Source organism: Methylobacterium sp. UNCCL125, from assembly GCF_900116795.1.
GTDB classification, from domain to species: Bacteria; Pseudomonadota; Alphaproteobacteria; order Rhizobiales; family Beijerinckiaceae; genus Methylobacterium; species Methylobacterium fujisawaense.
This window is the reverse complement of the sequence record NZ_FPBW01000002.1, coordinates 281,593-337,342: the sequence shown is the minus strand read 5'-3', so window position 1 is coordinate 337,342 and position 55,750 is coordinate 281,593. Positions and strand designations below refer to the sequence as shown.

The window sequence follows — 55,750 nt, the reverse complement described above, 5'->3', positions numbered from 1 at the left end:
GCCGGGCCGGAGCAGGTGCGCAGACCCCCGCCACCCTCGACACGACCGGGCCCGACGGCGGAAGGCTCATCGCGGTGGTGCGGCCGGTCCAGATCGGCGCGCAGGGCTCCGAGACCGCGCTGCGGGTCGCGGTGGCGGAGGACCGGCGCAGCCTCGCGGCGAGCCGGACCACCTTCCTGCGCCTGCTCGTCCCGGCCCTCGTCGCCCTGTTCGTCGTCCTGACGCTGGCGATGGGCCTGTTCGTGCGCCGGGCGCTCGGCCCGTTCCGGGTGCTGCAGGCGGAGCTCCTGGCGGTCCATTCCGGGCGGCGGGCGCGGCTGCCGGAGCAGTTCCCCGACGAGGTCCGGCCGCTGGTCACCGACCTCAACCGGCTGCTCGACGCGCAGGAGCGGGCCCTGATCCGCGCCCGCGACGCCGCCGCCGACATGGCCCACGGCCTCAAGACCCCGCTGGCGGTGCTGGACGCCCTGGCGCGCCGGACCGGGCCGGCCGACCCGGCGCTGGCGGCCGAGATCGCCGAGCAGGCGCGGGCCATGGGCGGGCAGGTGGAGCGGGCGCTGACCCGGGCGCGGATCGCCGCCGCGGGCGACCTGCGCCGGAGAAGCTGCCGGGTCGCCCCGGTGGCGGAGCGCCTGGTCGCGACCCTGCGCCGGCTGCCGGAGGGGGAGTCCCTCGACTGGGCGGTGGCGGTGCCGGAAACCCTCGCCTATCCCGGCGACGAGGGCGAGCTGATGGAGGTGCTGGGCAACCTCCTCGACAATGCCCGCAAATGGGCGCACCGGCGGGTCCGCGTCACCGGGACGATCGCCGGCCGCCCGAGCCTCGCCGTCGCGGATGACGGCCCCGGCATGAGCCCGGCGGCGATCGCCGGCATCGGCCGCGGCCAGCGCTGGGACGAGAGCCGGCCGGGCACCGGCTTCGGCATCGCCATCGCCCGCGACGTCGCCGAGGCCGCGGGCGCCCAGCTCGAGTTCGGGCGGTCGGAGATGGGGGGCCTGCGGGCGGGGCTGAGCTGGCCGGGCGCGTAGGGACACCCGGAGCCGCTGGCGGGCGCGGCCTGCCCCCTCTCCCGTTCGGGCGAGGGTTGGGGTGAGGGACCGGACGCTTCAGGACGGCGCGCGCTGTCGACGCGCAGGCACGGTGCGCCTCGTCCGGACAGCTCCCGACCCTCACCCTGTCCCTCTCCCGCACGGGAGAGGGGCCCCGCGCCCGGTTTCGGATCGTCGGCCCGTCCGCCGCTCGACAGGCCGCGAGCGGCGTCGGATGATCCCGGTCGCGCCGCTCACCCCCGCGGCTTCGCCGCCTCGGCGGCCCGGCTCAGCCGCATCAGCCGCGCGCTCAAGGCGCGGGCGCAGGCGTCCGTGCTGCGGCCCTCCGTGGTGATCGTCAGGTCCGGCTGCTCCGGCGCCTCGTAGGGCGCCGAGATGCCGGTGAAGCCCGGGATGCGGCCGGCGCGGGCCAGCCGGTACAGGCCCTTCGGATCCCGGGCCTCGCACAGGCCCAGCGGCGTATCGACGAACACCTCCAGGAACGGGATGTCGCCGGCGATCCGGCGGGCCAGCGCCCGGTCGGCCCGGTAGGGCGAGATCAGCGAGACGATCACCACCGCGCCCGATTCGGCCATCAGCCGCGCCACCTCGGCGGTGCGCCGGACGTTCTCGGCGCGGTCCTCCGGCGAGAAGGCGAGGTCGGCGTTCAGCCCGTGGCGGAGGTTGTCGCCGTCGAGGACGGCGCTGTGCCGGCCGCCCGCCACGAGGATCCGGTCGGCCTCGACCGCGAGGGTCGACTTCCCGGCCCCCGACAGGCCGGTGAGCCACGCGATCACCGGGACCTGGCCGAGGCGCGCCCAGCGCGCCTCCCGGGCCTGGAGGGGGTGCCAGGTCACGGGGCCCGGAGGGAGGCCGGTCGGGATCTTCTGCAAGACGCACATATCCACCGCCTGGGGCAGCGTGCGCGGAGGCGGCTGCCGGTCTTTGGACATCGACACGGGATCGGGGGGCCGGCGCGGGCCGTTAGGGCACGCGCCAGACCGGGCAGCCGACGGCCTCGCCGAGCCGCGCCTGGCATTCCTCCAGGATGTGGGCCGTCCGCCACCACCATGCGGGCGGGGACCGGAAGGCGGCCTGCGCCGTCGCCGCCCGCACCAGCGCATCGACCGCCGCCTCCGTCTCCGGCGCGATCGGCCCGGCGGCGAGTTCGTTCGGCGGTGCCGCGGGGGCGGGATCGATGACCGCGTCCCAGGACTGCCCCCAGCAGGCGGCGGCGAAGCGCGCGTTTGCGGCCGCGTAGCGCGCCGCGACGCGGGCCAGACCGTCCGGCGCATCGCCGCGGAACCGCTCGGCATCGAGCCCCCGCGCCCAGGCCCACTCGTCGAGGACATGGCCGAGCAGGCGGGGATGCCCGGTCACCTGACGGTGGACCCCGAGCCGGTACAGGCGGCGCGACGCCTCGACCGCGACGGGTCCGGAACTCCGGTTCGTGCGGTATTCCAGGTCGGCGGGACCGAGGAGCGGCGCGAGGCGCGCGCCCAGGCCGAGCCCGTCGACCAGCCGCGCCAGCAGCGGGGCGTCGGACCGGCGGTCGCGGTACGGCAGGGCGGTGACGCGCCCTGCGGCGGCACGCAGCCAGGGCTCGAGCCGGGCCGCGTAGTCGTAGCGCCCGGACGCGCCCTCGGAGCGCAGGAAGCCGCGGAACGTGCGGCCCTCGGCGACGACCTGAGCCCGCAGGGCATAGGCCGAGGCCAGCTGCTCACCCTGCGGCTTGACCACGAGCGCCGCCTCCAGGGCGAAGCCGCGGCGCGCGAAGAGGTCGGACAGGATCTCGGGCACGCGCCAGAGCGGGCGCTGGACGGAAAAATCCTCGTACGAGAGCACGACCGTGTCGGCCGGCGTGGTGGCGAGGATCGCGTCGAGCCGCGCGAGGGCCTCGCGGCGCTCCGCGGCGCCGCGGCGGCGGTCCAGCGCTTGGCCGAGCCGGTAGTGATTGACGTCGTCGCTGCCGGGGGCGCCCGGCGGGGCGAGGTTCGGGTAACAGATCCCGACCGAGGCGAGGCGGGGGCGCAGGCGGGCCAGCACCTCCTGAAACGCGGTGGAGCCGGTTCGCGGCATCCCGATGTGAACGATCGCGCGGCGCACGTGTCCTGTCGACCCTGCTGGATTTCGTGATTGCGGCAAGTCTTCCGCACAGCCGGACACAGTCCACGACCCCTCGTGGACGCGCACGTCTCGGGAAAACGCCAAACGAATCCGTAATCACGGTCCGATCACGGGAACGCGACCAGAAATAGCCAAGCTCCGTTTCTGCTCTATTTCGGATCGGGCAACGCGCGTCGGGCAAAGCGCGTCGGGCAGGGCGCGCATGCCGGCCCCTCCGAGGGAGGCGCGGAGGGAGGCGCGGCGCAGCCTCCGTGCGGGACAGGGGGCTGGGGACGCGAGGCCCGATCCCGGCGCCTCGGAGCGCGGCGGACGGCGATCCAGGGCCCCTGCAGGGCGCGGCGCCGAGGCGGCGCCGCGTTCGCGCGCTAGCTTCCGGCGTCCTCGCGGCGGAGCAGGAACACGCCCTGCGCGCCGAACAGGTTCCAGACCCACCAGGGCATGGAGAACCGCATCGGCCTGCCGCGGGCGTCGAGCGCCGTCGCGTGCTCGATCCGCGCGCCGATCAGGCGGCACAGGCCGACGAAGTCGCGGATCGTGCAATGGTGGATGTTGGGGGTCTCCCACCACGCGTCCGGCATGATCTCGGTGACCGGCATGCGCCCGCGGAAGGCGAGTTCGGACCGCACGCGCCAGTGCCCGAAATTCGGGAACGAGATGATCACCTGCCGGCCGATGCGCAGCAGGTGCTCCAGCACCACCCGGGGGTTGCGGGTCGCCTGGATGGTCTGGGACAGGACCACCACGTCGAAGGCGCCGTCCGGGTAGTTGGCGAGGTCGGTGTCGGCGTCGCCCTGGATCACCGACAGGCCCCGGGCGAGGCACGCATTCACGCCCTCGCGGGACAATTCGATCCCGCGCCCGTCGATGCCCCGGCGGTCGCGCAGCAGCGCCAGCAGCGAGCCGTCGCCGCAGCCGATGTCGAGGACCCGGGCGCCCGCCGGCACGAGGCCGAGCACGACGATATGGTCGACCCGGGCGCCGTTGCCCTCGCCGGCATGGGGGAGGGCGTCCGCGCTCTCCCAGGGTGCGCCGTGCGGGGCCTGTCCGAGGGAATGCTTGCCCATGGAATGCTTGCCCATGGAATGCTTGCCCAGGGCGTGCTTGCCCAGAGCGTGCTTGCCCAGGGGCAGCTTGCCGAACATCATCTTGCCGGACCCGCCGCTCACAGGCCGCGCGCCCGGGCGGCGGCGTCGATGAAGCCGCGGGCGGCCGAGAACATCGCCGGCTCGTCGAGCAGGAAGGCGTCGTGGCCCTTGTCGCTCTCGACCTCCACGAAGGCGACCGGCGCCGCGGCGGCGTTCAGCGCATGGACGATCGCCCGGGAATCGCGGGTCGGGAACAGCCAGTCCGACGTGAAGGAGATCACGCAGAAGCGCGTCTTCGTCCCCCGGAAGGCGTTGGCGAGCACGCCGCCATGGTCCTCGGCGAGGTCGAAATAGTCCATCGCCCGGGTCAGGTAGAGGTAGGCGTTGGCATCGAACCGCTCGACGAAGCTCAGGCCCTGGTGGCGCAGATAGCTCTCGATCTGGAAGTCGGCGTTGAACGAGAAGGTCGGCGCCGATCCGCCCTGGAACCGGCGGCCGAACTTGCGATGCAACGCCGGCTCGGAGAGATAGGTGATGTGCGCGCCCATCCGGGCGACGCCCAAGCCCTTGGCGGGCCGCGTGCCCGCCTCGAGGTAGCGCCCGTCCGCCCAGGCCGGATCGGCCATGATCGCCTGCCGGCCGACCTCGTGGAAGGCGATGTTCTGCGCCGAATGGCGGGGGCCCGTGGCGATCGGCATCGCGGCGAAGACGCGCTCGGGATAGAGGGCCGCCCATTGCAGCACCTGCATCCCCCCCATCGAGCCGCCGATGCACAGGAAGAGGTCGTGGATGCCCAGGTGCTCCAGCAGCATCAGTTGGGCGCGGACCATGTCGCGGATCGTGACCAGCGGGAAGTTCAGCCCGTAGGGCCGCCCCGTCGCCGGGTCGATCGAGGCCGGCCCGGTGGAGCCCATGCAGGAGCCGATGACGTTCGAGCAGACGACGAAGTAGCGGTCCGTGTCGATCGGCTTGCCGGGGCCGACCAGGGTCTCCCACCAGCCGGGCTTGCCGGTCACCGGGTGGGTGTGGGCGAAATACTGGTCGCCGGTGAGCGCGTGGCAGATGAGGACCGCGTTCGAGCGCGCGGCGTTGAGCGTGCCGGCGGTCTGGTAGGCGATCTGGAACGGGGCGAGTTCGATGCCCGCATCGGTGAGCAGCGGCGTGTCCGCTGAAAACCGCGCCACCGGGCTCTTCGGGTCGAGCGCCTGCGAGCGCTCGGACGCGCGCCGTGCCGGCTCGTCGATCGGGTCCGGCCTCAGGGCCGTGTCCGGTTGGGTGTCCATGGCGGGTCGCGACGACCGTGTATCCGTTCGGATCCGAACCGGGAGAGCATCGTGCCGCCAGACGCGCCGCACTCGCCCGACGCGGCCAGCCCTGCGGAGGTAATGCGCGGGGGCCCGAGCGTCAACGCGCGCAGGCCGGCGGCCGCCGCCGGGTTACTCAGGCGGGGTCTTGCCCGTCGGGGACGCCGGATGTCCAATCGGACGCGCGCGTCCGGATCTCGGTCGCCGAGGCGCCGGTCACGGCGCGTTGCGCGCGCAGCCATGCGGGTTCGACCAAGCCGGCCGCACCGTCCAGGACGAAGTTGAGAACGACGCTCATCTCGACACCTCCATCGCGCGCTGTCGTCGCGATGGCGCAGGTCTACGGCGGGCAGGCGGCCGCGACGGTGCGCCCGGACACGCAGGATCCCGGGAACGGGGCCGTGCCGCCGCAGCGGATGCCGCTCACGCGAGCGGCGCGGCCATCACGGCCAGCCCCAGGGCCGGAAGGCCGAGGGCGAGGGCGGCGCGGGCATCCAGCCGATCCGCGCCGACGCCCGCCCGCCAGTGACGGCTCGCAGCACTTTCGATCAATATCCCGGTGAGAACGAGACCGCAGCCGATCAGGGCCTGCATCGAAACCATGAATCCCTCGCCCAGCCGGCCGCACGTCCTGGCGCGGCGCCTGATTGCCGGTGGGAAAGTGCGTCCTGGGGCTGGCGGTTCCTCAGCGCATCGCAGCCGCGCAGGCCGCGAAGACCAGGGCGGCCCCGGCGGCCGTGATGCAGCCGTTGGCCCAGGGCGCCGGCTCGACACGGCGCAGGCGACAATCCGCGGCGAGCGAAACGAGGATCCCGATCAGGAACAGGCTGCAGGGGATCAGGTCACCGGGCATCGTCGATCCATCCAGGCGCATGCAGGGCGCGGCACGCCCGACGCGCCCCCGTTCTCCGGGTTCAACAGGCCGAAACGTGGCGAGTGCCCCGCGGCATTTGCGCGTCGCCGATTTGCCGCGGCGCGCCCGGATGGATCGAGCCCGTCAGAGCTTGCCGTTCAGAGCTTGGCCGAGGCGGGCCGGGTGTCGAAATCCTCGGGCCCCAGATCCAGGAGATCGTTCGGGGTCTCGGTCCGGTCGTAGGCCTGGCTCGCCGCGGCCTCGATCACCGCCTGGTTGCGGGCGAACAGCTCCAGGGGCGCGAGGTCGGCCCCGCCGCCGAATTGCTGACGCAGCACGGGGATCGGGACCTCGACCGCGATCACCCGCTGGCCGTTGGTCATGCCGAAGCGGATCAGCGTGTCGTCGGCGGGGAGGATGTGGGCGCCGCCGTCCAGGTATCGTTCGAGGGGCATGAATGGGGTCCTTCGCATGGGGCGCCTGCCGGCGGAGCGCCGGCATTGAGCCATGACTTCGTGCGGGCGTACAAGACGCCGCAGCGCCGTCCGATCCATCCCGGATCGGGTCCGTCTCGAATCGTCGGCGCGGTCGGGAGCGCCCGGGTCGGGACAGGGCTCGGATCGGGTGGCCCCGGCCTGCGGAACTCGGTCTGCCGGACGCGGCGGGACCGGCGCATCCCATGACCAATGGCCACGCCACGCGCCTTCCCTCGCCGCGGCGTGCAGCCTCGAACCCGGACCACGAGTCCCGCCGGGATCGGATCGAGGCGGCGCGCGACCGGCGTGGCGCCCCGGGCTGCGTGATTGCGCCTCAGGATATCCGGACGCGCTCACCGGGACCGGCGCCCCTGAAGCGGGCCCGGGTTCACCGGCAAAGGAAATGCTGTAGACGGACGCGGAACCGACCGAACCCCGCGCATCCCGAGTCGCACCGCAATGTCCGCCCTCCGCCCCGCCCGTCCGGAACCGCGCCCCGGCGTCCTGGCGATCGACACCTACGTGCCCGGCAAGAGCGGGCGGCCCGGCGGCGGCACGGTCTACAAGCTCTCCTCCAACGAGACGCCCCTCGGCGCGAGCCCCGCGGCGCTCGCCGCCCTCCACGCGGCGACCGCCAAGCTCGAGACCTACCCGGACGGGCGCGCCACGGCGCTGCGCACCGCCATCGCCAGGCGCTACGGGCTCGATCCTGAGCGGATCGTCTGCGGGGCGGGATCGGACGAGCTGCTCTCGCTGCTGGCCTACGCGTATGCCGGGCCGGGCACCGAGGGCATCTACTCGGAGCACGGCTTCCTCGTGTACCGGATCGCCATCCTGGCCTCGGGGGGCGAGCCGGTGGTGGCGCCCGAGCGCGACCTCACCGTGGACGTCGACGCGATCCTGGCTCGGGTCACGGACCGGACGCGGATCGTCTACGTCACGAACCCCAACAACCCGACCGGCACCTACCTGCCCTTCGACGAGATCCGCCGCCTCCACGCCGGCCTGCCGCCGCACGTGCTGCTGGTGATCGACGGCGCCTATGCCGAATACGTCCGGGCGAACGACTACTCGGCCGGGCTCGAACTCGCGCTCGAAGCCGAGAACGTGGTGATGACCCGCACCTTCTCGAAGATCCACGGGCTGGCCGCCGTGCGGATCGGCTGGATGGTCGCGCCGTCGCACGTGGCGGACGCGGTCAACCGGATCCGGGGGCCGTTCAACGTCTCGGGGCCGGCGATCGCCGCGGGCTCGGCCGCCATCGCAGACGAGGCGCACATGGCCGCCGCCGCGGCCCACAACGCCGAGTGGCTGCCGAAGCTCACCGAGGGCGCCCGGGCGCTCGGCCTCACGGTCACGCCGAGCGTCGCGAACTTCCTGCTGATCCACTTCCCCGACGCGCCCGGCCGCTCGGCGGCGGATGCCGACGCGTTCCTGACCGAGCGCGGCCTCATCACCCGCCGGGTCACCGCCTACGGCCTGCCCAACGCCCTGCGGGTGACGGTGGCCGGCGCCGAGGCGAACACGGCCTTCCTGGCGGCGCTCGGCGACTTCGTGCGTGGCGCCCAGGGGAGCACCCATGCCTGAGGCGCTCAAGGCCGAGAGGCCCGCCGTCGACCGTCTCGCCATCGTCGGCCTCGGGCTGATCGGATCCTCGATCGCCCGAGCGGCGCGCCGCTACGGGCTCGCCCGCACCATCGTGGCCGTCGACCGGGACGAAGCCGTGCGCGACCGGGTGCGCGAACTCGGCATCGCCGACGCGGTCACGGGCGACCCGGCGGAGGGCGCGGCCGACACCGACCTCGTGATCCTGTGCGTGCCGGTGGGCGCCATCGGCGCCGCGGCGGCCGAGATGATGCCGCATCTGAAAGCCGGCGCGATCGTGTCGGATGTCGGCTCGGTGAAGGGCGCCGTGGTGGCGGCGATCCGGCCGCACCTGCCCGAGGGCGTCGCCCTGGTCCCCGGCCACCCGATCGCCGGAACCGAGTTCTCGGGGCCGGATGCGGGCTTCGCGACCCTGTTCCAGGGCCGCTGGTGCATCCTGACCCCGCCCGAGGGCACCGATCCGGCGGCGGTCGAGACCGTCCGCGCCCTGTGGGCGGGGATGGGCGCCAATGTCGAGACGATGAGCGCCGAGCACCACGACCACGTGCTGGCGATCACCAGCCACCTGCCGCACCTGATCGCCTACAACATCGTCGGCACCGCCGCGGACCTCGAATCGGCGACGCAGTCCGAGGTGATCAAGTTCTCGGCCAGCGGATTCCGCGACTTCACCCGCATCGCCGCCTCCGACCCGACCATGTGGCGGGACATCTTCCTCAACAACCGCGAGGCGGTGCTGGAGATGCTCGGACGGTTCAACGAGGACCTGTCGGCGCTCGCCAAGGCGGTGCGCTGGGGCGACGGCGACGCGCTCCACGCGATGTTCACCCGCACCCGGGCGATCCGGCGCAGCATCGTGGCGCAGGGCCAGGAGACCGCGGCGCCGGATTTCGGCCGGCCGCGGCCACCGGAGGAATAGCGGACCGCGCCGGGCCGCCCGCTCAGGCCGGCGGGCGGTTGACCAGAACCGGCTGCGCCGCCGTCCGCTCCGGGAACAGGCTGCGCAGCGCCTCCAGCTTCGGCGCATCGTTGGCGGCGATGTACGGGTGGCCGGGATGCAGGGCCATGAAGTCCTGGTGGTAACCCTCGGCCGGGTAGAACGCGGCCGCCGGCTCGATCCGGGTGGCGACCGGCCGCGCATAGGCCTTGGCCGCGTCGAGCTGGGCGATGTAGGCCTTCGCCACCCGCGCCTGCTCGGCATCCTGCGGGAACAGGGCCGAGCGGTACTGGTGCCCGGTATCGGGCCCCTGGCGATCCACCTGGGTCGGGTCGAGGGCCACCGAGAAGAAGATCCGCAGGAGCTCGTCGTAGCGGATCGCGGCCGGGTCGTAGGTGACCGAGACCGCCTCGGCATGGCCGGTCCCGCCGCCGCTCACCGTCCGGTAATCGGCCTCCGCGCGGGTGCCGCCGGCATAGCCCGACACCGCATTGCTCACGCCGCGCAGGTGCTGGAACACCCCCTGCACGCCCCAGAAGCAGCCGCCGGCGAACACCGCGACGCGCGGCCCCGGCGGCTCGGCGGAGCGGGTCGCGGCCTCCGGCAGGCGCCGGGGCGCTTCCTCGGCGAAGGCCGGAAGCCGGGGGAGCAGGACGGCCCCTGCGAGTCCGAGCCCGAGGGCGGCCCCGAGGAGCGTGCGGATTCGATCGCGATGTGCCATTCTATCCTCCTGCCGGAAACCAACAGGGTGTTCGCCCCGTGGCCCGAACCGGTTACGCGGGCGGGACGCCGCATTGCAGCCGCGCCCGCATGGGTCTACGCACCCGCAACAGATCGACCCCAGCGACCGCAGGACCCGTCCCGTGACCATCGCCCCCGAGCCCAACTCCTTCCGCACCGGTCCCGACGAGCGCGGCCGCTTCGGCATCTTCGGCGGCCGTTTCGTCGCCGAGACGCTGATGCCGCTGATCCTGGAGCTGGAAGCCGCCTACGAGGCCGCCAAGGTCGATCCGGCCTTCGCGGCCGACATGGCGAGCTACGGCACCCACTATATCGGCCGGCCGAGCCCGCTCTACTATGCCGAGCGGCTGACCGAGCACCTGCGCGCCAAGGCTCCGGCCGGGCAGGGGGCCAAGGTCTATTTCAAGCGTGAGGAGCTGAACCATACCGGCTCCCACAAGGTGAACAACGTGCTGGGCCAGATCCTGCTGGCCCGGCGCATGGGCAAGCCGCGGATCATCGCCGAGACCGGCGCGGGCCAGCACGGCGTCGCCACCGCGACGCTCTGCGCGCGCTTCGGCCTCAAGTGCGTCGTCTACATGGGCGCGGTCGACGTCGCCCGGCAGGCGCCCAACGTCTTCCGCATGAAGATGCTCGGCGCCGAGGTGATCCCGGTGGAATCCGGCACCCGGACCCTCAAGGATGCCATGAACGAGGCCCTGCGCGACTGGGTCACCAACGTCGCCGACACGTTCTACTGCATCGGGACCGTCGCCGGGCCGCACCCCTATCCGGCCATGGTGCGCGACTTCCAGTCGGTGATCGGGCGTGAGACCCGGGAGCAGATGATCGCCCAGGAGGGCCGCCTCCCGGATTCGCTGGTCGCCTGCATCGGCGGCGGCTCCAACGCCATGGGCCTGTTCCACCCGTTCCTGGACGACCGCGAGGTCGAGATCTTCGGGGTCGAGGCGGCCGGCCACGGGGTTCATTCCGGCCTGCACGCGGCCTCGCTCACCGGCGGCAAGCCGGGCGTGCTGCACGGCAACCGCACCTACCTGCTGATGGACGCGGACGGACAGATCGCCGACGCGCACTCGATCTCGGCCGGGCTGGACTATCCCGGCATCGGGCCCGAGCACGCGTGGCTGCACGAGACGGGTCGCGTCACCTACATCTCGGCGACGGACACCGAAGCCCTCGAGGCGTTCAAGCTCTGCTCGATGCTGGAGGGCATCATCCCGGCCCTTGAGCCGACCCACGCCCTGTCCAAGGTTCTGGAACTGGCGCCGCAGCGCCCGGCCGAACACCTGATGGTGATCAATCTCTGCGGTCGCGGCGACAAGGACATCCCGCAGGTGGCGGAGATCTTCGGGACGACGCTCTGAGGGCCGGCGCCCCCGGGACGCACCCCTCTTCCCGGACGCCCGGAACGCCGTGGACGGCGATCCGGGATCCGGCAGACGAAGCGCGGCGGAACGGGCCTGCGCGTTTCGGGCGGACGCTTCGCGACGTCCGGCGCGGGATCCCGGGCCGCCATCCACTGGCGTCGCACGCGCCCGGGACAGGGGCGAGCCCGGACGACACCACGTGACACCGGGCCGGCCGCGGCCGCCTCACCGCACCGTCACCTGATCCTTGATCTTCTCGTAGACCGACCGGCTGAGCACCCGCTTCGACAGCAGCTGCTCCACCGCGGTGTAGGGCCGCTTGGCAACGATCGCCCGGCCGATGGCGCCGCCGCCGCGCAGGCGGTTGAGATCCGCCACGGAGGCCGTGTTGAGATCGACCACGGCCAGGGCCCGGGGCCCGGCGCTGTCCTCCGCCCGCTCGACCTCGGCCTGACCGGCCGCGTCCTCGCCCTGCGGTTGAGGCGCCGCCTGCGGGGCCGGAGGGTCGGCGGGAACCGCCATCGCGTCGGACGGCATCTGTAACGGCGCGGCGGGCGCCGGGGCCTTGCCGGGCTGCGCAGGCGCGGGCTGCGAAGGCGCGGGCTCGACCGCCGCGGACGGGGCGGACGGGGCGGGTGCCGGCGCGGGCGGCGGGGCCGTCGAGGGTTCGGGAACCGCCGGTGCCGAGGGCGCAGGCGGGGATACCGGTCCGGGCGCCGGGCCCGGCAACAGGACCTGCACCACCGCCGCGAGTATGCCGGCAATGATGAGGAGGACCGAAATTCTGAGGATTGCAGGACCGCTGAGCACGCACCACTCGACGAGGATTAAAACTATATGCATCTACAGTTAATGCTGTCTTTGCGCGTCGTCCAATCCACGTCCGAAATCCGGTGAGCAATCCCCAGGGGATGAGCGCGCGGACGAGGCTCGGCGCACGCCTGGGCGAGCGGCTCGGGGAGCGCCTGGGCGCCCTGCGCTACCTGCCGACCCTGTTCCGGGAGATCGCCGCCGCCAGCCCGCGCCTGCTCGCGGCGAGCCTGTCGCTGCGCCTCGTGGCGGCCTGCCTGCCGGTCCTGATGCTGTATCTCGCCAAGCTGATCCTCGACGGGATCGTGGCCGAGCATGCCCGGCCGGCGCCAGGGGCGGGGCTGGCGGACTGGCTGGCCGATCCCGGCCGGGCCCGGCTCGCCGGGCTGGTGGCGGCCGAATTCGGCCTCGCCCTGGTCTCGGACCTCACCGGCCGTCTCGCGAACCTCACCGAGACCCTGATCGGCGACCTCTACGCCAACGCCGCCTCCCTGCGGCTGATGGCGCACGCCGCCGCCCTCGATCTCGCGCAGTTCGAGGACAGCGCCCAGCAGGACCGGCTGGAGCGGGCGCGCCGGCAGGTCAGCGGCCGCACCGGGCTCATCGGGACGGTGTTCGGCCAGTTGCAGGGGCTCCTGACCCTCGCGACCCTGGCGATCGGCGTCGCGGCCTTCACGCCCTGGCTCGTGGTGCTGATCGCCGCCGCCCTGGTCCCGGCGGTCCTCAACGAGTGGCATTTCACCAAGGCCGGCTACCGCCTCGCCTGGATCCGCAGCCCGGAGCGCCGCCGGATCGACTACCTGCGCTACCTCGGCGCCAGCGTCGAGACCGCCAAGGAGATCAAGCTCTTCGGCCTCTCGGACTACCTGACCGGCCTCTACGGGACGGCGGCGCGCCGACTGCTCGCCGAGAACCGCAGCCTCGCCGTCGCCCGGGCCGGCTGGGGCTTCGCCTTCGCGAGCCTCGGGACGCTCGCCTACTACGCCGCCTACGCGGTGATCGTCTGGCGGACGGTGGCGGGCACCTTCTCGGTGGGCGATCTCGCCTTCCTGGCCGGCGCCTTCCAGCGCCTGCGCGGCGGCCTGGAGGGACTGCTCCTCGGGCTGACCCAGATCACCGGCCAGGCGCAGTACCTCGACGACTTCTACTCCTTCTTCGCGATCCGCCCGCAGATCCGCTCGCCCGCGCAGGCCGTGCCGGTGCCGCGCCCGATCCGGGAGGGGCTGGTCTTCGAGGATGTCGGCTACCGCTATCCGGGCACGCAGGCCTGGGCGCTGCGCCACCTCTCCTTCGCGATCCGCGCCGGGGAGACGGTGGCGCTGGTCGGCGGCAACGGCGCCGGCAAGACCACGATCGTCAAGCTGATGACCCGGCTCTACGACCCGCACGAGGGCCGGGTGCTCCTCGACGGGGTGCCGCTCACCGCGTACGACCTCGACGAGCTGCGGGCGCGGATCGGGGCGATCTTCCAGGACTTCGTCCGCTTCGACCTCACGGCGGGCGAGAACGTCGCGGTCGGCCGGATCGAGGCCGCCGGGGACGCGGAGCGCATCGCGGCCGCGGCGGCCCGGGGGCTGGCGGCGCCGGTGATCGAGCGCCTGCCCGAGGGCTACGCCCAGCCCCTGGGCAAGCGCTTCGCCGGCGGCCTCGACCTCTCCGGGGGCGAGTGGCAGAAGGTCGCGCTGTCCCGGGCCTACATGCGCGAGGCCGAGATCCTGATCCTGGACGAGCCGACCGCGGCCCTCGACGCGAGGGCCGAGCACGACGTCTTCGCGCGGTTCCGGGAATTGTCGGCCGGGCGGACGGCGGTGCTGATCTCGCACCGCTTCTCCACCGTGCGCATGGCCGACCGCATCCTCGTCCTGGAGGGCGGCCGGGTCCTGGAGGAGGGCGGCCACGCCGCCCTGATGGAACGGCGCGGCCGCTACGCCGAGCTGTTCACCCTGCAGGCTGAGGGCTACCGGTAGGGGAGCCGGAAAGCGGGGGCGGGGCCCTCGGGACGCCCCCGCGGCCCGGCCCAAGCATTGCCCGATTCCCTGAGCCTGCTATCTGCGGCGGACCGAATCGAGGTTGTCCATGCGCCTGCGCCTCTTCCGACTGCTGACGGCCGGCCTTCTCGTCTGCGCCGGGAACGCCCAGGCGGCCCCGCCCGCCGGGCCCGAACCGGCGGCCAAGCCCGAGGCGGCGACCCCGTCGCCCGAGATCGTCCTGGCCAACCATCGGGCGGTCTACGACCTGTCGCTGGCCGAGGGCGGAGGCACCCGCTCGGTGGAGAGCGCCCGCGGGCGCATCGTCATCGACTTCCGGGGGGATGCCTGCCGGGGCTACACGATGCTGACCCGCCAGGTGACGGAGCTGTCCTCCGGCGAGACCGGCACGCGCCTGTCGGACATGCGCAGCACCACCTTCGAGGGCGGGCAGGGGCGCGAGTTCCGGTTCAAGACGACGACGCTGACCAACAACAAGGCCGCCGCCCCGGTGGACGGGACCGCCTCCGAGCAGGGCGACGCCCTCACGGTTAAGCTGAAGGGCGGCCCGAAGCCGTTCACCGTGGAGGGGCCGGTCCTGTTCCCGAGCGAGCACATGCGCCGCCTGATCGCGGCGGCGCGGGCCGGCCAGTCGACCCTCTCGGTCAAGGTCTACGACGGCTCGGACGACGGCAAGAAGATCTACGACACCTTCGCGGTGATCGGCCACACGGAGACCGGCCCGGCTTCGGCCGCGGGCTCCGACCGGGACAAGCCGCTGCGCGACGGTTCGCTCGCCGGCATGCCGCACTGGCCGGTCCGCCTGAGCTACTACACCGAGGGCGCCGGGGAGCGCACGCCGATCTACACCCTCGGCTTCGACCTGTACGAGAACGGCGTCAGCGGCGCGCTCAAGCTCGATTACGGCGATTTCGCCATCCTGGGCGACATGACCGCCCTCGACATCGACGCCAAGGCGGGGCGGAGCGACAAGGACGCGGGGAAGGGCTGCACGCCCTGAGCGCCGGTGGGCAGAGGGCGCGCACCGTTCCGACCATGCTCCCGGGCTCCCGGGCCCGCCGATCCGATCGGGGGGCGGGTCGCGCGTTGGGTCGCGGCCCCCCTGTGCGCGGGCTCGCCGATCCCCACGTCGTGTGCCAGCCATCCACCGCGTGAGAGACCAGCGCCCGGGACCCATGCCTCATGGTGCTGGGCCAGGGGCAGGCCGGGCGCGGATCGCGGGCAGGCCCGGGATCCGCGGGCGGGACGCGCGCAGCGGTCCGCGTCGCGCCCGAGGTCTTACGCCCATTCGTCATCCGGCCGCGGCGACAGCCGCTGCCACGCCGCGGCGATCCGCTCCGGCTTGACGCCGAGACCGTTCGCGCAGGCGACGAGGACGTTCTCGTCGCCCATCACGTGGTCGAGGACGCCCACCAGGAAAGCCGGCTCCCGGGCGCTTTCGCGCAGCGTGTCGGGGCTCAATCCGCTCGCCGCCAGGAAGGGCAGGAGCCGGTCCTCGTCCCCCGCGATCCACAACAGAACGTCCAGGGCGAGCCGTTCGGCGGACTCATCCCCTTGAAGAGGTTTGCCATTCATCAACATGTGAACGCTACAAAGGTGACGGAGGGGCTTCACCGCCCACTAATCATGATCGGCGCGCACCGGGACATCGGATCATGAAGAAGACGGTGCTGATCGTCGAGGACAACGAGTTGAACATGAAGCTGTTCAACGACCTGCTGGAGGCGAACGGCTACGCGACCCTGAAGACCGCCCACGGCATCGAGGCGATCGAACTGGCCCGCGCCCATCATCCCGACCTGATCCTCATGGACATCCAGCTCCCCGAGGTCTCCGGGCTCGAGGTGACGAAATGGCTCAAGGAGGATGACGACCTCAAGGGCATTCCGGTCATCGCCATCACGGCCTTCGCCATGAAGGGCGACGAGGAGCGGATCCGCGAGGGCGGCTGCGAGGCCTACCTGTCGAAGCCGATCTCGGTTGCGAAGTTTTTGGCAACGGTTCGGGCCTATCTTGAGCCGTGACCACGCCGGCGAGGCGCGCCGTTGAACCGGTCACCCGATCCGTCCGGGTCGGGTGACCGGTTCAACCGTCCGTCCTGTCGTATCCGCCCAGGCCCCTGCGGCTGACCGGCGGCGCGCGCCACGGCACACGGTGCCCGGTCCGGGCCGCTCCACCGCGCCCCTACGAGGAAGCATGTCGGCCCGTGTCCTGATCGTCGATGATCTGTTCCCGAACGTCAGGCTTCTGGAGACGAAGCTCGGCCTGGAATATTTCGACACGCTCGCGGCCATGAATGGCCGGGACGCGATCGCGATCTGCGAGAAGGGCCTCTGCGACCTCGTCCTGCTCGACGTGATGATGCCCGGCATGGACGGGTTCGAGGTCTGCCGGCACCTCAAGAACAACCCGCTCACGGCCCATATCCCGGTGGTGATGGTCACGGCCCTCGACCAGCCGGCGGACCGCCTGCGCGGCCTCGACGCCGGGGCCGACGACTTCCTGACCAAGCCCGTGGACGACACCGCCCTGTTCAGCCGGGTGCGCAGCCTCGTGCGCCTCAAGGCGGTGACCGACGAGCTGCGCCAGCGCGCGCTCGCCTCGCGCGAATTCGGGATCGGCGATCCCCTGGCGCTGGCCACCGCCGAGACCGGCCTCGATGCCCGGATCCTGCTCATCGAGGACCGCCCCGGATCGGCCGAGCGCCTCGCCGGGGCCCTGCGCCAGCACCACGTCGTCACGGTCGAGCCCGATCCGCAGGCGGCCCTGCACCTCGCCGCCGAGGCGCCCTTCGATCTCGCCCTGGTCAGCCTCGATCTGGCGGGCTTCGACGGCCTGCGCCTGTGCAGCCAGCTCCGGTCGCTGGATCGGACCCGGACGATGCCGCTGATCATGCTGGCGGAGGAGCACGACCGCGCCCGGGTCGTCCGCGGCCTCGATTTCGGCGTGCACGACTTCCTGATGCGCCCGGTCGACCGCAACGAGCTGATGGCCCGGGTCCGCACCCAGGTGAAGCGCAAGCGCTTCACCGAGGCGCTCCGGGGGGCGATGCAGGCCTCGCTCCAGATGGCCGTGATCGACGCGCTCACCGGCTTGCACAACCGGCGCTACCTCGACAACCATCTCGGCACGCTGTTCGGCGACGAGGCCGCCCGCCGGGCCCAGCTCTCCGTGCTCATCCTCGACATCGACCACTTCAAGGGCATCAACGACAGCTTCGGCCACGAGGCCGGCGACGAGGTGCTGCGCGGCTTCGCCGAGCGGGTCCGCCAGCACACCCGGCCCATCGACATCGTGGCGCGCTACGGCGGCGAGGAGGTGGTGGTGATCCTGCCGGAGGCGGGGCTCGGCGAGGCCCAGGGCATCGCCGAGCGCATCCGCGAGCGGGTCGAGGCGGTGCCGTTCTCGGTGCTGGGGGCCACCCGGACGGTGCCCGTGACCGTCTCGATCGGGGTCGCCGTGCGCCGCGGCGAGGATCTCTGCGCCGCCGACATGCTCCGGCGCGCCGACCTCGCCCTCTACCGGGCCAAGGCGGCCGGGCGGAACCGGGTCGAGTCGCAGGCAGCCTGACCCTCCGGCCGCGGCCTGTCCGGGCCGCCGGCCGAGGGCCCGGACCGCCGGCCGGCGGCCCGGTCCGGCAACAGGCCGGTTGACACCACTCCCGCCATCGCCAACACCTCGCGCCCGCCGCCCCCGCGCGGCGGACCCCGGGAAGATCTGTGATACGATGGCGGTGACGCGCACCTACCTCGACTTCGAGAAGCCGGTGGCCGAGCTGGAGGCCAAGCTCGAGGAACTGCGCGCCGTGAGCGCGCGCGACGGCGCGGTCTCCATCGCCGAGGAGGTCGGCCGGCTCGAGGCCAAGGCCGGCCAGGCGCTGGCGGAGATCTACGCGAACCTCACCCCCTGGCAGAAGACCCAGGTGGCGCGCCACCCGCAGCGGCCGCACTTCGTGGACTATTGCGACGGGCTGATCAGCGAGTTCACCCCGCTGGCCGGCGACCGGAACTTCGGCGAGGACGAGGCGATCCTCGGCGGGTTCGGGCGGTTCCGCGGACGGCCGGTCCTGGTGCTCGGCCAGGAGAAGGGCGCCACCACCGAGGCGCGGCTGCGCCACAATTTCGGGATGGCCCGCCCCGAGGGCTACCGCAAGGCGGTCCGGCTCATGGAGACCGCCGACCGGTTCGGCCTGCCGGTCCTCGCCTTCGTCGACACCGCCGGCGCCTATCCGGGCATCGAGGCGGAGGAGCGCGGCCAGGCCGAGGCCATCGCCCGCTCCACCGAGGCCTGCCTCGCGCTGGGCGTGCCCAACGTCGCCGTGGTGATCGGGGAGGGCGGCTCGGGCGGCGCCATCGCGCTCGCCACCGCCAACCGGGTCCTGATGCTGGAGCACGCGATCTACGGGGTGATCTCGCCGGAGGGCGCCGCCTCGATCCTGTGGCGCGACCAGGGCCGCGCCGCCGACGCCGCCACCGCCATGAAGATCACCGCCCAGGACCTGCTGCGCCTCGGCGTCATCGACGGGATCATCCCGGAGGCCACCGGCGGGGCGCATCGCGACCGCGAAGCGGCGATTCGGGCCGCGGGCGACGCCGTCGCCGACGCCCTCGCCCAGTTCGACGGGCTGACGGCCGTCGAGATCCGCGACCGGCGCGCGGAGAAGTTCCTGGCGATCGGCCGGACCCTGTGAGCGAGCCCGGGGCGTCGGGGGGGCTGTTCGGCGCGCTCGGCCGGCTGCTGGGCCGGCGCGACGCGCGGGAGCCGGACCGGCACAACCATATCTCCCTCGGCTGCAACTGCCAGATGGCGCACGTCCTCAAGACGCTCGACCTGCGCCAGTGGTCGGGGCCCCTCGACTGGATCTTCTCCATGCCCGGCATGGCCCGGGACTGCCTCGCCGACGATTTCTCCGCGCTCGTCGACCGGAGCCAGCTGGAGAGCATCCCGGAATCCGAGCGGCGCGGCCCCGGCATCTGGCGGGGGCGCCACCGCCTCTACCGGGAGCGGCATGGCCTCGAATGCGTGTTCAACCACCACGACCCGGCGACGAGCGAGGCGGATTACGCCTTCCTCGCCGAGGGCGTGCGGCGGCTGCGCCGGGCCCTCGACACGCCGGGCACCGACAACCGCCTCTGGATGATGACCCATCTCCACACGCCCCGGGACGTGGTCGAGGCGATCGACGACCTGCTCGGGCAGCGCGCCAGCCGCAACCACCTGACCTTCCTGCAGCTGGAGACCGGGCATCCGCGCATGGCGGTCGCCGAGGCGGTCGACCTGCGGACATCCCTGCGCTGGCTCACCGTGCACACGCCCTCGGAGCCCGTCGGCCTGCGGCTGGCCGACCCGGCCGACGACGCGGCCTTGGTGGAGATCATCCGGGCCGAGGCGGCGCGGCGGCCGGCGCTGTTCGGCTGAGCGGGCGCCAAGCCCGAACTGCGTGGCGCGCGACAGGGCGACGATCGCGCCGACGCGGACGGGCGCGAGGCAATTCCCTCACGGGTGAGCGCCGAAGGCGGCTCCGCGCATCCGCTCCGCCAGGAAATCCACCAGCACGCGCACCCGGGCCGGCATGGCGGGGCCGCCCACGAACACCGCGTGGATCGCCTCGCGGTCCTGCGGGTTGAACGGCTCCAGCAGCGGCACCAGCCGGCCGGCGGCGAGATCCTCGGCGATGTGGAAGTTGCCCACCCGGGTGATGCCGGTGCCCTGCAGGGCGAGCTGGACCAGGGTCTCGCCGTTGTTGGCGGCGACGTTGCCGCCCACCGGCAGGACGCTGTCGTGCCCGTCGACGCGGAACGGCCATCCGGGCTCGGAGCGGCGGAAGCTGAAATCCAGGCAGTTGTGGCCGGCGAGGTCGGCGGGCCGCCGCGGCGTGCCGGCCCGGGCGAGGTAGGCCGGCGAGGCCACCACCGTCCGGCCGGTCTCCCCGAGCCGCCGGGCGGTGAGCGGGCTGTCGGCGAGCGGGCCGAACCGGATCGCCACGTCGGCCCGGCCGCCGAGCACGTCGGCGAGTTCGTCGCTGAGGTCGATCTCCACCGTGATGCCGGGATGGCGCTCGACGAAGGCGGCGAGCAGCGGCACGATCACGAGCCGGCCATGGGCGGTGGCGGCGCTGACCCGGACCCGCCCGCGCGGGCAGCCCCGGTCGGCGAGCGCGGCTTCGGTCTCGTCGAGATCCGCCAGGATGCGGCGCGCGGCGCGCCCGTAGGTCTCCCCCTCGGCGGTGAGCCGGAGGGTCCGGGTCGTCCGCACGAGGAGCCGCGCGCCGAGCCGCGCCTCGGTCCGGGCGACGATCCGGCTGACCGCGGAGGGCGTCAGCCCGAGCCGGCGCGCCGCCCCCGACAGGCTGCCGGCCTCCGCCACCGCCACGAACACCGCCATCTCGCCCGCCCGGTCGACCTTGTCGCGCAGCATCATGCCCGTCCCGCGATGCCCGAAGCCGATCCCGGGCGCTCCGACCCGAGGCCCTCATCCTGGGGTGCCGGAGCGCCCCTCCGACGCCCGCCGGCGCGGGCACCTCACGATGAGGGCGTGATCGGGAGAGCCGCGCAGGATGCCCCCGTCGCCGATCCGTCGGCAAGCCCGCATTCGTGCCGTCGGCGCACAGATCCTGGTCCCGAGCGGGGACTACTGCCCTGGAGACGAATCCGCCACCTGCCTCACCGGAACGAACGGAGATGCGGACCCCATGGCGCTCAACCCACCCCTGCTGGCCCTCGCGGTCGGGGCCTTCGGCATCGGCGTGACCGAGTTCACCCCCATGGGCATGCTGCCCCTGATCGCCGCCGACCTGAACGTATCGATCCCGGCGGCGGGCCTCGTCGTCAGCGCCTACGCGCTGGGCGTAGTGATCGGCGCGCCGCTCGTGACCCTCGCCACCGCGCGCCTGCCCCGGCGGCGCCTGCTGGTCGGGCTGATGGCGATCTTCACCCTCGGCAACCTGATGGCGGCCCTCGCCGACAGCTACGCCATGCTGGTCGCCGGCCGGCTCGTCACCGCGCTGAACCACGGGGCCTTCTTCGGCGTCGGCGCGGTGGTGGCCGCCGGCCTCGTGCCGCCGGAGCGCCGCGCCGCCGCGGTGGCGGCCATGTTCTCGGGCCTCGCCATCGCGACGATCGGCGGCGTGCCGCTCGCCGCCTGGACCGGGGCGATGCTCGGCTGGCGCGCGGCCTTCTGGGGGATCGCCGCGATCGGCGCCGTCGCCATGCTGGCGCTGCGGCTCGCCCTGCCGGAACTCAAGGCCGAAGCGGGCGCCGACCTGTGGTCCGAGCTGCGCGTCCTCGGCCGCGGCCCCGTCCTGGCGGCCCTGGCGCTGACCATGGTGGGGTTCAGCGCGATGTTCACGGTGTTCACCTACATCGCGCCGATCCTGCGGACCGAGACCGGCGCGACGGCGCCGTTCGTCACCGCGATGCTGGTCCTGTTCGGGCTCGGCCTGACCGTGGGCAACTGGCTCGGCGGCCGGCTCGCGGACCGCTCGGTGGACGGCACGATCATCGGCGCGCTGGCGGCGCAGCTCGTCGTCCTCGTGCTGTTCGCCTGGGGCATGCACGGGGCGGCCGCTGCGGCGTTGCTGATCGTCCTCTGGGGTGTCGCGAGCTTCGCCAGCGTGGCTCCGCTCCAGATGCGGGTGATGGCGCAGGCGGCGGACGCGCCCAGCCTCGCCTCGGCGATGAATATCGGCGCCTTCAACCTCGGCAACGCGGTCGGGGCGGCCGTCGGCGGCGCCACGATCGATGCCGGGCTCGGCTACCCGGCGGTGTCTCTGGCCGGCGCCGCCCTGGCGCTGGCCGGCCTCGTCCTCGTGCTCTGGCTGGGTCGCCCCGCCGCGGTCCCGGCCGCCTGTGGATAGGGCCTGCGCCGCAGGCTCTCCACACCGGATAACAATCCAGTGTTGCACCCGCGTCCTTGCGGTAAGGAAGGCGCAAGCTTAACGAGCCTATTGGGTTGGGGAGTGGCACCCGACGCGGCCAGCAAGGCCCGCGGGCGCGCGTAAGACGATCGAGGTTCCCCATGACGGCGCGTCTCGCGACCGCGCGACTGCTGGCGGCAGCGTCCCTGCTGGCCCTGTCGCTCGCCGCCTGCCAGGACGGCTCCGGGATCAACGGCCCGAGCGCGCGCAGCCTCGCGCCGGTCGCCCCCCAGACGGTCGCCCTGATGCAATCCAAGGGGATGCAGCAATCCGACCCGATCCTGATCCGCACCTTCAAGAAGGAAGCGGAGATGGAGATCTGGAAGCGGGGCGGCGACGGCCGTTACGCCCTGCTGAAGACCTACCCGATCTGCCGCTGGTCCGGCCAGCTCGGCCCCAAGACCCGCGAGGGCGACCGGCAGGCGCCGGAGGGCTTCTATACGATCACCCCGGGCCTGATGAACCCGAATTCCTCGTACTATCTCTCGTTCGATACCGGCTTCCCCAATGCCGTCGACCGGGCCAACGGGCGCACCGGCAAGTACCTGATGGTGCACGGCACCTGCTCGTCGGCGGGCTGCTTCGCCATGACCGACGCCACCATCGCGGAGATCTACGCCGTCGCCCGCGAGGCGTTCATCGGCGGCCAGCGCAGCTTCCAGTTCCAGTCCTATCCGTTCCGGATGACGGCCGAGAACATGGCCAAGTTCCGCAACGACCCGAACATCGCCTTCTGGCAGAACCTCAAGGAAGGGTCCGACTATTTCGAGGCCCTGCACGAGGAGCCGAAGGTCGGCCAGTGCGGGACCAAATACGTGTTCGGCGGGGCCGACGCGGCGGCCGGCTCGTGCAAGCCCCATGTCGACCCGCTGGTGGCGGAGAAGAGCGCGCACGACGCCCGCGCGGTCGCCGACCTCGTCGCCAAGGGCACGCCGGCGGTGCGGGTCGTCTACCAGGACGGCGGCCAGAACCCGGTCTTCCGCCCGCAGAACACGAGCGCCTTCGCGAGCCTCGGCGGGACCGAGACGGTCCTGCCCTACGACGCCAAGGAATACGGACGGCACAATCTCGGCGACGTGAGCCGGCCCGAGACCCTGGCGGCGGGCCCGCAGGAGATCGAGGTCACGCCGAAGGGCCAGCCGGTGATGCTGGCCGGCGCCGAGCCGGCGGCCCCCGCCCGGGCCGCGAAGGCCGACGGCAAGGGGCGCGGGCGGGAGCCCGCGAAGCCGGCGGTCACGACGCTCATGGCGAACCGCGCCGATCCCAACGCGCAGGTCGAGACCACGGCGGCCCTGCCCGAGAAGCCCGCGCGGATCGCGGTCGCCGACGCGGACGGCGACCCGAGCAGCTACCAGAAGCTGTTCGGCCAGCTCTTCGCCAAGGACAAGCCGGCCCCGGCGGCACCCCCGACCCCGGCGGTCGACGCCGCGGTGGTGCCGGAGCCGGTGAAGCTCGCCCACGCCGCCGAGAAGGTCGCGCCGAAGGCCGCCAAGGCCCATGCGGTGAAGACCGCCAAGGTCGAGGGCAAGATCGACGGCAAGGCCGAGGCGAAGGCGGAGGGCAAGGTCGAGGCGAAGCCCGCCCTCCGGAAGGGCGAGCCCGAGGGCCGGAAGCCCTGACGGCTCAGACCAGCGGCCGGTCGCGGTTCATCAGCCACAGGGCGTGGACCGTGCCGGGCAGCCAGCCGAGGATCCACAGCAGGATGTTCAGCAGGAACTGCAGGCCGAAGCCCGTGGTGACGAGAACTGCGATCGGCGGAAAGAAGATCGCGAGCAGGATGCGGACGAGGCTGGACACGGACACTCCGGGACGAGGTTCCTGAGGGATCCTCGCTCAAACGACGGGCGCGCCTCTCCGTTCCCGGGACTGTTCGCGCCGCTCCGGTGCCCCGTATCGGAGCCCGGAGCGGCGGCCTGAGGCGTGGCGCCTCAGTTCTTCGCCGGCGGCGGCGTGGTCGCGGACGGCACGTTGGCCGCCTGCTTCTCCGGATGCTTCACCTGGCTGTAGGCGACGTTGGCGAAGGTGCCGATCACCGCGGGCCAGCTCGGGTTGCCGTATTGCGGGTCGTCGCGGCCGACCTTGCAGAACGCCGTGGTCAGGCCGTTGACGATGTCGTCGTCCGTGACCCCCGTGGGCTCCGCCTTCACCTGCTGCACCAGCCGGACGAGCGTCGGGACGAAGTCCTGCTGCTTCAACCCCTTCAGGCTCTCCTGGATGCCGATCTTGTCGAAGGCGGCCTTGAGCTTGTCCTGCTCGATCTCCGCGCAGGGGGCGGTGCCGGCCAGCATGGTCTTGGTGGCGGCGCGCGCCTCGGAGGCCTTGTCGCCGGTCACCACCGGCGCCTTGTTGCCCCAGGAGTTGCGGATGTAGTCGGTGACGTTCCTCACCTCGACGTCGGTCATCTGCTGGCCGATCGCCACCATCGGGGCGAGGCCGCTCTGGGCCGCGAGCCCACCATAGATCACCCGCAGCACCGTCTCGGGCCCTTCGGACTGGACCGAGGTGTTGCCGGCGAGCGCCGGCACCGCGCCCTCGATGCCCTTGCCGTCGGGCTGGTGGCAGGAGGAGCAGTAGGTCAGGTAGGTCGAGGCGCCCGGCGCGTCGGCGGTGTCGAAGGCGGCGAGATCCTTCGGCTTGTAGGTCTGCTTGGCCGGGACCGTGCGCAGGTAGGCGACCATCGCCTTCAGATCCTCCTCCTTCACCTTGGAGAGGGATTCCATGATGGTCTGGCGCATCGGCCCGGCGGCGACGCCCGGCCGGTTGCCCGGGGCGGTGCCGGTCTTGAGATAGGTCACCACCTGCTCGTCGGTCCAGGCGCCGATGCCCTGATGCCCGTCGGGCGTGATGTTGGGGGCGTACCAGCCGTCGATCACGCCGCCGCCGAAGCGCCCGGCGAAGCTCGAATTGCCGACGAGCTTGTTCTCGTTGTGGCACATGGCGCAGTGGCCGAGCCCCTCCACGAGATAGCCGCCGCGATTCACCTCGGCGCTGGCGTTCGGGTCGGGCTTGAAGCGCTCCTCGGTGAAGAAGGCGGTTCGCCACGTCACCAGCGCCGTGCGGACGCTGAACGGGAACGGGATCTGGCTCTCCTGCCGCTTCTCGCTCACCGGCGGGAGCGATTGCAGGTAGGCCCAGATCGCCTTCGTGTCCTCGTCGGTGACCTTGGTGTACCAAGCGAAGGGGAAGGCCGGGTACAGGTAGCCGACATGCTTGCTGTAGCCCTGCCGGAACGATTTCTCGAAGTCGGCATAGGTATAGTCGCCGAGCCCGGTCTCCTTGTCGGGGGTGAGGTTGGGGGTCATGATCACGCCGAAGGGCATGTTCAGGGCATAGTTGCCGGCGAGGTACTTGCCGCCCGGCGCCGTGTGGCAGGCCGCGCAATCGCCCATGGTCACGAGGTACTTGCCCCGCTCGATCTGGTCGGCCGACCCGTCCTGCGCCAGCGCCGGCGCGGCCAGGAACAGGCTCGCCAGGATCGGGGCCGACACGCGGCCGGAGGAGAGGGCTCTCGTGCGCTGCATGCCGCGTCTCCCATCCCGAACTTAGAGTAATTCAGATTCGTGTGCCGCGCGTGAACGCGGCCGTTCGCGGCGTTGTTCCGGCCGGCGCCGGGCTGCGGCGTTGTGCCGTGGCCGTCCGGAACCGCAGGCCGAGATCGGCGAGATGGGCGACGAGCCCGGCGAGCATCCAGGCGGCGACCGCGATCCAGCCGTCGCCCACCAGCGCCGCCCGCAGGGCCAGCATCAGGGCGGCCCCGGAGGCGAGGTTCGCCAGAAGGGACGGCAGCGGCGGGCCGCCCCGGCGGCGAACGAGCCACGCGAGGACGAGCGCCTCCCCGGCGACCAGCAGGAGGATGCCGTCGACGATCCTGCCCGAGGCGAACAGGGGGGCCAGCAGACCCTCCATCACGCCGGCTGCCCGAAGGGCGCGTTGAGGCGCACGATCCGCAGGTTCAGGCAGGCGGCGACGCTGACCCAGGCGAGGTAGGGCAGGTTCATCAGCCCGGCGCCGAGGCTGACCCGGCCGGTGACCAGCATCAGCACGGCGATGGACAGCCACAGGGCCGCCACCTCGGCCAGCGCCCAGTCGGGCCGCCGGAACCGGAAGAACAGCACGCTCCAGGCGATGTTGAGAACCCCGTTCACCGCGTAGGCGGCCAGGAGGACACCCCGCGCGGCGGGATCGGCGTCGCCGTTCCAGGCGAGCACACCGGCCGTGGTGGTGAGCGCGAAGATCACCGTCCAGACCGGGCCGAAGGCCCAGTCCGGCGGCTTCCAGGCCGGGACCCGCAGGCGCCGGTACCAGCCGTCCGTGGTGGTCGCGAGGCCGCCGGCCACGGCCACCAGCACGGCGGCGGCGGCGGCCACCGCGGGCGGCCCCAGGTCGACGGCGAGGCTCACGGGGAGACCCAGCGGAACAGGTGGGCGAGATCCTTGAAGAAGATCCGCGCGTGGGCGGCGGGCTTCGCCCGGACCAGCTCCTTGTTCATGTAGCTGTCCCAGGTGAGCTGCTGGACGTCCTTGTCCCGGCAGATCGAGACGAAGCGCTCGCGCAGCCCGTCGCTGCGGTACCAGACCCACTGCATCATCCCGAGGATCCAGAACACGCGCCCGTGCAGCTTCATGAAGGCCTTGCGCGCCCCGGCCAGGGCGCGCGCGTCCCCGGTCCGCAGGAAGGCGGCGGCGGCCTCGGCCGAGAGCCGGCCACCGAGCATCGCGTAGTAGATGCCCTCGCCGGAGGCCGGCGCCACGACGCCCGCGGCGTCGCCCGCAAGCAGCACGTCCCGGCCGTTGTCCCAGCGCTTCAGGGGCTTCAGCGGCAGCGGCGCGCCCTCGCGGCGGACGGTCTCGGCGTGGTCGAGGCCGGTCGCCGCGCGCAGGGCCCGGATCGAGGAGCGGAGCGAGAAGCCCTTCCTGGCGCTGCCGGTGCCGATGCTGAGCGTATCCCCGTGGGGGAAGATCCAGCTGTAGAAATCCGGCGAGTGGCGGCCCTGGTAGTAGACGTCGCAGCGGGTCGCCTCGACGGCCTCGGCCCCGGGGGTGCCGGCCTCCGGCACCCGCAGGATCTCGTGATAGGCGAAGACCTGCCGCATCTTGGCGTGGCCCGGCACCTCCGCCCGGCCGACCGGCGAGCAGGCGCCGTCGGCGCCGATGACGAGGCGGGCCCGGACGGCGTGGCGGGCGAGATCCGCGCCGGTCCCGGTGGTGAAGTGGACGAGCGGCACCCCGTCGTCGGGCCGGGTGATCCGGTCGTAGGCGGCGTCGCGCAGGTCGGCGCCGGCCTCTTCCGCGCGGGCGCGCAGCCACGGGTCGAAATGCTCGCGGTCGACCATGCCGACGAAGCCCTCGCCCACCGGCATGTCGACGGTCTTGCCGCTCGGCGCCACCATCCGGGCGGACCGGATCTTGGCGACGAGGAGCGCATCGGGGATCGCGAAATCGCGGATCAGCCGCGGCGGGATCGCGCCGCCGCAGGGCTTGATCCGGCCGGGCTTGTCGAGGAGCAGAACCGCGTGGCCGGCCCGGGCCAGGTCGGTGGCCGCCGTGGCCCCGGCCGGCCCGCCGCCGACCACGACGACGTCGTAGGATTCGCGACCGGAGCCGCCTTCGTCCAACCGAGCCATGGCCTCACCTCGCGCTGAAGGCAGGATCGAGCGGCACCGAATCGGGTGCCGGAGCGGGTTCGAGCCGGGCCGCCAGGACGACCGCGACGAGGAAGAGCACGCCTTCCGCGGCGAAGACCGCCGCGTAGGCCTGGACCGGTTCGGCGGTGACGAGCCGGACGGCATCCACCGCCGCCGCCCCCAGAAATCCGCCGGCCCCGAAGGCGACGCCCTGCGCGGCGCCCCAGACGCCCATGCGGGTGCCGCGCTCCCGTGCGTCGCCGCGGCCGGCCAGCGCCATCATCGAGCCGATGGCGGCCACCGCGTAGGCACCGTTGGCGACGCCCAGGGCGAACACCGTCGCGCGCAGGGGGAAGTCCGAGCCCGCCGCCACGCCGCTCGCCAGGGCGAAGAGGGCGGCCGCCGAGCCGGCGCAGCCGATCCCGATCCAGAGCCGCAGGGAGGCGAGGGCGGTGCCGCGGGCGGCGAGGGTCACCCCCGCCACCAGCAGCATGCCGGCGAGCACCCCGCCGTGCTGCAACCCGGCGAGCTTGGTGGTGGCGCCGGGGCTCATCGCGAAGACGAGGCCGGCATAGGGCTCCAGGATCAGTTCCTGGGCGCTGTAGGCCAGCATCGAGACGAAGACGAAGATCGTGAAGGTCCGGGCCACGGGATCGGCCAGCACCTGGGCCAGCACGGTGAAGAACGGCCGGCGCGCCTCCGCGGGCTCCGGGGCGCGGACCGGCAGGCGGCGCTCGATGCCGGCGACCGCCAGCGCCGCCACGCAGAAGGCGACGAGCGAGACCGTGCCCGACACCGCCACGAGCCGCAGACCGGAGAACGGATCCAGGAAATGCCCGGCGAGCGGCGCCGTGACGGCGAAGCCGACGATCATCATCACCCAGACGATGGTGGCGGCCGCGCCCCGCCGGGCCGGGGCGACGCCCCCCGACAGCAGGACGAGGAGCGAGGTCCCGGCCGCGCCGACGCCCATTCCGACGCACAGGAAGGAGAGGGCCGCGAGGGCGAGGCCCAGGGCGAGGTTCTCGGCGGCGAGCGCGGTGCCGCAGGCGGCGCCGAACCCGCCGAGGCAGAGGGCCACCATGCCGCCGACGATCCAGGGGGTGCGCCGGCCGCTGCGGTCGGACCCGTAGCCCCAGCGCGGGCGCAGGACCTGCACGGCGTAGTGCAGGGCGACCAGCAGGCCCGGCACGATGGCGGGGAGCGCCAGTTCCACCACCATCACCCGGTTGAGGGTGGCGGTCATCAGCACGACGACGCTGCCCAGCGCCGTCTGGACGAGGCCGAGGCGGACGATCTGGGGCCAGCCGAGATACCCGTCGGACGCGACCGCTCGCCCGCCCGCCTTCGCGGGGGACGGGCGGGCGCCCGGCCGTTCCGTACGCGAGCCGCCCGCCATCACGCCCCTCCCACCAGCGGGCGCAGCGCGAAGGCCGAGACCAGCATGCCCAGGACGTAGAGGGTGGTGCCGGTGCCGTTGTACCAGATCGCCCGCTCCCGGGGGTTCTCGAGGAACCGGACCATCAGGGCGGCCTGGCCGGCGAGCAGCGCCGCGACGAGGCCGGCATGCCAGTACCGCTCCCAGCCGACGAGGAGCGCGATCACCGCCACCTGCGGCAGGGCCATCACGAGGCAGGCGAAGCGCGCGGCGCGCTGCGAGCCCATCTGCACGGGCAGGGACAGCAGACCCATGCGCCGGTCACCCTCCACCGACTTGAAATCGTTGAGCGTCATGATGCCGTGGGCGCCGGCTGCGTAGAGCAGCGCCACCAGGAGCACCCGCCGGTCCGGCAGGGCCGCGGCCATGACGGCGGCGCCGGTGAACCAGGGCAGCCCCTCGTAGCAGAGCGCCACCGCGGCGTTGCCCCACCAGCCGTTCCGCTTCAGCCGGACCGGCGGCGCCGAGTAGATCCAGGCCAGCACCAGCCCGAACAGGGCGGCTCCGAGGATCCAGGGCCCCAGGGCGGCGGCCACCACCAGCGACAGCAGCGTCCAGCCCAAAGCGAGGTAGAGCCCCCAGCGGCCCGGGATCCGCCCGGAGGGAATCGGCCGGTTCGGCTCGTTGATCGCGTCGACGTGGCGGTCGAACCAGTCGTTGGCGGCCTGGCTGGTGGCGCAGACCAGCGGCCCGGCGAGCAGCACCCCGGCGGCGATCACCGGCCATTGGCCGCTGGCCGGCTGCCCGGAGGAGATCACCCCGCAGGCGAACGCCCACATCGGCGCGAACCACGTCAGCGGCTTGAGCAGCTCGATGACTGCGCTCGGGGCGGGCGTAGCGGCCATGGCGGGAGGCTACCGGGCCCCGCCGAAGTGTCAAGGCAGATTTACACCACGCGGCGGAATGTGCGCGGCGTTTGTCCAGCGAATACAACCCGCACGTCAGGAATACATTATCCGGCACACCGGGAAGTCGCGGGGCGCAACGCCTCGGCGGCGGCCGGTTTTACCGGTGCGGCGGCGGTCCTGCGCGCGCGATCCGGCGGTCGTGCGCGCGGAACGCGGCCATCCTCGCGCGTCGGGCGCGGTCAGGCGCGCGGCAGTCCGCCGAGGGCCGAAAGGGAGTCCGGCGCCCGCCTCAGGCGTCGTCGGCCGGGCCGTCCAGATCGCCGACGCCGTAGCGACGCATCTTGGCGTAGAGGCCCTGCCGGCTGAGGCCCAGCATCTCGGCCGCCGAGGCCCGGTTGTCCCGGGTGATCCGCAGCGCCGCCTCGATGCAGAGCTTCTCGATGAGGTCCGTGGTCTCGCGCACCAGGGTCTTCATCGAGACCCGGCCCACCAGCTCGGTCATCTGCTCCACCGAGCGGGGCAGCCCCCGCCCGATCGCCGAGGCGGAGCGCCCCTCGGCGATCCGCCGCGGGCCGGACCGGATGGCGAAGCCGAGGCAGGGGCGGGGGCCGGCCACCGACACGGCGGCGACCTCCACATCCTCCAGGCCGCCATAGGCGCCCCGGATGACGGTGGCGAAGCGGCGCACGGCGCCGTGGTCGACCAGGGTCGCGAACAGGGCCTGCGCCTCCATCTCGTCGCGGCCGAGCCAGTGGTCGAGGGTCCGCCCGCGGGCCTGCCCCTCGGTGGCGAGCTGGGCCAGCTCCAGGAAGGCGGCATTCGCCATGAGGACGCGCCGCGACGGGTCGGTGACGACGAATCCTTCCGGCATCGCCGCCAGAACGGCGGCGGTGGGCGCCTCCTGATCGGGCCCGGACGCCGTCGCCGCCGGGTCGGCGGCCAGCTGCAGCAGGGCGCTGGCGCCGCCCTCGCCCCGGAACAGCGAGGCCGACACCGTGACCTCGCCCCGCTCGTGCGGCAGGGACGCCCGGATCGCCCCGGCCTGCCCGGTCGCCCGCAGGGCGGCGAACTGCGCCTCCAGGGCCCGGGCGCTGGAGGCGTCGAACAGGTCGACGGCGTCCTGGCCGGTGATGCGCCGTGCGGGCCGCCCGAGCAGGCGCGCCGCGGCGGGATTGACCTCGGCCACCCGGCGCGTCCCGGCATCGACCACCAGCACCGGCTCGCCGGAGATCTGAAACAGCAGCCGGTAGCGGGTCTCGGCGGCGCGCAGGCGGTCGTAGTCCCGCTCCAGGGCCTGCTGCGTCTCCATCAGCCGGCGCTGAAGGGCCGCCACCGCCCGCATGTCGCGCCCGAGCACGAGGATCGGACCGTCCCCCGCCGGCCGGATCGAGGCGTAGCGGATCGGCAGGTCGATCCCGTCGGGGCAGGGATGGTTCACCTGGCGCCATCGGGTGATGCCCTCGGCCCGGGCATCCCGCAGAAGCGCGTTGACCTTCGGGCGGCTCTCCACCGTGACCGTGTCGATCCAGCGCCGGCCCAGCCAGCCCGCCACCGTCTCGGCCTTGAGATCGGCGCCGACCGTCGCGTCCCGAATCACCCCGTCGGCATCGATCACCAGCGACAGGTCCGTCGATGCCGCGACGATGCGGCCGACCGCCTCGCCTTCGAGGAGGCCGGCCACCTGCTGCAGGGCCGCGGGCGGCGACTGCGAGGTGTGGCGAGGCTGGGGCGTCACGGTCACCGCAATGTGATTGCAATGTGATATTCGGATACCAACCCTTTCAGCAGGCCAATGCCTGTCTGTCCAGCAAAGCTTCCGCCGCGGCGGGCGCCAGGCAGGCGTCCGACACGCAGGCATCTGCCCCGACGATCCCCGCCTCGCCGCCGTAGCGCGCGAAATAGGGGCCGCCGACCAGAACGCGGATCTCCCGGTTGCGGGAGTCGCGGCGCACCTCCGCCACGGCCCTCGTCAGGGCCGGCAGCAGCACGTCGCAGGAGAGCGACAGGCCGACCACGTCGAACCAGTCGGTGCGGAGCAGCGTCAGGGGATCGACCTCGGGACCGGGCACCGCCGTGGTCACGTCCCAGCCGGCCTCCCGGAAGAAGCTCGCGACGATCGACAGGCCGAAGACATGCGTCTCGCCGGGACAGGGCAGCAGCAGCACGCTGCGCCCGTTGGCCGGGATCGATTCGTCCTCCAGCTCGGCGCAGAGGCGTCGGCTCACCGCATGGAGCCGCCCGAGCGCCTCCGTCACCGCCAGGAAGTCGCAGGCATCCTCCTCCCACAGCGCGCCGAGGTGGCGGGCCGCCGGGGCGAGCAGATCGAGGAGCAGGCGGGCCAGGGGCAGGCCGCCGTCGCGCAGGACCTCCACCCGGGCGTCGAGATCGACCGGACCGGCCTCCAGGAGCAGGGCGCTGAACTCGGCGATCTCCCGGGGACTCGGCGCGCGATTCGCCGGGCGGCCGCGGCCGGCGGGCCGGTGCGCGAGCATCAGCCGGGGCAGGATCTCCGCCTCGACCACGCGGGCGAGCATGTCCGGAACGGGCCGGCGCAGATCGGACCAACCGACGGGGCTATCGCGGAACACGGAACGACCATCGCTCACAGGGTTACAGCCGGCCGCGGGCTGGCCGTGATCCAGGCGATCGCCGAAATGCCTCCAGTCTCCCATCGGCATCCCTCCCTGAGTCGGCCCTGGCCCGGGAGGACCAGCGGCACCGCTCGTGTCCTGGGTGCGGCGTTGCTCGCCTGTCTATTCTTTGCGTTCGTCAGTCCCGGATCTGACAAGTGAAACTGCGGCAGTCTCCAGCCGTCGAGCCCGACGATACGCTTCCTGGCGATCTTGGCAATGATCTTATTCGAAGAAAAAATATCTCTCACCTGTCATGTTCCGAAACCGTCAAGCGCACTTGACACTTCTGGGACCCTCGCCCTAGCCTCTGTCAACGACGGAGCCTTTGGCGCCGCCGAGCACCAGGGAGCGGATGCATGGGTCCCGAGGACCGGCCGGCACGACCGCTCTACACGCCTGCCGAACGGCGACGGCGCGACTCTTCGCCTTGGACCCTGGTTCAGGGCGTGCTGGCGCCTCTGCAATTCGCGATCTTCCTGATCAGTCTCGTCCTGGTGCTGCGCACCCTCGCCACCGGTGCAGGTCAGTTCGCCGCTGAGATCTCGGTCGTCGTGAAGACCCTGGCGCTCTATGCGATCATGGTCACCGGCTCGATCTGGGAAAAGGCGGTGTTCGGGCGGTGGCTCTTCGCACCGGCGTTCTTCTGGGAAGACGTGGTCAGCATGCTCGTGCTGGCCCTCCACACAGCCTATCTCGCGGCTCTCATCACGGGCGCACTCAGCGGGCAGGCGCTGCTGCTGCTCGCGCTGGCGGCCTACGCGACCTACGTGGTCAATGCCGGCCAGTTCCTCATGAAGCTCCGCGCCGCCCGTCTCGAGGGCACCGGCAGCCGCGCACCGCGCCTCGCGGAGGCGCTGTCATGAACGCTCCCCTGATCCACCAGCCTCCCTGCGGCGGCATCGACCTGCACCAAGAGCAGGGGCAGAGGGCGGTGTTCTGCGGCCTCACCGGCATCGTCTGGCTCCACCGGAAGATCCAGGACGCCTTCTTCCTCGTGGTCGGCTCACGGACCTGCGCGCATCTGATTCAGTCCGCAGCAGGGGTGATGATCTTCGCCGAGCCGCGCTTCGCGACCGCGATCATCGACGAGCGCGACCTCGCCGGGATCGCCGACGCGAACGAGGAACTCGACCGGGTCGTGACCCGGCTGATCGAGCGGCGGCCGGATATCAAGCTCCTGTTCCTGGTGGGCTCCTGCCCGTCGGAGGTGATCAAGCTCGACCTGTCCCGGGCGGCGCAACGGCTGTCGGGGCGCCTCGCCCCCGTGCGGGTCCTGAACTACTCCGGCTCCGGCATCGAGACGACGTTCACGCAGGGCGAGGATGCCTGCCTCGCCGCCCTGGTGCCGGACCTGCCCCGCGAGGTCGAGACGGCCGCGCCGTCGCTCCTGGTCGTCGGGGCGCTGGCCGACGTGGTGGAGGACCAGTTTCTTCGGATTTTCGCCGCGATGGGGATCGGCGACGTCCGATTCCTGCCTGCCCGCCGGGCCGACACGATGCCCGCGGTCGGGCGCAACACGCGCTACCTCCTGGCCCAACCGTTCCTGGCCGACACGGCCCGCGCCCTCGAAGAGCGCGGCGCCCGCCGGCTCCCGGCGCCGTTCCCGCTCGGTGCCGAGGGCACGACCGGATGGCTGCGGGCGGCGGCCGAGGCGTTCGGCGTCGCCGAGGCCGTCTTCGACCGGGCGACGGCCCCGGGCCGCACCCGAGCCGAGACCGCCCTAGCGCCCCATCGCGAAAAGCTCGCGGGCAAGCGCGTGTTCTTCTTCCCTGATTCACAGCTCGAAGTGCCGCTCGCCCGCTTCCTCGCCCGGGAACTCGGCGCGGATCTCGTGGAGGTCGGGACGCCTTACCTGCACCGGGCGCATCTGGCCGCCGAGATCGAGCTGCTGCCCCAGGGTACGCGGGTGACCGAGGGCCAGAGCCTCGACGACCAGATGGACCGCTGCCGGGCGGCGCGCCCGGACCTCACGGTCTGCGGCCTCGGCCTGGCCAACCCGCTGGAGGCGGAGGGTCTGTCGACCAAGTGGTCGATCGAGCTGCTGTTCACGCCGGTACAGGGCTACGAGCAGGCCGGCGACCTCGCCGAGCTGTTCGTGCGCCCGCTCCGGCGCCGCGCCCTGCTGGAGGTGTAGCGCCATGCAGCTCACCCTCTGGACCTACGAGGGTCCCCCGCATATCGGCGCCATGCGCGTCGCAACGGCGATGTCCGGCCTGCACTACGTGCTTCACGCGCCGCAGGGCGACACCTACGCGGACCTGCTGTTCACGATGATCGAGCGGCGGGACGCCCGCCCGCCCGTCACCTACACCACCTTCCGCGCGCAGGATCTCGGCCGCGACACCGCCGAGCTGTTCAAGGAGGCGGTCGCCGCCGCGCACGCACGCTTCCAACCCCAGGCGATGATCGTCGGCGCCTCCTGCACCGCCGAGCTGATCCAGGACGATCCGGGTGGCCTCGCCAAGGCCCTCAACCTGCCGATCCCGGTGATCCCGCTGGAGCTGCCCGCGTACCAGAAGAAGGAGAACTGGGGCGCCTCGGAGACCTTCTATCGCCTCGTCCGGGCGCTCGCCGGTCCGCCGGCCCCGCGTCCGGCGCGCGAGCCCGGTCGGCGGCCGCTCTGCAACATCCTCGGGCCGACGGCTTTGGGCTTCCGCCACCGGGACGATCTGATCGAGATCCGACGTCTGCTCGACTCCCTCGGGATCGCCGTCAACATTGTCGCGCCGCTGGGAGCCTCTCCGGCCGACCTCGGCCGCCTCGGGGACGCCGATTTCAACGTCGTGCTCTACCCCGAAACCGCTCGGTCGGCCGCGGAGTACCTGAAGAAGAGCTTCGGGCAGCCATTCACGCAGACACTGCCGATCGGCGTCGGCGGCACCCGCCGGTTCGTCGCCGAGGTGGCGGAGATCGCGGGAATCGATCCGGCACCCGTGCTCGACGGCCCGGGCTCGCGCCTGCCCTGGTACTCGCGGTCGGTCGATTCGACCTACCTGACGGCCAAGCGCGTCTTCGTGTTCGGGGACGCGACGCATGCCATTGGCATCGCCCGGGTCGCGGCGCGCGAACTCGGCTTCACGGTGGTCGGTCTCGGGACCTACAGCCGCGAATTCGCCCGCGAGGTCCGCGCCGAAGCGGCCGAGCACGGGATCGAGGCGCTGATCACCGACGACTACCTCGACGTCGAGGCGGCGATCCGCGCGGCGGCACCGGAACTGGTGCTCGGCACCCAGATGGAGCGCCACGTCGCCAAGCGGCTCGGCATCCCCTGCGCGGTGATCTCGGCGCCGGTCCACGTCCAGGACTTCCCGGCCCGTTACGCGCCGCAGATGGGGTTCGAGGGCGCCAACGTCCTGTTCGACACCCTGGTCCATCCGCTGATGATGGGCCTCGAAGAGCACCTCCTCGGCATGTTCCGGGAGGATCCCGAATTCCACGACGGCGTCGGCCCCTCGCATCTCGGCGGCAAGTCCTTCGGGACTCCGGCGGACGGGGCGCTCGAGGCCGGAGAACGGGCGCCGGCCGACACCCCTCCGACGTCGGCGCCCGTTCCGATCCTGCTGGACAGGCCGGTCGCGACCGCGTGGTCGCCGGAAGCCGAGAAGGAACTGAGAAAGATCCCGTTCTTCGTGCGCGGCAAGGCCCGCAGCAACACCGAGACCTTCGCCCGGGAGCGGCACCTGCCGCTCATCACGATCGAGACCCTCTACGATGCCAAAGCGCATTACGGCCGCTAGGCCGCCGATCCGCGTCGTCATCGTCACGCTCGACAATCATTTGGCGAGCGCGGTGGAACGGGCGCGCCTGCGCCTCCGGTCCGATATGCCGGGGCTGGTGCTGGGCTTCCACGCGGCAGCCGAGTGGGAGACCGATCCTGCGACGCTGGAGGCCTGCCGGGCCGACATCGCGCAGGCCGACATCGTGCTCTCGGCCATGCTGTTCATGGACGAGCATGTCCGGGCGATCCTGCCGGCGCTCGCGGCCCGGCGCGAGGCCTGCGACGCGATGATTGGCTGCATGTCGGCGGGCGACGTGGTGAAGACGACGCGGCTCGGCCGCTTCGACATGAGCGGCACCAAGCGCAGCGCCCTCGACTTCCTGAAGAAGCTGCGCGGCAAGCCCGGCCAGCAGGGCAATGCCGGCCGGCAGATGGCCCTGGTGCGCAAGCTGCCGAAGATCCTGCGCTTCATCCCGGGCTCGGCCCAGGACGTGCGCGCCTACTTCCTCACCCTGCAATACTGGCTGGCGGGCTCCGACGAGAACGTCGCAGCCCTGGTGCGTTTCCTCGTGCACCGCTACGCGGCGGGCGAGCGGGCGGCCTGGCGCGACGGGCCGGCGGCACCCGCGCCCCTCGACTACCCCGAGACCGGCCTCTACCACCCGCGCCTGCCCGGCCGAATCGGCGCGGACCCGTCTCGGCTGCCGCGCCGGGCGGACGCGACGGGCCGCGTCGGCCTCCTGGTGATGCGCAGCTACGTGCTCGCCGGCAACACCGCCCACTACGACGGCGTCATCGCGGCCCTGGAGGCCAAGGGCCTCGACGTGGTGCCGGCCTTCGCCAGCGGTCTCGACAACCGCCCGGCCGTGGATTCGTTCTTCATGCGGGACGGGCGCGCCTGCATCGACGCCCTCGTGTCCCTCACCGGCTTCTCCCTGGTCGGCGGCCCCGCTTACAACGATGCCGCTTCCGCCGAAGCAATGCTGGCCCGACTCGACGTGCCCTACCTCGCCGCCCAGGCGCTGGAGTTCCAGACGCTGGAGCAGTGGGAGGCGGGTGAGCGCGGCCTGTCGCCGGTCGAGGCGACCATGATGGTCGCGATCCCCGAACTCGACGGCGCCACCGCCCCGATGGTTTTCGGGGGCCGCTCCGCCGCGTCGGGCAGCGACAATTCCCGCGACATGCGGGTCCATCCCGAGCGGGCCGCGCGTCTCGCCGAGCGGGTCGAACGGCTGGTGTCCCTGCGCCGGACCGAGAAAGCCGAGCGCCGACTCGCCGTGGTGCTGTTCAATTTTCCGCCGAATGCCGGCGCCACCGGCACGGCGGCGTTCCTGTCGGTCTACGCCTCGCTCCTCAACACCCTGAAGGGCCTGGCGGCCGACGGCTACAAAGTCGACGTCCCTGAAAGCGTCGATGCCCTGCGCGCAGCGATCCTTGAGGGCAACGCCAAGCGCTACGGCACCCAGGCCAATGTCCACGCCCGCATTCCGGCCGAGGATCACCTGCGGCGCGAGACTTACCTCGCCGAGATCGAGACCCAGTGGGGCCCGGCGCCGGGCCGCCATCAGACCAACGGCGCCGAGATCTTCGTGCTCGGAGCGCAGTTCGGCAACGTCTTCGTCGGAGTCCAGCCTGCCTTCGGCTACGAGGGCGACCCGATGCGGCTGCTGTTCGAGCGCGGCTTCGCGCCGACCCACGCCTTCTCGGCCTTCTACCGCTACCTGCGGGAGGATTTCTCCGCCGACGCCGTGCTGCATTTCGGCACCCACGGGGCGCTCGAATTCATGCCCGGCAAGCAGACCGGCCTGTCCGAGGCCTGCTGGCCGGAGCGGCTGATCGGGGCGCTGCCGAACGTCTACCTCTACGCCGCCAACAACCCGTCGGAGGGGACGCTCGCGAAGCGCCGCTCGGCCGCGACGATGGTGAGCTACCTGACCCCGAGCCTCGCGGCGGCCGGGCTCTACCGCGGGCTGATCGACCTGAAGAGTTCGATGGAGCGCTGGCGCGGCCTCGACCTCGAAGCCGGGACGGAGCGGGAGAGTCTCGCCCGGATGATCCAGGACCAGGGCGCGGCCCTCGATCTCGTGGCCGCCGAGCCGGCCTGGACCGGCGATCTCGGCGCCCGGGTCGGCGCCCTCTGGTCCGCCGTGCAGGAGTTGGAGCAGACCCTGATCCCGCACGGGCTGCACGTGGTCGGAGCGGGGACGCCGGAGGTCGAGCGGGTCGACCTGCTCCTGGCGCTCGCCGAGTCGGCGCACGGCGTGAGTCCGGAGCGGGCCGGGATCGAGGCCCTGGTGGCCGGGCACGGCGTCGAGGCAGCGCTGACGGCCTCCGGCCTGTCCGCCGACGAGACCAGCCGCGCCGCCTTCGCGAGTCTGGCCGAGACCGACCGGCTGCTCGCCCGGGACCACGAGGTGCCGGCGCTGCTGCGGGCCCTCGACGGCCGCTTCGTTCCGCCGGTGGCGGGCGGCGACCTGCTGCGCAACCCTGCGATCCTGCCAACGGGCCGCAACCTCCACGGCTTCGACCCCTACCGCCTGCCTTCCGCCTTCGCGGTCGCGGACGGTGCCCGGCAGGTGGCCCGCATCCTCGAACGCTTCGCGGCCGACGGAAAGCCCTGCCCGGAGAGCGTTGCCCTGGTCCTGTGGGGCACCGACAACCTCAAGAGCGAGGGCGGCCCGATCGCCCAGGCGCTGGCGCTGATCGGCGCCGCGCCCCGCTTCGACGGCTACGGCCGCCTGAGCGGCGCCGAGCTGATCCCACTGGAGACCCTTGGCCGCCCGCGCATCGACGCGGTGGTCACCCTCTCGGGCATCTTCCGCGATCTCCTGCCGCTCCAGACGAAGCTCCTGGCGGAGGCTTCGTACCTCGCCGCCACCGCGGACGAGCCGCTGGAGCAAAACTTCGTCCGCAAGCACGCCCTGGCGATCCAGGCCGAGCAGGGCTGCGACCTGGAGACGGCGGCCCTGCGGGTCTTCTCGAACGCCGAGGGGGCCTACGGCGCGAACGTCAACCACCTTGTCGATTCGGGGAGCTGGGACGACGACGCCGAGCTGTGCGAGACCTTCTCGCGCCGCAAGAGCTTCGCCTATGGCCGCACCGGCCGCCCGGCGCCGCAACGCGCCCTGATGCAGGCGGTGCTGGCCTCCGTCGACATGGCCTACCAGAACCTCGACTCAGTCGAGGTCGGCGTCACCTCCGTCGACCACTACTTCGACGGCCTCGGCGGCATGGGCCGGGCGGTGGCCCGCGCCAAGGGTGAGGCGGTGCCGATCTACATCAGCGACCAGACCCGCGGGGAGGGGCGCGTGCGCTCCCTCGAGGAGCAGGTGGCGCTGGAGACGCGCACCCGCATGCTCAACCCGAAATGGTACGAGGGCCTGCTCGGCCACGGCTACGAAGGCGTCCGCCAGATCGAGACCCACCTGACCAACACGGTAGGCTGGTCGGCCACCGCCAACGCGGTCCAGCCCTGGATCTACGAGCGGATCACCGAGACCTACGTCCTCGACCCCGCCATGCGCGAGCGCATGGCGGCCCTCAACCCCACCGCCTCCGCCAAGGTCGCCCAACGACTGATCGAGGCCCACCGCCGCGGTTTCTGGACTCCCAACGCAGAGATGCGCGACGCCCTCGACCGGGCCGAGGAGGAGCTGGAGGATCGTCTCGAAGGCGTCACCACAGGAGTCGCCGCATGAACATCGCCATCCGCAATCCGGTCGTCGCCCGGAAGGAAGAAGGCAGCGTCCAGGTCGCTCTGGACCCGGACCTGAAGATCGAGACCGCCAAGGTGTTCGCGGTCTACGGCAAGGGCGGCATCGGCAAGTCGACCACCTCGTCGAACCTGTCGGTGGCCTTCTCCAAGCTCGGCAAGCGCGTGCTCCAGATCGGCTGCGACCCGAAGCACGACTCGACCTTCACCCTGACCAAGCGCCTCGCCCCCACGGTGATCGACGCCCTGGAGGCAGTGAACTTCCATTCGGAGGAGCTGCGCGTCGAGGACTTCGTGGTCGAGGGCTATAACGGCGTCATGTGCGTCGAGGCCGGCGGCCCGCCCGCCGGCACCGGCTGCGGCGGCTACGTGGTCGGCCAAACGGTGAAGCTCCTCAAGGAGCACCATCTCCTGGAAGACACCGACGTCGTGGTGTTCGACGTGCTGGGCGACGTGGTCTGCGGCGGCTTCGCCTCGCCGCTCCAACACGCCGACCAGGCGCTGATCGTCACCGCCAACGATTTCGACTCGATCTTCGCCATGAACCGGATCGTGGCGGCGATCCACGCCAAGTCGAAGAACTACCCCGTGCGCCTGGGTGGCGTCATCGCCAACCGCTCGGCCAAGACCGACGAGATCGACCGGTTCAACGACGCGGTCGGCCTGAAGCGCCTGGCTCATTTCCCCGACCTCGACGTGGTCCGCCGCTCGCGGCTCAAGAAGTCGACCCTGTTCGAGATGGACTCGTCCCCGGAGCTCGACGCCGTGACCGCGGAGTACATGCGGCTCGCCGAGACGCTGTGGTCGGGCGCCCCGCCCTGCGAGGCGGTCCCGATGAAGGATCGCGACCTGTTCGAGTTCCTCGGTTTCGATTGAGTTTGGGGTCCGACCGATGGCCAGCGCCAGCTACGACGCCCGCCGGGGCGAGTTGACCACCTACTTCGACCGCACCGCGGTCGAGGCGTGGTCGCGCCTGACCTCGGACGCGCCGGTGAGCCGCATCCGCGCCACGGTGCGGGCAGGCCGCGACGCCATGCGGGCGACGCTCCTCTCCTGGCTGCCCGCCGACATGACCGGCCTGCGCCTGCTCGATGCCGGCTGCGGCACCGGGGCGCTCAGCGTCGAGGCGGCGCACCGCGGGGCGGAGGTGGTGGCGATCGACGTCTCGCCGACGCTGATCGGGCTGGCGCAGGAGCGGCTGCCGGCGATCGCCGGGGCGGGCCGCATCGAATTCCGGGTCGGCGACATGCTCGATCCGGGTCTCGGCCGCTTCGACCACGTGGTGGCGATGGATTCGCTGATTCACTACCGGGCTGCCGACATCGCCCGGGCGCTGGCGGCGCTGGGTGCGCGCACCGACGGCTCGGTGCTGTTCACCGTGGCGCCGCGCACGGCCCTGCTGACTGTGATGCACGCGGCGGGCAAGTTCTTTCCCCGCAGCGACCGTTCGCCCGCGATCGTGCCGGTGACCGAGGGCGGCCTGCGCCGTCGGATGACCTCTGAAACAGCGCTCGACGCCTTCACCTGGGCGCGGAGCCACCGGATCAACAGCGGATTCTACCTGTCGAACGCGGTGGCGCTGACGCGCGCGCGCCCGTCCGCCTCTGCGGGATCGGGGGCGGCGTCGCCGGGGGTGCGGACATGAACGCCGCATCCCAGAAACTCACCCGCGCGCTGATGCGCCTCGGCCCGGCGATCCTCCCCTTCGCGGATGCCGCAACCGTCGAGCTGCCCCTCGGGCGCCTGCTTCGGCTCGCCCTGTTCCAGGTCACCGTCGGCATGGCGGCGGTGCTGCTGATCGGCACCCTGAACCGGGTGATGATCGTCGAACTGGGGGTGCCGGCCTGGATCGTCGCGGTGATGCTGGCGCTGCCGCTGATCTTTGCGCCCCTGCGGGCGCTGGTCGGCTTCCGCTCGGACACGCATCGCTCGCTGCTGGGCTGGCGGCGGGTGCCCTACATCTGGTTCGGCACGCTGCTTCAGTTCGGCGGCCTCGCGATCATGCCGTTCGCCCTGTTGATCCTGTCGGGCGACACCACCGGGCCGCTCTGGGTCGGCAACCTTGCGGCGGCTCTGGCCTTCCTGCTGGTCGGTGCCGGTCTGCACACGACCCAGACCGTCGGGCTGGCGCTCGCCACCGACCTCGCCCCCGCGCATGCAAGGCCGAAGGTGGTGGCGCTGCTCTGCGCGGCCCTGCTGTTCGGCATGATGGCGAGCGCCCTGCTGTTCGGCCTGTTCCTCGCCCATTTCTCGCCGGTGCGCCTGATCCAGGTGATCCAGGGCGCCGCCCTGGTCACCATCATCCTCAACGGGTTCGCCCTCTGGAAGCAGGAGCCGCGCGATCCCAACCGGACGCAGACGGCGCCGCAGCGCGACTTCCGGTCGTCCTGGCGGGCCTATGCGGGCGAGGGCACCGCCCGCCGTCGCCTCGTGGCGATCGGCCTCGGCACGGCGGGCTTCTCCATGCAGGACATCCTGCTGGAGCCCTATGGCGGCCAGATCCTGCACCTTTCTGTGGGCGCGACCACGGCCCTCACGGCGCTGCTCGCCGCGGGCGGCGGGCTGGGCCTGCTGGTTGCGGCGCGCTGGCTCGGCCGCGGGGGCGATCCGTTCCGGGTGTCGGCGGTCGGCGTCGGCATCGGCATCCTCGCCTTCTCGGCGGTGGTCTTCGCCGCGCCGCTGGCCTCGGCCGACCTGTTCGCCGCCGGCGTCAGCCTGATCGGGCTCGGCGGCGGCCTCTTCGCCCACGGCACGCTCACCGCCTCGATGAATCGCGCCGGCCCCGAGGATACGGGGCTGGCGCTCGGCGCCTGGGGCGCCGTGCAGGCGACCGCCGCGGGCCTGTCGATCGCGGCGAGCGGCCTCGTGCGCGACGTGGGCGGCGCCATCGCCCAGTCGGGGGTGCTCGGCGAGGGCATGAACGAGCCCGCGATCGGCTACCTCATCGTCTACCACATCGAGATCGCCCTGCTGTTCGCGGCGCTCCTCGCGCTGGGGCCGCTGGTGCGTGAGGACGCACGGACAGAGGATCGAGACCGCATCGCCAACGGCCTTGCCGGCCGGACGGCCTGACATTCGGGGAGGACAGCCATGCCAACCGGCGCACTTACGGGTTATGTCGACGTCGCCCAGGTCGTGCTCTACGCGTTCTTCATCTTCTTCGCCGGGCTGGTCTTCTGGCTGCGCCGCGAGGACCGGCGGGAGGGCTACCCGCTGGAGAACGAGGCCGTCGGCCGCCGCAAGGCGGACGATCCGATCCTGATCCCCCGGTCCAAGGCCTTCCATCTCCCCGGCGGCGAGACCACCTACGCACCGCAGGCGGTGCACGGCCGGGACGACATCGAGACCGGCATCCCGGCCCGCAAGGTCGAGCCCTGGCCCGGCGCTCCCTACGAGCGCACCGACACGTCGCTCCAGGCCGGCGTCGGCCCCGGCTCCTGGGTGCTGCGACACGACGTCCACGACCGGACCTGGGACGAGGAGATCCGCATCGTTCCCCTGCGGGTGGCGAAGAACTTCGTCATCCACGAAAGCGGCCCGAACCCGATCGGCATGACGGTGTTCGGCACCGACAACGCCGTGGCGGGCGTGATCAGCGACGTCTGGGTCGACCGCGGCGAGTCGCTGATCCGCTACTATGAGGTGGAACTCCCGGCGGGCGGCCGCCGGCTGATGCCGACCACCTTCTGCCGGGCCGGCGGCTTCACCAAGACGGTGACGACCGAGGCGCTGCTCGCCAGCCAGTTCGCCGACATCCCGACCACCCGCGATCCCGACAGCGTGACCTTCCTGGAGGAGGAGCGGATCGTCTCGTATTTCGGCGCCGGCACGCTCTACGCGACGCTGGCCCGGGCGGAGCCCCTGATATGAGCGGCGACTTCCTCCCCGAGGGCACCCCGCGGGGCCTGCCCGGTCCTCTGCCGGCGGGCGAGCGCATCCTGTGGCAGAGCAAGCCGACCACCTTGGGCCTGTTGGTCCGGGTGTTCCACGCCCGTCTGGTGATTGCGTGGTTTGCGGTCTGCGCCCTGGCCTTCGGCCTGGCGGCCGGTTCGCCCGCCTCGGCCCTGAAGGTGGTGGGACCGACCCTGGTGATCGGCGCGGGCGCCGTCGCGCTGCTCTGGCTGCTCGCATGGCTCACCCATCGGACGACGCTCTACACGGTGACCAACCGTCGTGTCGTGCTGCAGGCCGGCATCGCCCTGCCGGTGACCCACAACCTGCCCTTCGCGCAGATCGAGACTGCGGCCCTGCGCGCCTTCACGGATGGCAGCGGCGATCTCCCTCTGCAGTTGCGGCCGGGCATCCGCATCGCCTACCTTCACATCTGGCCGCATGTCCGGCCCTGGCGTCTCGCCCGGACCGAGCCCATGATGCGGTCCGTACCGGAGGCCGACGCCGCGGCGGCGCTGCTGGCACGGGCCCTCGCGGCCCATGCCGACGGCACCGCGCCGCCGGTTCGGGTAGCGCAGCTCGAGCGCGCGGACGAAAATTCCGGTCGCCTCGTCGCGGCCGAATAGGGAGGGGCACGATGGGCGAGCGGGCGGAGGGCGCCGGCCGGGCGATGGGGCCGGCGGGACCGGCACCGGCGCTGCTGATGGTCGGTGCGGGCGCACTCATGGGCTTCACCATGCTGGCGGTCCTGATCGGCCGGAGCGAGCAGGTCGGCCTCGTCGCACTGCCGCCCGCCAAAGCGGTGGCGCGGCTCGAATTCCGCGCCGAGGATCAGATCGACGGCTCGATCGCCCTGCGGGACATCGCCGACCGGCACATCGTCGCCTGGATCCGCCCCGGCGAGGACGGCTTCCTGCGCGGGACCCTGCGGGGCCTCGCCCAGGCCCGCCAACGGGAAGGCCTGGGGCCCGAGCAACCGTTCAGCCTGACCCGCTACGAGGACGGCCGGCTCGCGCTCGCCGACGAGGCCACCGGCCGCCGGGTGCCGCTCGAGGCCTTCGGGCCGACCAATGCCGGCGCCTTCGCCCGGCTGATGCCCGCCCCGGGCGTACCCGCCACGGAGACGCGGTGATGGGCCTGTTCGGCAGCCGCACCGTCACCGTACCCTGCACGGTGGAGATCGAGCAGACCCCCGAGAGCCTGCACGCCCACGTGACCCTCGATGCCGGCTTCGAGATCGAACCCGGCGACGAGGTCCAGGTCCACGACGCGCCGACCTCGGTGCCCTACGGCGAGCGGCTGACCGTGCGCCGCACCGCCACGGTCACCCGGGCCGGGGCGCTGGAGCGGGCCTGGACCAAACTCATCGCCCATCTCGAGCTGACCGAACTCTACGAGGTCAGCTTTTCCGAGAGGAGGAAGCTGTGAACGCATCTGTCCCGCCGCCCTCCGGCCAGCCTGTCCCCAAGGTCCCGGTCAACGAATCGACGCGGGCCGCCCAGGAGACGACGTTCCTCAGCCCGCGCTTCTACACGACGGATTTCGACGAGCTCGATCGCACCGATGTCGAGCCCGTGCGCCGCGACTGGGATCTGCTCATTGCCGAGCTGCGCGCCGACCCGAACAAGCGCCACTTCACCCGCAACGAGGAGTTCGACTGCGACCTGTCGCAGATGGAGCCCGAATTGCGGAAGGAGTTTTTGGACTTTTTGGTTTCCTCCATCACGGCGGAGTTTTCCGGCTGCGTCCTCTACGCCGAGATGAGGAAGCGGGCGAAGAACAAAGATATCAAGGAATTGTTCGGCTTCATGAGCCGGGATGAGGCGCGTCACGCCGGGTTCATCAACGATACGCTCAAGGATTTCGGCATCGGCGTGGATTTGGGGTTTCTTACAAAATCCAAGAAGTACACGTTCTTTCGACCGAAATTCATCTTCTACGCCACCTACCTCTCGGAGAAGATCGGCTACGCCCGCTACATCACGATCTTCCGCGAGCTGGAGCGGCACCCGGAGCGGCGCATCCATCCGATCTTCAAGTGGTTCGAACTCTGGTGCAACGACGAGTTCCGCCACGGGGAGGCCTTCGCGCTCCTGATGCGCGCGAACCCGAAGCTGACGAGCGGCGTGAACCGCTACTGGATCCGATTCTTCCTGCTTGCGGTCTTCGCCACGATGTACGTGCGCGACCATCACCGGCCAGCCTTCCACAAGGCGCTCGGGGTCGATCCCACCGACTACGACTTCAAGGTCTTCCGGATCACCTCGGAGATCTCCCGGCAGACCTTCCCGCTGGAGCTCGATCTCGACAACCCGAAGTTCAAGGCGGGGCTCGACCGGCTGCTTGCCTGCTCGCGGGCGATCGCCGACGCCAAGGCGCGGGGCGGCGTCGTCGGCACGGTGCAGCACGGCGTGCAGGTGCTGCGGGCGGCCACGACCTTCGCCCGGCTCTATCTCCTCCCCGTCAAGGCCAACGCCCTGCCGGCCGACATCCGCCTCCAGCCGGTCTGGTAGCATGGGGACCTACGCCGCCCCGGTGGTCTACGCGGTCCTGCTCTGGTGGTTCTCTACCGGGCTGATCCTGCTGCTCGACCACGCCCCGCGGCGGACGCATGCGTGGAGCATGGCCGGGGCGACGCTGCTGCTCGCGGGCGCCCTGTTGGCGATCCGGTCCAGCGCCGCGGACACGAGTGCCACGGGGGCCTACACGGCCTTCACGGCGGCGCTCGTCGTCTGGGGCTGGCAGGAAATGAGCTACTACATGGGCTTCCTGTCCGGCCCCAAGCCGGCCGCCTGCGCGCCGGGGGTGCGGGGGTTCGACCGGTTCCTCGCGGCGCTCGCCACGAGCCTGTGGCACGAATTCGCCATCGTGATCGGGGGTCTGGCGGTCCTGGCCCTGGTCTGGGGCAGCCCCAACCGCTTCGCCCTGTGGACCTACGGCACCCTGGTGGTGATGAACCTCTCGGCGCGGCTCAACCTGTTCCTGGGGGTGCGCAACCTCCACGCCGAGTTCCTCCCGGACCATCTCGGCTACCTCGCCTGCTACCTGTCCCGGAAGCCGATGAACCTGCTGTTTCCGGTCTCCGTGAGCCTGGGGACCATCGCGGCGGCGCTGCTCGGACGCGCGGCCCTGGGGCCGGACCTGCTGGAGCACGAGCTGATCGGCCTCACGGTCCTGGCGACGCTCACGGCGCTCGCCACCCTGGAGCACTGGTTCCTGATGCTGCCGCTGCCCTCGGCGGAGCTGTGGCGCTGGAGCCTGCCGGCCCGGGCGCCCGGGGAAGCGGCCGGACCGCCGGATCACGTGTAGGCCGAGGGATCACGAACGGGCGACGCACGTCCACCAATCTGGAACTGGTCTTGTGCGAAGTCCGGTGTCACAGGCGGGATCAACCCGCAGGATTTGTTCGGGGAGAGGCGACATGGACTACGAGACCTTCTTCGGGGCTGAGATCGCCGGGCTCCACCGGGAGGGGCGCTACCGGGTCTTTACCGACCTCGAACGCCACGCGGGCAACTTCCCGCACGCCACGCACCACCATGCCGGCGGCACGCGTCCCGTGACGGTGTGGTGCTCCAACGACTATCTCGGCATGGGCCAGCACCCGGCCGTGACCGGCGCGATGCATGAGGCGATCGACCGCTGCGGCGCTGGCGCCGGCGGCACCCGCAACATCTCGGGCACCAACCACTACCACGTGCTCCTGGAGCGCGAGCTCGCCGACCTCCACGGCAAGGAGGCGGCCCTGCTGTTCACCTCCGGCTACGTGTCGAACTGGGCGGCGCTCGGGACCCTGGCCTCACGCCTGCCGAACTGCGCGGTCTTCTCCGATTCCGAGAACCACGCCTCGATGATCGAGGGCATCCGGTTCTCCCGCGCCGAGCGACACATTTTTCGTCATAACGACCCGGAGGACCTGAACCGCAAGCTCGCCCTGGTCGATCCGGCCCGACCGAAGCTCGTGGCGTTCGAATCCGTGTACTCGATGGACGGCGACATCGCCCCCATTGGAGAGATCTGCGACGTGGCCGAGGCCCACGGGGCACTCACCTACCTGGACGAGGTCCACGCGGTCGGCCTCTACGGCGCCCGCGGCGGCGGCATCTCGGAGCGGGACGGCGTCGCCCACCGGCTCGACGTGATCGAGGGGACGCTGGGCAAGGCGTTCGCCGTGCACGGCGGCTACATCACGGCCTCGGAGAAGCTCTGCGACTTCGTGCGCAGCTTCGCGTCGGGCTTCATCTTCACCACCTCCCTGCCACCCGCGGTGGCGGCGGGCGCGGCGGCGTCGATCCGCCACCTGAAGACGAGCGGCGAAGAGCGCGCCCGGCACCAAGAGCGCGTGGCGAAGGTCCGTCAGGCGCTGGAGGCCGCCGACATCCCGACCATGCCCAACGACAGCCACATCGTGCCGGTGATGGTCTGCGACCCGGTGCTGTGCAAGGGGATCTCCGACACCCTGCTCGACGAGTTCGGCATCTACGTGCAGCCGATCAACTACCCGACGGTGGCCCGCGGCACCGAACGCCTGCGGATCACCCCGTCGCCGCTGCACACGGATGCCGACATCGCCCGTCTCGTCGAGGCCCTGACCACGATTTGGGGGCGGATCGGGCTTCGGCAGAAGGCGGCGGAGTAAGGCGCTCTTCCCTCCCCCTTGCGGAGAGGGGTAGGGGTGGGGGTGGTGCAGACGGCACCGCCTCGACCCATCCTGCACCCCCCATCTCCGGCTCCTCCCCAAGCGGGGAGGAGAGGAGCCAGAGCCAGAGCCCCGTGCCCACCTTCCCCTTCTCGGCCATCGTCGGCCAGGACGAGATGCGCCAGGCGCTGCTGATCGCGGCGGTGGACCCGTCCGTCGGCGGCGTGCTGGTCTTCGGCGACCGCGGCACCGGCAAGTCCACGGCGATCCGGGCGCTGGCCGCCCTGCTGCCGCCGATGCGGGCGGTGGCCGGCTGCCCCTACAATTGCGACCCCGACAGCCCGGCCGCATCCTGCCCGCATTGCGCGGAAGGCGGCCCGCGAAAGAGTCACAAGACACCGGTGCCGGTGGTGGACCTGCCGCTCGGCGCCACCGAGGACCGCGTGGTCGGCACCCTCGATCTGGAGCGGGCGCTCGGCGCAGGCGTGAAGGCCTTTGAGCCGGGGCTGCTCGCCCGGGCCAATCGCGGCTTCCTGTATATCGACGAGGTGAATCTGCTCGAGGACCACCTCGTCGACCTGCTGCTCGACGTGGCGGCCTCCGGCGTCAACACCGTCGAGCGCGAGGGCCTGTCCTTGCGCCATCCGGCGCGGTTCGTGCTGGTCGGATCCGGCAACCCGGAGGAGGGCGAATTGCGCCCGCAGCTCCTCGACCGGTTCGGGCTGGCCTGCGAGGTCGTGACCCCGAAGGACATCCCGACCCGCATCGCGGTGGTGCGTGCCCGCGACGCCTACGAGCGCGACCCGGAGGGCTTCTGCGCCGCCCGCGCCCGGGACGAGGCCGCGATTCGAAAGCGGCTCCTGCTGGCGCGGGAGCGCCTGCCGTCGGTCACCGTGCCGGATGCCGCCCTGGAGCGCGCGGCGCAGCTCTGTCTCACCCTGGGTACGGACGGGTTGCGCGGCGAGCTGACCCTGATGCGGACCGCCCGGGCGCTCGCGGCCCTCGATGGCGGCGGGGCCGTCACCGACGACCACCTCCGCCGCATCGCCCCGGCCGCCCTGCGCCACCGGCTGCGCCGCAACCCGCTGGACGAATCCGGATCCACCGCCCGGGTGGAGCGGGCGCTGGCGGAGATGTTTTCGTGACGGTCGCGCTGCCGGTCCGCCTGTCGTGGGCCGGACGGACCGCGCCCGACCGGGTCGGGATGGCGCGCGGGTCTCCTCTCCCGTGCGGGAGAGGGACAGGGTGACGGACGTGCCCGATCCGGAAAGGTCTCCTCCCTCACCCCGACCCTCTTCCGCACGGGAGACAGGGGGCGTCGCGTCGCGTCCCGGGAAGGCCGAACCGGCGGCCCAGGGCGAGAACGCGCCTCTGCAGGACAGGCTTTTCAGCGCGTCGCATCCCTGGACCGACGTGCATCGCGCCGCCCGGCTCCTCGCCGCCGACCCGCATGGGCTCGGTGGCGCGGTGGTCCGCGCCCCTCCCGGACCGGAGCGCGAGCGCTGGCTCGAGACCCTGCGGTCCGCGTTGCCCTCCGGAACGCCCTGGCGGCGACTGCCGCCCGGCATCGGCGACGACAGCCTGCTCGGCGGCCTGGATCTCGCCGCGACCCTGGCGGCGGGCCGTCCCATCGCGCGGGCCGGTCTGCTGGCGGAGGCCGATGGCGGGATCGTTGTCGTCCCCATGGCCGAGCGCCTGCCGGCCGGCACCGCGTCCCGCCTCGCGGCCGCCCTGGATGCCGGCACCGCGGTGGACCGGCCGGCCCGATTCGGCCTGATCCTCCTCGACGAGGGCGAGGCGGACGAGACGGTGGCCGAGGCGCTGGCCGATCGCCTCGCCTTCCGGATCGACCTGAACGGCCTCGCGGAGCCTCCCCCGGCTGAGCCGGAACCCGTCTCGGACGCTCCGGAGCCCGATCCGGTCGGGAGCCTCTGCGCCCTGGCCGAGGCCTTTGGGATCGCGTCGCTGCGCGGCCCGATCCTGGCGGTGCGGGTCGCGCGCGCCCTCGCGGGCGACGGGCCGATCGGCCGGGCGGAGATCGTCGCGGCCGGGCGCCTCGTCCTGGCGCCGCGCGCCACGCGCCTGCCCGCACCGGAAGAGCCGCGCCCCGAGACCGCCGAGGCACCACCCGCGGACGCGCCTCAGGAACAGCCCAGGGCGGAGACGACGGATCCGTCCGCCGCGGAAACCCCCGATGACGTCGTGCTGGAGGCGGTGCGCGCCGCCATACCGCCGAACCTCCTCGACCAGTTGCTGGCGGGGGGTCGGCGGCTCACGGCCGCGAAGTCCGGCCGGGTGGGGCAGGCGGCGGCCGCCCGCACCGGGCGCCCGGTGGGCTGCCGGCGGGGCGATCCGCGGCGGGGACGCCTGGACCTGCTCGCCACCCTGCGAACGGCCGCGCCCTGGCAGGCCCTGCGGCGCACGGGGGCGGAGACGCGCCGCATCGTGGTGCGGCGGGACGATCTGCGGATCCGGATCCTCAAGCAGCGGACCGAGACCACCACGGTGTTCTGTGTCGATGCTTCGGGCTCGGCCGCCCTGGAGCGGCTGGCCGAAGCCAAGGGCGCGGTCGAGCTGCTGCTGGCCGAGGCCTATGTCCGGCGCGACCGGGTGGCGCTGGTGGCGTTCCGCGGCACCGGCGCGGAGTTGGTGCTGCCGCCGACCCGCTCGCTCACCCGGGCCAAGCGCGGGCTCTCGGGGCTGCCCGGCGGGGGCGGCACGCCGCTCGCGGCGGGGATCGATGCCGCGGTCGCGGTGGCGCTGGGCGTGCGCCGCGGCGGCAGCCGGCCGGCGATCGTGCTGCTGACCGACGGGCGCGCCAACGTCGCCCGGTCGGGGGAGGGGGGACGAGCCCGGGCGGGCGCGGAGGCCCTGCAGGCGGCCCGCACCTTGCGGGCGGCCGGGCTGGCGGCCCTGGTGGTCGATACGGGGACCCGGGGCGAGGACGCCCGGGCGGTGGCGGACGCGATGGGCGCCCGTTACCTGAAGCTGCCGCGGGCCGAGGCCGGTCAGCTCAGCGCAGCGGTGCGGGCGGCGCTCTGAGCGCCCCGCTCTTCAGCCCCGGGGCGGGGTCTCAGAGGTCGCCGCCGATGCCGCTGTCGGCGAGGCGCTGGTGATGGGCGAGCCACGAGTTCAGCATCTCGCGGATGACGGCCTTGAGGCTCCAGCCGCCGGAGACCGGGGCGGCGATGTTCTGGGTCGAGGAGGTGAACAGGATCATGGCCTTCTCCAAAGTCCGGGGACGCGTGTTGCTCTTGCTCGCCTGTGATATGCCGCCGTTGTTGCGGCGCAGCAATCCGCTTCCTCTCACCGGTGGCATGCGGCCGCCGCATAGGATTATGCAGTGCTACGAAATACTTCCGGCCATGAACGATAGCACCGCCGCCGCCTCTGGCACCTCCGGCCTCTCCGGTCATGCCGCATTGCGGGATGCGGACGCATGTTGACCGGCGTCGCGACCGACCGACCGGACTGGGCCGTGGAGGGTCGCGACTGGCCCCATCGGGAGGCCAGCCGCTTCGTGGAGGCGGCGGGCCTGCGCTGGCACGTCCAGGAATTCGGGTCCCCGGATGCCCCGACGCTGCTGCTCCTGCACGGGACGGGGGCGGCCACGCATTCCTGGCGCGGGCTGGCGCCGCTCCACGCCCGTGACTTCCGCGTCATCGCCCCGGACCTGCCGGGTCACGGTTTCACGGATCCCCTGCCCGACGCCGACCTGTCCCTGCCCGGCATGGCCCGGGCCGTGGCGGGCCTCGTGGCGGCGCTCGGCCGGCCGCCCGTCCTGGCGGCGGGCCACTCGGCTGGTGCGGCCGTGCTGGCACGGATGTGCCTCGACGGCGCCATCGCTCCCCGGCTGCTGGCGGCCTTCAACGGCGCCCTGGCGCCCTTGCCGGGGGCGGCCAATCTGCTGTTCCCCGGCATGGCGCGGCTCTTGTTCCTCAACCCGCTCACCCCGAAGATCTTCGCCTGGACGGCGGACCGCGCCGCGGCCAAGCGGCTGATCGAGGGGACCGGCTCGCGCCTCGACCCGGAGGGCGTCGATCTCTACCGGCGGCTCTTCGCCCGGGCCGGCCATGTCCGCGGTGCGCTGGGGATGATGGCGAACTGGGATCTGGCCGGCCTGCACCGGGCGCTGCCCGGCCTCGCGACCCGGACCGTGTTGATCGTCGGCGGCGACGACAGGGCCATCCTGCCGGACACCGCCTTCGCCCTGCGCGACCGCCTGCCCGACGCCCGCGTCCGCCTGATCCGGGGTCTCGGCCACCTCGCGCACGAGGAGGCGCCGGAGCGCGTGGCCGAGGTGCTGCGCGCGGAGGCTTTGGACGCGGGCCTTCTGTCGCCGCCGTGACCCGGACGGGACTGGCGTCGGCCTTGCGTGGGTCGTAGAGCCTGCCGCGGGCCGCAAGGGCCTGCCGCTTAGACAGCACAATTAGCCAGCACAAGGAGCAGCCGGGACGATGGCGAGACCCGTGATCGGCGTCATCGGCAACGCCCGCCTGATCGACAATCGGTTTCCGGCGCAGATCGTCGGCGAGAACAACATGCGGGCGGTGGCCGCGGTGGCGGGAGCCCTGCCGCTGATGTTCGCCGCCGCCCCGGCGATCACCGACCTCGGCGACCTCCTCGATACCGTGGATGGCATCCTGCTCACGGGCGGCCGCGCCAACGTCCACCCGACCCGGTTCAACACCGAGCCCTGCGCGGCGCACGAGCCCTACGACGAGGACCGCGACGCCGTGGCTCTGCCGCTGATCGAGGCCTGCGTGGCATGCGGGGTGCCGCTGTTCGGCATCTGCCGCGGCTTTCAGGAGATGAACGTCGCCTTCGGGGGCAGCCTGCACCCGGAGATCCGCGACCTGCCGGGCCGGCTCAACCACCGCATGCCGCGCCTCCCGAACGGCGAGATCCATCCGGACCTGGAGGTGATCTTCGCCGACCGTCACGAGGTCCGCCTGACGCCCGGAGGCGCCTTCGCCCGTCTCCTCGGACGCGAGACGATCCGGGTGAACTCCCTGCACGGCCAGGGCATCCTCGAACCGGGCGGACGGATCGTGATCGAGGGGGTCGCCGAGGACGAGACGGTCGAGGCGATCCGCGTCCGCGACGCGGCGGGCTTCGCCCTCGGCGTCCAGTGGCACGCCGAGCACGATCCGGCGACCAACCCGCTCAACCGCGCCCTGTTCGAGGCCTTCGGGACGGCCGCGGCGACGCGGCACCGGGCAAGGGTGGCCGGGGGGCGCTGAGGCGCGGCATCGGTCGCGGACGGCGATCCTGACGGGGCGCCGATGCGGCGGGTGCAGGGTACGTCCCCACCGGCGCGGCCTGATGAAGGGGCGGCCGCCGTCTCCACGCCGCCAGAGGCTGCCAGGCATCGGCGTCCAGGGTCGGGCGAATCGGGCCGCGACGACGGCCCGCGGAACCCGCAGCGCCCGCCCGCGGTTGCCTCGCCATGTCCCCCTCTGCCGATGCGTCTTCCGGTCCCCCGTCCGGCCTGCGGGTGAGCGTCGATCTCAACCTGTGCCAGGCCTATGCCCAGTGCTGCTACGCGGCGCCGCGGCACTTCCGCATCGAGGGGCACGAGGCCCTGTTCTACGATCCCGCGCCCGCCGCGCAGGACCGGGACGACATCGAGCGGGCGCGCGTCGCCTGTCCGGTCCAGGCGATCCGGGTCGAGGATCCGGAGCGGGGCGCCTGATGGCGCAGCCCCCCGGGCGGGCCCTGATCGTGGGCGCCGGCCTCGCGGCCCTGCGCGGTGCCGAGGCCCTGCGCGCGGCGGGGTTCTCCGGCCCGCTCACCATCGTCGGCGACGAGCCCCATCCTCCCTACGACAGGCCGCCGCTGTCGAAGCATGTCCTGACCGGTGCCGTCGCGGCCGACGCGACGACGCTGCCGGGACGCCACGGCCTCGCGGCCGACTGGCAGCTCGGCACGGCGGCCGTGAGCCTCGATCGGCAAGCCCGCACGGTCCGCTTCGCCGACGGGCGTGCCCTCCCGTACGATCGGCTGCTCATCGCCACCGGCACCCGCGCCCGACCGTGGCCGAACCCCCACGAGGGCCGGCTCTCCGGCGTCTTCACCCTGCGCGGGCGGGACGATGCCGCCGCCTTGCGGCGCGCCCTGGCCGCCGGCCCGAGGCACGTTCTGGTGATCGGCGCGGGCTTCATCGGCTGCGAGGTCGCGAGCCTGTGCCGGCAGCTCGGCCTTCCCGTCACCCTGGTCGAGCCCGGCGCGACGCCCCTGTCCCGCGTGCTCGGCAGCACCGTCGGAGGGTTGATCGGCGCGATCCACGCGGGCCACGGGGTCGCGGTGCGCTGCGGCAGCGAAGTCGAGTGGCTGGAGGCGGAGGGCGGCCGGCTGGTGCGGGCCCACTTGGTCGACGGCGGCAGCATCGCGACCGACATCGCCGTCATCGCCCTGGGCGCGGTGCGCAACACCGACTGGCTCGAAGGGTCCGGCCTGTCTGCGGATTGCGGCGGGGTCGATTGCGACGCGCGCGGCTATGTCCTCGACACCGACGGACAGCCCGATCCGCACATCGCCGCCGCCGGCGACGTGGCGCGCTTTCCCCATCCCCTCTACGGGGGCCGGCGCGTCGCCCTGGAGCACTGGAGCCACGCGGTGGCGCAGGGCATCCATGCCGGCCGGCTGCTCGCCGGCGCGGGACCCGAGATGCCCTACGGCGCCCTGCCGACCTTCTGGTCGACGCAAGGAGACCTCGTGGTGAAATCCGCGGGTCTGACCGAGGGCGCCGACGCCGTGGCGATCACGCAGGGCGATCCGGCCGCCGGCCGCTTCGTCGCCCTCTACGGCCGCGAAGGACGCTGCATCGCGGCGGTCTCGGTGGATTCCGCCCGCTGGCTGCCGGCCCATGCCGAGCTGGTCGCCGCCCGGGCCCCGTTCCCGCCGCGCGGCGCCGCGACCGACCGGCCGAAGGCCGTCACGATCCTCGAGCCGGGCTTGCCCTAAGGAAACCGCATGCCCGACGCCACCCTCCTCAATCAGGTCAAGGATT

55 protein-coding genes (2 of these 55 running past the window's edge) are annotated in these 55,750 nt (G+C 72.4%); 33 read left to right on the top strand and 22 right to left on the bottom strand.

Annotated elements, in window-relative coordinates:
* On the top strand, positions 1-1,028 hold the 3' portion of the coding sequence (locus BM396_RS01490; protein WP_043383040.1) for a sensor histidine kinase. The gene continues 316 nt to the left of window position 1, outside the view; the window shows 1,028 of its 1,344 coding nt (coding positions 317-1,344); its start codon lies off the left edge, out of view; it ends in the stop codon at positions 1,026-1,028.
* Between the two features lie 254 nt (positions 1,029-1,282).
* Here the strand turns inward: BM396_RS01490 and cysC are convergent, their stop codons facing one another.
* The 8 genes from cysC to BM396_RS01455 all read right to left on the bottom strand — a co-directional run bounded on the left by cysC (position 1,283) and on the right by BM396_RS01455 (position 6,852).
* Positions 1,283-1,930, bottom strand: a complete 648-nt coding sequence (gene cysC / locus BM396_RS01485) for an adenylyl-sulfate kinase (RefSeq protein ID WP_043383157.1) — start codon at positions 1,928-1,930, stop codon at positions 1,283-1,285.
* An 82-nt stretch (positions 1,931-2,012) separates the two neighbouring features.
* Positions 2,013-3,134 (bottom strand): hypothetical protein, encoded by a 1,122-nt coding sequence (locus BM396_RS01480; protein ID WP_043383043.1) that lies wholly within the window; start codon positions 3,132-3,134, stop codon positions 2,013-2,015.
* Positions 3,135-3,520: 386 nt separating this feature from the next.
* Positions 3,521-4,219, bottom strand: coding sequence for a methionine biosynthesis protein MetW (gene metW, locus BM396_RS01475; RefSeq protein ID WP_043355923.1), 699 nt, complete (start codon positions 4,217-4,219; stop codon positions 3,521-3,523).
* Positions 4,220-4,317: 98 nt separating this feature from the next.
* Positions 4,318-5,523, bottom strand: coding sequence for a homoserine O-acetyltransferase MetX (locus tag BM396_RS01470; protein ID WP_043355903.1), 1,206 nt, complete (start codon positions 5,521-5,523; stop codon positions 4,318-4,320).
* Positions 5,524-5,680: 157 nt separating this feature from the next.
* Positions 5,681-5,842: a hypothetical protein gene (locus tag BM396_RS32565; RefSeq protein WP_158713284.1), complete on the bottom strand. Its 162-nt coding sequence runs from the start codon at positions 5,840-5,842 to the stop codon at positions 5,681-5,683.
* A gap of 125 nt (positions 5,843-5,967) precedes the next feature.
* Entirely contained in the window at positions 5,968-6,147 is a 180-nt protein-coding gene (locus BM396_RS01465; RefSeq protein WP_043355901.1) for a hypothetical protein, read from the bottom strand.
* Positions 6,148-6,229: 82 nt separating this feature from the next.
* Complete coding sequence (locus BM396_RS32560) at positions 6,230-6,397, bottom strand: hypothetical protein (RefSeq protein WP_164706390.1); 168 nt, start codon at positions 6,395-6,397, stop codon at positions 6,230-6,232.
* 158 nt (positions 6,398-6,555) lie between these two features.
* Positions 6,556-6,852, bottom strand: coding sequence for a hypothetical protein (locus BM396_RS01455; RefSeq protein WP_043355896.1), 297 nt, complete (start codon positions 6,850-6,852; stop codon positions 6,556-6,558).
* Between the two features lie 480 nt (positions 6,853-7,332).
* On the opposite strand from BM396_RS01455, the gene BM396_RS01450 reads away from it, so the two are divergent.
* Both BM396_RS01450 and BM396_RS01445 read left to right on the top strand, forming a co-directional pair.
* On the top strand, positions 7,333-8,460 hold the full coding sequence (locus tag BM396_RS01450) for a pyridoxal phosphate-dependent aminotransferase (protein WP_043383046.1): 1,128 nt from the start codon (positions 7,333-7,335) through the stop codon (positions 8,458-8,460).
* Entirely contained in the window at positions 8,453-9,397 is a 945-nt protein-coding gene (locus BM396_RS01445; protein ID WP_043353972.1) for a prephenate/arogenate dehydrogenase family protein, read from the top strand. The genes BM396_RS01450 and BM396_RS01445 overlap by 8 nt, the downstream gene beginning before the upstream one ends.
* A 22-nt stretch (positions 9,398-9,419) precedes the next feature.
* On the opposite strand, the gene msrA is transcribed toward BM396_RS01445, so the two are convergent.
* Positions 9,420-10,136, bottom strand: coding sequence for a peptide-methionine (S)-S-oxide reductase MsrA (msrA, locus tag BM396_RS01440; RefSeq protein ID WP_043353969.1), 717 nt, complete (start codon positions 10,134-10,136; stop codon positions 9,420-9,422).
* 142 nt (positions 10,137-10,278) lie between these two features.
* Between msrA and trpB the strand changes: the two genes are divergently transcribed.
* A complete protein-coding gene (trpB, locus tag BM396_RS01435; protein ID WP_043383049.1) occupies positions 10,279-11,520 on the top strand; it encodes a tryptophan synthase subunit beta in 1,242 nt (413 codons plus the stop codon).
* 228 nt (positions 11,521-11,748) lie between these two features.
* On the opposite strand, the gene BM396_RS01430 is transcribed toward trpB, so the two are convergent.
* Entirely contained in the window at positions 11,749-12,045 is a 297-nt protein-coding gene (locus tag BM396_RS01430) for a helix-hairpin-helix domain-containing protein (protein ID WP_244538785.1), read from the bottom strand.
* 389 nt (positions 12,046-12,434) lie between these two features.
* On the opposite strand from BM396_RS01430, the gene BM396_RS01425 reads away from it, so the two are divergent.
* A complete protein-coding gene (locus BM396_RS01425; protein WP_043383052.1) occupies positions 12,435-14,300 on the top strand; it encodes an ABC transporter ATP-binding protein in 1,866 nt (621 codons plus the stop codon).
* Positions 14,301-14,409: 109 nt separating this feature from the next.
* Positions 14,410-15,321 carry a cell envelope integrity EipB family protein gene (locus BM396_RS01420; protein ID WP_043353960.1) on the top strand — a complete coding sequence of 304 codons (912 nt, stop codon included), beginning with the start codon at positions 14,410-14,412 and terminating at the stop codon, positions 15,319-15,321.
* 278 nt (positions 15,322-15,599) lie between these two features.
* On the opposite strand, the gene BM396_RS01415 is transcribed toward BM396_RS01420, so the two are convergent.
* On the bottom strand, positions 15,600-15,896 hold the full coding sequence (locus tag BM396_RS01415; RefSeq protein ID WP_043353976.1) for a DUF3572 domain-containing protein: 297 nt from the start codon (positions 15,894-15,896) through the stop codon (positions 15,600-15,602).
* An 80-nt stretch (positions 15,897-15,976) separates the two neighbouring features.
* Between BM396_RS01415 and BM396_RS01410 the strand changes: the two genes are divergently transcribed.
* The 4 genes from BM396_RS01410 to BM396_RS01395 all read left to right on the top strand — a co-directional run bounded on the left by BM396_RS01410 (position 15,977) and on the right by BM396_RS01395 (position 19,739).
* Complete coding sequence (locus tag BM396_RS01410) at positions 15,977-16,345, top strand: response regulator (RefSeq protein WP_043353956.1); 369 nt, start codon at positions 15,977-15,979, stop codon at positions 16,343-16,345.
* A 172-nt stretch (positions 16,346-16,517) separates the two neighbouring features.
* Positions 16,518-17,891, top strand: coding sequence for a PleD family two-component system response regulator (locus BM396_RS01405; RefSeq protein WP_043383055.1), 1,374 nt, complete (start codon positions 16,518-16,520; stop codon positions 17,889-17,891).
* Positions 17,892-18,048: 157 nt separating this feature from the next.
* On the top strand, positions 18,049-19,011 hold the full coding sequence (locus tag BM396_RS01400; RefSeq protein WP_043383058.1) for an acetyl-CoA carboxylase carboxyltransferase subunit alpha: 963 nt from the start codon (positions 18,049-18,051) through the stop codon (positions 19,009-19,011).
* A complete protein-coding gene (locus tag BM396_RS01395; RefSeq protein WP_043383061.1) occupies positions 19,008-19,739 on the top strand; it encodes a DUF1796 family putative cysteine peptidase in 732 nt (243 codons plus the stop codon). The genes BM396_RS01400 and BM396_RS01395 overlap by 4 nt, the downstream gene beginning before the upstream one ends.
* Positions 19,740-19,817: 78 nt before the next feature.
* Here BM396_RS01395 and BM396_RS01390 read toward each other — a convergent pair whose 3' ends face one another.
* The gene (locus tag BM396_RS01390; protein ID WP_043383160.1) at positions 19,818-20,738 is read right to left on the bottom strand and encodes a LysR family transcriptional regulator; all 921 of its coding nucleotides are present in this window, start codon (positions 20,736-20,738) and stop codon (positions 19,818-19,820) included.
* A 274-nt stretch (positions 20,739-21,012) separates the two neighbouring features.
* On the opposite strand from BM396_RS01390, the gene BM396_RS01385 reads away from it, so the two are divergent.
* Positions 21,013-22,176, top strand: coding sequence for an MFS transporter (locus tag BM396_RS01385; RefSeq protein WP_043383063.1), 1,164 nt, complete (start codon positions 21,013-21,015; stop codon positions 22,174-22,176).
* Positions 22,177-22,337: 161 nt separating this feature from the next.
* The gene (locus tag BM396_RS01380) at positions 22,338-23,855 is read left to right on the top strand and encodes a L,D-transpeptidase family protein (protein ID WP_043383066.1); all 1,518 of its coding nucleotides are present in this window, start codon (positions 22,338-22,340) and stop codon (positions 23,853-23,855) included.
* Between the two features lie 4 nt (positions 23,856-23,859).
* On the opposite strand, the gene BM396_RS01375 is transcribed toward BM396_RS01380, so the two are convergent.
* From BM396_RS01375 to BM396_RS01335, 9 genes are all read right to left on the bottom strand, one after another.
* A complete protein-coding gene (locus BM396_RS01375; RefSeq protein WP_012318839.1) occupies positions 23,860-24,033 on the bottom strand; it encodes a YqaE/Pmp3 family membrane protein in 174 nt (57 codons plus the stop codon).
* 131 nt (positions 24,034-24,164) lie between these two features.
* A complete protein-coding gene (locus BM396_RS01370; RefSeq protein WP_043353934.1) occupies positions 24,165-25,757 on the bottom strand; it encodes a c-type cytochrome in 1,593 nt (530 codons plus the stop codon).
* A 31-nt stretch (positions 25,758-25,788) separates the two neighbouring features.
* The gene (locus BM396_RS01365) at positions 25,789-26,142 is read right to left on the bottom strand and encodes a hypothetical protein (RefSeq protein WP_043383164.1); all 354 of its coding nucleotides are present in this window, start codon (positions 26,140-26,142) and stop codon (positions 25,789-25,791) included.
* Positions 26,142-26,636: a TspO/MBR family protein gene (locus tag BM396_RS01360; protein WP_043383069.1), complete on the bottom strand. Its 495-nt coding sequence runs from the start codon at positions 26,634-26,636 to the stop codon at positions 26,142-26,144. Before BM396_RS01360 ends, BM396_RS01365 begins: the two co-directional genes overlap by 1 nt.
* Positions 26,633-27,859 (bottom strand): geranylgeranyl diphosphate reductase, encoded by a 1,227-nt coding sequence (locus BM396_RS01355; protein WP_043383072.1) that lies wholly within the window; start codon positions 27,857-27,859, stop codon positions 26,633-26,635. The genes BM396_RS01360 and BM396_RS01355 overlap by 4 nt, the downstream gene beginning before the upstream one ends.
* Positions 27,860-27,863: 4 nt before the next feature.
* Entirely contained in the window at positions 27,864-29,258 is a 1,395-nt protein-coding gene (locus tag BM396_RS01350) for a BCD family MFS transporter (protein WP_210281282.1), read from the bottom strand.
* Entirely contained in the window at positions 29,258-30,142 is an 885-nt protein-coding gene (chlG, locus tag BM396_RS01345) for a chlorophyll synthase ChlG (RefSeq protein ID WP_043353924.1), read from the bottom strand. Before chlG ends, BM396_RS01350 begins: the two co-directional genes overlap by 1 nt.
* A 292-nt stretch (positions 30,143-30,434) precedes the next feature.
* Complete coding sequence (gene ppsR / locus BM396_RS01340) at positions 30,435-31,886, bottom strand: transcriptional regulator PpsR (RefSeq protein ID WP_051976085.1); 1,452 nt, start codon at positions 31,884-31,886, stop codon at positions 30,435-30,437.
* 40 nt (positions 31,887-31,926) lie between these two features.
* On the bottom strand, positions 31,927-32,817 hold the full coding sequence (locus tag BM396_RS01335; protein ID WP_043383075.1) for a cobalamin B12-binding domain-containing protein: 891 nt from the start codon (positions 32,815-32,817) through the stop codon (positions 31,927-31,929).
* 317 nt (positions 32,818-33,134) lie between these two features.
* On the opposite strand from BM396_RS01335, the gene bchF reads away from it, so the two are divergent.
* The 16 genes from bchF to BM396_RS01255 all read left to right on the top strand — a co-directional run bounded on the left by bchF (position 33,135) and on the right by BM396_RS01255 (position 51,780).
* The gene (bchF, locus tag BM396_RS01330) at positions 33,135-33,641 is read left to right on the top strand and encodes a 2-vinyl bacteriochlorophyllide hydratase (protein ID WP_043346566.1); all 507 of its coding nucleotides are present in this window, start codon (positions 33,135-33,137) and stop codon (positions 33,639-33,641) included.
* Positions 33,638-34,912, top strand: a complete 1,275-nt coding sequence (locus BM396_RS01325; RefSeq protein ID WP_043383078.1) for a ferredoxin:protochlorophyllide reductase (ATP-dependent) subunit N — start codon at positions 33,638-33,640, stop codon at positions 34,910-34,912. The genes bchF and BM396_RS01325 overlap by 4 nt, the downstream gene beginning before the upstream one ends.
* Before the next feature lie 4 nt (positions 34,913-34,916).
* Complete coding sequence (gene bchB / locus BM396_RS01320) at positions 34,917-36,515, top strand: ferredoxin:protochlorophyllide reductase (ATP-dependent) subunit B (protein ID WP_043383081.1); 1,599 nt, start codon at positions 34,917-34,919, stop codon at positions 36,513-36,515.
* Positions 36,490-40,194, top strand: coding sequence for a magnesium chelatase subunit H (locus BM396_RS01315; protein WP_043383084.1), 3,705 nt, complete (start codon positions 36,490-36,492; stop codon positions 40,192-40,194). Before bchB ends, BM396_RS01315 begins: the two co-directional genes overlap by 26 nt.
* Positions 40,191-41,084 (top strand): ferredoxin:protochlorophyllide reductase (ATP-dependent) iron-sulfur ATP-binding protein, encoded by an 894-nt coding sequence (gene bchL / locus BM396_RS01310; RefSeq protein WP_043346558.1) that lies wholly within the window; start codon positions 40,191-40,193, stop codon positions 41,082-41,084. Before BM396_RS01315 ends, bchL begins: the two co-directional genes overlap by 4 nt.
* A 16-nt stretch (positions 41,085-41,100) precedes the next feature.
* On the top strand, positions 41,101-41,853 hold the full coding sequence (gene bchM, locus BM396_RS01305; RefSeq protein ID WP_043383088.1) for a magnesium protoporphyrin IX methyltransferase: 753 nt from the start codon (positions 41,101-41,103) through the stop codon (positions 41,851-41,853).
* Positions 41,850-43,280: a BCD family MFS transporter gene (locus BM396_RS01300; RefSeq protein WP_043383090.1), complete on the top strand. Its 1,431-nt coding sequence runs from the start codon at positions 41,850-41,852 to the stop codon at positions 43,278-43,280. The genes bchM and BM396_RS01300 overlap by 4 nt, the downstream gene beginning before the upstream one ends.
* Before the next feature lie 18 nt (positions 43,281-43,298).
* A complete protein-coding gene (puhA, locus tag BM396_RS01295; protein WP_043383093.1) occupies positions 43,299-44,078 on the top strand; it encodes a photosynthetic reaction center subunit H in 780 nt (259 codons plus the stop codon).
* The gene (puhB, locus tag BM396_RS01290; RefSeq protein WP_043383096.1) at positions 44,075-44,725 is read left to right on the top strand and encodes a photosynthetic complex putative assembly protein PuhB; all 651 of its coding nucleotides are present in this window, start codon (positions 44,075-44,077) and stop codon (positions 44,723-44,725) included. The genes puhA and puhB overlap by 4 nt, the downstream gene beginning before the upstream one ends.
* Positions 44,726-44,736: 11 nt before the next feature.
* Positions 44,737-45,231, top strand: a complete 495-nt coding sequence (gene puhC, locus BM396_RS01285) for a photosynthetic complex assembly protein PuhC (RefSeq protein WP_051976086.1) — start codon at positions 44,737-44,739, stop codon at positions 45,229-45,231.
* The gene (locus tag BM396_RS01280; RefSeq protein WP_020095258.1) at positions 45,231-45,527 is read left to right on the top strand and encodes a hypothetical protein; all 297 of its coding nucleotides are present in this window, start codon (positions 45,231-45,233) and stop codon (positions 45,525-45,527) included. The genes puhC and BM396_RS01280 overlap by 1 nt, the downstream gene beginning before the upstream one ends.
* Positions 45,524-46,612: a magnesium-protoporphyrin IX monomethyl ester (oxidative) cyclase gene (gene acsF / locus BM396_RS01275; protein ID WP_043383098.1), complete on the top strand. Its 1,089-nt coding sequence runs from the start codon at positions 45,524-45,526 to the stop codon at positions 46,610-46,612. Before BM396_RS01280 ends, acsF begins: the two co-directional genes overlap by 4 nt.
* A gap of 1 nt (position 46,613) precedes the next feature.
* Positions 46,614-47,408 (top strand): putative photosynthetic complex assembly protein PuhE, encoded by a 795-nt coding sequence (gene puhE / locus BM396_RS01270; protein WP_043383101.1) that lies wholly within the window; start codon positions 46,614-46,616, stop codon positions 47,406-47,408.
* A 112-nt stretch (positions 47,409-47,520) separates the two neighbouring features.
* Positions 47,521-48,738 (top strand): 5-aminolevulinate synthase, encoded by a 1,218-nt coding sequence (gene hemA, locus BM396_RS01265; protein WP_043383104.1) that lies wholly within the window; start codon positions 47,521-47,523, stop codon positions 48,736-48,738.
* Positions 48,739-48,872: 134 nt separating this feature from the next.
* Positions 48,873-49,883, top strand: coding sequence for a magnesium chelatase ATPase subunit I (gene bchI / locus BM396_RS01260; RefSeq protein WP_043383107.1), 1,011 nt, complete (start codon positions 48,873-48,875; stop codon positions 49,881-49,883).
* A gap of 25 nt (positions 49,884-49,908) precedes the next feature.
* A complete protein-coding gene (locus BM396_RS01255) occupies positions 49,909-51,780 on the top strand; it encodes a magnesium chelatase subunit D (protein ID WP_348273011.1) in 1,872 nt (623 codons plus the stop codon).
* Positions 51,781-51,811: 31 nt separating this feature from the next.
* Here BM396_RS01255 and BM396_RS32555 read toward each other — a convergent pair whose 3' ends face one another.
* Complete coding sequence (locus BM396_RS32555; RefSeq protein WP_164706391.1) at positions 51,812-51,958, bottom strand: hypothetical protein; 147 nt, start codon at positions 51,956-51,958, stop codon at positions 51,812-51,814.
* 219 nt (positions 51,959-52,177) lie between these two features.
* On the opposite strand from BM396_RS32555, the gene bchO reads away from it, so the two are divergent.
* The 5 genes from bchO to BM396_RS01225 all read left to right on the top strand — a co-directional run.
* Entirely contained in the window at positions 52,178-53,086 is a 909-nt protein-coding gene (bchO, locus tag BM396_RS01245; protein ID WP_043383113.1) for an alpha/beta fold hydrolase BchO, read from the top strand.
* A 109-nt stretch (positions 53,087-53,195) separates the two neighbouring features.
* The gene (locus BM396_RS01240; RefSeq protein ID WP_043383116.1) at positions 53,196-53,981 is read left to right on the top strand and encodes a gamma-glutamyl-gamma-aminobutyrate hydrolase family protein; all 786 of its coding nucleotides are present in this window, start codon (positions 53,196-53,198) and stop codon (positions 53,979-53,981) included.
* Between the two features lie 206 nt (positions 53,982-54,187).
* Positions 54,188-54,433: a ferredoxin gene (locus BM396_RS01235; protein WP_043383119.1), complete on the top strand. Its 246-nt coding sequence runs from the start codon at positions 54,188-54,190 to the stop codon at positions 54,431-54,433.
* Positions 54,433-55,704, top strand: a complete 1,272-nt coding sequence (locus BM396_RS01230) for an NAD(P)/FAD-dependent oxidoreductase (protein WP_043383121.1) — start codon at positions 54,433-54,435, stop codon at positions 55,702-55,704. Before BM396_RS01235 ends, BM396_RS01230 begins: the two co-directional genes overlap by 1 nt.
* Before the next feature lie 9 nt (positions 55,705-55,713).
* Positions 55,714-55,750 carry the beginning of a cytochrome P450 gene (locus BM396_RS01225; protein WP_043383124.1) on the top strand. It continues 1,217 nt past the right edge of the window, so the window shows 37 of its 1,254 coding nt (coding positions 1-37); its start codon is at positions 55,714-55,716; its stop codon lies beyond the right edge, outside the window.

Bases quoted from the DNA above. Each gene is read 5' to 3' on its own strand.
- cysC (WP_043383157.1), bottom strand. From the start codon at position 1,930: ATGTGCGTCTTGCAGAAGATCCCGACCGGCCTCCCTCCGGGCCCCGTG.
- metW (WP_043355923.1), bottom strand. From the start codon at position 4,219: ATGGGCAAGCATTCCCTCGGACAGGCCCCGCACGGCGCACCCTGGGAG.
- BM396_RS01470 (WP_043355903.1), bottom strand. From the start codon at position 5,523: ATGGACACCCAACCGGACACGGCCCTGAGGCCGGACCCGATCGACGAG.
- BM396_RS32565 (WP_158713284.1), bottom strand. From the start codon at position 5,842: ATGAGCGTCGTTCTCAACTTCGTCCTGGACGGTGCGGCCGGCTTGGTC.
- BM396_RS01465 (WP_043355901.1), bottom strand. From the start codon at position 6,147: ATGGTTTCGATGCAGGCCCTGATCGGCTGCGGTCTCGTTCTCACCGGG.
- BM396_RS32560 (WP_164706390.1), bottom strand. From the start codon at position 6,397: ATGCCCGGTGACCTGATCCCCTGCAGCCTGTTCCTGATCGGGATCCTC.
- BM396_RS01455 (WP_043355896.1), bottom strand. From the start codon at position 6,852: ATGCCCCTCGAACGATACCTGGACGGCGGCGCCCACATCCTCCCCGCC.
- BM396_RS01450 (WP_043383046.1), top strand. From the start codon at position 7,333: ATGTCCGCCCTCCGCCCCGCCCGTCCGGAACCGCGCCCCGGCGTCCTG.
- BM396_RS01445 (WP_043353972.1), top strand. From the start codon at position 8,453: ATGCCTGAGGCGCTCAAGGCCGAGAGGCCCGCCGTCGACCGTCTCGCC.
- msrA (WP_043353969.1), bottom strand. From the start codon at position 10,136: ATGGCACATCGCGATCGAATCCGCACGCTCCTCGGGGCCGCCCTCGGG.
- BM396_RS01430 (WP_244538785.1), bottom strand. From the start codon at position 12,045: ATGGCGGTTCCCGCCGACCCTCCGGCCCCGCAGGCGGCGCCTCAACCG.
- BM396_RS01425 (WP_043383052.1), top strand. From the start codon at position 12,435: ATGAGCGCGCGGACGAGGCTCGGCGCACGCCTGGGCGAGCGGCTCGGG.
- BM396_RS01420 (WP_043353960.1), top strand. From the start codon at position 14,410: ATGCGCCTGCGCCTCTTCCGACTGCTGACGGCCGGCCTTCTCGTCTGC.
- BM396_RS01415 (WP_043353976.1), bottom strand. From the start codon at position 15,896: ATGAATGGCAAACCTCTTCAAGGGGATGAGTCCGCCGAACGGCTCGCC.
- BM396_RS01410 (WP_043353956.1), top strand. From the start codon at position 15,977: ATGAAGAAGACGGTGCTGATCGTCGAGGACAACGAGTTGAACATGAAG.
- BM396_RS01405 (WP_043383055.1), top strand. From the start codon at position 16,518: ATGTCGGCCCGTGTCCTGATCGTCGATGATCTGTTCCCGAACGTCAGG.
- BM396_RS01400 (WP_043383058.1), top strand. From the start codon at position 18,049: ATGGCGGTGACGCGCACCTACCTCGACTTCGAGAAGCCGGTGGCCGAG.
- BM396_RS01390 (WP_043383160.1), bottom strand. From the start codon at position 20,738: ATGCTGCGCGACAAGGTCGACCGGGCGGGCGAGATGGCGGTGTTCGTG.
- BM396_RS01385 (WP_043383063.1), top strand. From the start codon at position 21,013: ATGGCGCTCAACCCACCCCTGCTGGCCCTCGCGGTCGGGGCCTTCGGC.
- BM396_RS01380 (WP_043383066.1), top strand. From the start codon at position 22,338: ATGACGGCGCGTCTCGCGACCGCGCGACTGCTGGCGGCAGCGTCCCTG.
- BM396_RS01370 (WP_043353934.1), bottom strand. From the start codon at position 25,757: ATGCAGCGCACGAGAGCCCTCTCCTCCGGCCGCGTGTCGGCCCCGATC.
- BM396_RS01365 (WP_043383164.1), bottom strand. From the start codon at position 26,142: ATGGAGGGTCTGCTGGCCCCCCTGTTCGCCTCGGGCAGGATCGTCGAC.
- BM396_RS01355 (WP_043383072.1), bottom strand. From the start codon at position 27,859: ATGGCTCGGTTGGACGAAGGCGGCTCCGGTCGCGAATCCTACGACGTC.
- BM396_RS01350 (WP_210281282.1), bottom strand. From the start codon at position 29,258: ATGGCGGGCGGCTCGCGTACGGAACGGCCGGGCGCCCGCCCGTCCCCC.
- chlG (WP_043353924.1), bottom strand. From the start codon at position 30,142: ATGGCCGCTACGCCCGCCCCGAGCGCAGTCATCGAGCTGCTCAAGCCG.
- BM396_RS01335 (WP_043383075.1), bottom strand. From the start codon at position 32,817: ATGGGAGACTGGAGGCATTTCGGCGATCGCCTGGATCACGGCCAGCCC.
- bchF (WP_043346566.1), top strand. From the start codon at position 33,135: ATGGGTCCCGAGGACCGGCCGGCACGACCGCTCTACACGCCTGCCGAA.
- BM396_RS01325 (WP_043383078.1), top strand. From the start codon at position 33,638: ATGAACGCTCCCCTGATCCACCAGCCTCCCTGCGGCGGCATCGACCTG.
- bchB (WP_043383081.1), top strand. From the start codon at position 34,917: ATGCAGCTCACCCTCTGGACCTACGAGGGTCCCCCGCATATCGGCGCC.
- BM396_RS01315 (WP_043383084.1), top strand. From the start codon at position 36,490: ATGCCAAAGCGCATTACGGCCGCTAGGCCGCCGATCCGCGTCGTCATC.
- bchL (WP_043346558.1), top strand. From the start codon at position 40,191: ATGAACATCGCCATCCGCAATCCGGTCGTCGCCCGGAAGGAAGAAGGC.
- bchM (WP_043383088.1), top strand. From the start codon at position 41,101: ATGGCCAGCGCCAGCTACGACGCCCGCCGGGGCGAGTTGACCACCTAC.
- BM396_RS01300 (WP_043383090.1), top strand. From the start codon at position 41,850: ATGAACGCCGCATCCCAGAAACTCACCCGCGCGCTGATGCGCCTCGGC.
- puhA (WP_043383093.1), top strand. From the start codon at position 43,299: ATGCCAACCGGCGCACTTACGGGTTATGTCGACGTCGCCCAGGTCGTG.
- puhB (WP_043383096.1), top strand. From the start codon at position 44,075: ATGAGCGGCGACTTCCTCCCCGAGGGCACCCCGCGGGGCCTGCCCGGT.
- puhC (WP_051976086.1), top strand. From the start codon at position 44,737: ATGGGCGAGCGGGCGGAGGGCGCCGGCCGGGCGATGGGGCCGGCGGGA.
- BM396_RS01280 (WP_020095258.1), top strand. From the start codon at position 45,231: ATGGGCCTGTTCGGCAGCCGCACCGTCACCGTACCCTGCACGGTGGAG.
- puhE (WP_043383101.1), top strand. From the start codon at position 46,614: ATGGGGACCTACGCCGCCCCGGTGGTCTACGCGGTCCTGCTCTGGTGG.
- hemA (WP_043383104.1), top strand. From the start codon at position 47,521: ATGGACTACGAGACCTTCTTCGGGGCTGAGATCGCCGGGCTCCACCGG.
- BM396_RS32555 (WP_164706391.1), bottom strand. From the start codon at position 51,958: ATGATCCTGTTCACCTCCTCGACCCAGAACATCGCCGCCCCGGTCTCC.
- bchO (WP_043383113.1), top strand. From the start codon at position 52,178: ATGTTGACCGGCGTCGCGACCGACCGACCGGACTGGGCCGTGGAGGGT.
- BM396_RS01240 (WP_043383116.1), top strand. From the start codon at position 53,196: ATGGCGAGACCCGTGATCGGCGTCATCGGCAACGCCCGCCTGATCGAC.
- BM396_RS01235 (WP_043383119.1), top strand. From the start codon at position 54,188: ATGTCCCCCTCTGCCGATGCGTCTTCCGGTCCCCCGTCCGGCCTGCGG.
- BM396_RS01230 (WP_043383121.1), top strand. From the start codon at position 54,433: ATGGCGCAGCCCCCCGGGCGGGCCCTGATCGTGGGCGCCGGCCTCGCG.